Source organism: Paraherbaspirillum soli (assembly GCF_042654985.1).
In the GTDB taxonomy this organism is placed as follows: domain Bacteria; phylum Pseudomonadota; class Gammaproteobacteria; order Burkholderiales; family Burkholderiaceae_D; genus Paraherbaspirillum; species Paraherbaspirillum soli.
Genome location: NZ_JBHSMT010000008.1, coordinates 56,764 through 111,286, shown reverse-complemented (window position 1 = coordinate 111,286; position 54,523 = coordinate 56,764). Strand labels below are relative to the sequence as shown.

The 54,523-nt window shown below is 57.3% G+C and carries 61 protein-coding genes and 1 other RNA gene (2 of these 62 running past the window's edge); 41 read left to right on the top strand and 21 right to left on the bottom strand.

Annotated elements, in window-relative coordinates; translation table 11 throughout:
• The 17 genes from ACFPM8_RS03130 to tatC form a co-directional block, all read left to right on the top strand.
• Window positions 1-488, top strand: partial view of an ABC transporter ATP-binding protein gene (locus ACFPM8_RS03130; RefSeq protein ID WP_378994889.1) — the 3' portion only. Its footprint begins 454 nt before the window's first position; 488 of the gene's 942 nt are visible here — the last part of the coding sequence; the start codon falls outside the window, past its left edge; its stop codon occupies window positions 486-488.
• Window positions 485-1,240, top strand: coding sequence for an ABC transporter permease (locus ACFPM8_RS03125; protein ID WP_378994887.1), 756 nt, complete (start codon window positions 485-487; stop codon window positions 1,238-1,240). Before ACFPM8_RS03130 ends, ACFPM8_RS03125 begins: the two co-directional genes overlap by 4 nt.
• A gap of 13 nt (window positions 1,241-1,253) precedes the next feature.
• Entirely contained in the window at window positions 1,254-1,490 is a 237-nt protein-coding gene (locus ACFPM8_RS03120) for a BolA family protein (protein WP_378994885.1), read from the top strand.
• 38 nt (window positions 1,491-1,528) lie between these two features.
• The gene (gene murA / locus ACFPM8_RS03115; protein ID WP_378994883.1) at window positions 1,529-2,779 is read left to right on the top strand and encodes a UDP-N-acetylglucosamine 1-carboxyvinyltransferase; all 1,251 of its coding nucleotides are present in this window, start codon (window positions 1,529-1,531) and stop codon (window positions 2,777-2,779) included.
• Window positions 2,776-3,423, top strand: a complete 648-nt coding sequence (gene hisG, locus ACFPM8_RS03110) for an ATP phosphoribosyltransferase (protein WP_378994882.1) — start codon at window positions 2,776-2,778, stop codon at window positions 3,421-3,423. Before murA ends, hisG begins: the two co-directional genes overlap by 4 nt.
• Window positions 3,424-3,589: 166 nt before the next feature.
• Complete coding sequence (gene hisD / locus ACFPM8_RS03105; RefSeq protein ID WP_378994880.1) at window positions 3,590-4,915, top strand: histidinol dehydrogenase; 1,326 nt, start codon at window positions 3,590-3,592, stop codon at window positions 4,913-4,915.
• Between the two features lie 22 nt (window positions 4,916-4,937).
• Window positions 4,938-5,720, top strand: coding sequence for a DNA-methyltransferase (locus ACFPM8_RS03100; protein WP_378994878.1), 783 nt, complete (start codon window positions 4,938-4,940; stop codon window positions 5,718-5,720).
• A 274-nt stretch (window positions 5,721-5,994) separates the two neighbouring features.
• Entirely contained in the window at window positions 5,995-6,591 is a 597-nt protein-coding gene (gene hisB, locus ACFPM8_RS03095) for an imidazoleglycerol-phosphate dehydratase HisB (protein WP_378994876.1), read from the top strand.
• 73 nt (window positions 6,592-6,664) lie between these two features.
• Window positions 6,665-7,303: an imidazole glycerol phosphate synthase subunit HisH gene (gene hisH / locus ACFPM8_RS03090; RefSeq protein ID WP_378994874.1), complete on the top strand. Its 639-nt coding sequence runs from the start codon at window positions 6,665-6,667 to the stop codon at window positions 7,301-7,303.
• A 57-nt stretch (window positions 7,304-7,360) separates the two neighbouring features.
• Window positions 7,361-8,185 carry a 1-(5-phosphoribosyl)-5-[(5-phosphoribosylamino)methylideneamino]imidazole-4-carboxamide isomerase gene (gene hisA / locus ACFPM8_RS03085; protein ID WP_378994872.1) on the top strand — a complete coding sequence of 275 codons (825 nt, stop codon included), beginning with the start codon at window positions 7,361-7,363 and terminating at the stop codon, window positions 8,183-8,185.
• Window positions 8,182-8,946: an imidazole glycerol phosphate synthase subunit HisF gene (gene hisF / locus ACFPM8_RS03080; RefSeq protein ID WP_378994870.1), complete on the top strand. Its 765-nt coding sequence runs from the start codon at window positions 8,182-8,184 to the stop codon at window positions 8,944-8,946. The genes hisA and hisF overlap by 4 nt, the downstream gene beginning before the upstream one ends.
• The gene (gene hisI, locus ACFPM8_RS03075; RefSeq protein WP_378994868.1) at window positions 8,943-9,341 is read left to right on the top strand and encodes a phosphoribosyl-AMP cyclohydrolase; all 399 of its coding nucleotides are present in this window, start codon (window positions 8,943-8,945) and stop codon (window positions 9,339-9,341) included. The genes hisF and hisI overlap by 4 nt, the downstream gene beginning before the upstream one ends.
• Before the next feature lie 80 nt (window positions 9,342-9,421).
• Window positions 9,422-9,799, top strand: a complete 378-nt coding sequence (locus ACFPM8_RS03070) for a phosphoribosyl-ATP diphosphatase (RefSeq protein ID WP_378994866.1) — start codon at window positions 9,422-9,424, stop codon at window positions 9,797-9,799.
• 51 nt (window positions 9,800-9,850) lie between these two features.
• On the top strand, window positions 9,851-10,222 hold the full coding sequence (locus ACFPM8_RS03065) for a histidine triad nucleotide-binding protein (RefSeq protein ID WP_378994864.1): 372 nt from the start codon (window positions 9,851-9,853) through the stop codon (window positions 10,220-10,222).
• A 209-nt stretch (window positions 10,223-10,431) separates the two neighbouring features.
• Window positions 10,432-10,644 carry a Sec-independent protein translocase subunit TatA gene (gene tatA / locus ACFPM8_RS03060; protein WP_378994862.1) on the top strand — a complete coding sequence of 71 codons (213 nt, stop codon included), beginning with the start codon at window positions 10,432-10,434 and terminating at the stop codon, window positions 10,642-10,644.
• A gap of 64 nt (window positions 10,645-10,708) precedes the next feature.
• The gene (gene tatB, locus ACFPM8_RS03055) at window positions 10,709-11,212 is read left to right on the top strand and encodes a Sec-independent protein translocase protein TatB (protein ID WP_378995719.1); all 504 of its coding nucleotides are present in this window, start codon (window positions 10,709-10,711) and stop codon (window positions 11,210-11,212) included.
• Window positions 11,213-11,282: 70 nt separating this feature from the next.
• Window positions 11,283-12,050, top strand: a complete 768-nt coding sequence (gene tatC / locus ACFPM8_RS03050; protein ID WP_378994860.1) for a twin-arginine translocase subunit TatC — start codon at window positions 11,283-11,285, stop codon at window positions 12,048-12,050.
• Here the strand turns inward: tatC and ACFPM8_RS03045 are convergent, their stop codons facing one another.
• Together ACFPM8_RS03045 and ACFPM8_RS03040 are read right to left on the bottom strand one after the other, a co-directional pair.
• The gene (locus ACFPM8_RS03045) at window positions 12,051-12,731 is read right to left on the bottom strand and encodes a DUF2461 domain-containing protein (RefSeq protein WP_378994858.1); all 681 of its coding nucleotides are present in this window, start codon (window positions 12,729-12,731) and stop codon (window positions 12,051-12,053) included.
• 130 nt (window positions 12,732-12,861) lie between these two features.
• A complete protein-coding gene (locus ACFPM8_RS03040; protein ID WP_378994856.1) occupies window positions 12,862-14,031 on the bottom strand; it encodes a Do family serine endopeptidase in 1,170 nt (389 codons plus the stop codon).
• Window positions 14,032-14,045: 14 nt separating this feature from the next.
• On the opposite strand from ACFPM8_RS03040, the gene ACFPM8_RS03035 reads away from it, so the two are divergent.
• The 7 genes from ACFPM8_RS03035 to ACFPM8_RS03005 all read left to right on the top strand — a co-directional run bounded on the left by ACFPM8_RS03035 (window position 14,046) and on the right by ACFPM8_RS03005 (window position 22,707).
• Complete coding sequence (locus ACFPM8_RS03035) at window positions 14,046-14,813, top strand: Nif3-like dinuclear metal center hexameric protein (RefSeq protein ID WP_378994854.1); 768 nt, start codon at window positions 14,046-14,048, stop codon at window positions 14,811-14,813.
• Between the two features lie 17 nt (window positions 14,814-14,830).
• Window positions 14,831-15,217, top strand: a complete 387-nt coding sequence (locus ACFPM8_RS03030) for an RNA-binding S4 domain-containing protein (protein WP_378994853.1) — start codon at window positions 14,831-14,833, stop codon at window positions 15,215-15,217.
• 269 nt (window positions 15,218-15,486) lie between these two features.
• Window positions 15,487-16,131 carry a TetR/AcrR family transcriptional regulator gene (locus tag ACFPM8_RS03025; protein WP_378994851.1) on the top strand — a complete coding sequence of 215 codons (645 nt, stop codon included), beginning with the start codon at window positions 15,487-15,489 and terminating at the stop codon, window positions 16,129-16,131.
• Between the two features lie 46 nt (window positions 16,132-16,177).
• Window positions 16,178-17,968 carry an acyl-CoA dehydrogenase C-terminal domain-containing protein gene (locus ACFPM8_RS03020; protein WP_378994849.1) on the top strand — a complete coding sequence of 597 codons (1,791 nt, stop codon included), beginning with the start codon at window positions 16,178-16,180 and terminating at the stop codon, window positions 17,966-17,968.
• Window positions 17,969-18,013: 45 nt separating this feature from the next.
• Window positions 18,014-20,413 (top strand): 3-hydroxyacyl-CoA dehydrogenase/enoyl-CoA hydratase family protein, encoded by a 2,400-nt coding sequence (locus ACFPM8_RS03015; RefSeq protein WP_378994847.1) that lies wholly within the window; start codon window positions 18,014-18,016, stop codon window positions 20,411-20,413.
• Between the two features lie 102 nt (window positions 20,414-20,515).
• Complete coding sequence (locus ACFPM8_RS03010) at window positions 20,516-21,712, top strand: acetyl-CoA C-acyltransferase (protein WP_378994845.1); 1,197 nt, start codon at window positions 20,516-20,518, stop codon at window positions 21,710-21,712.
• Between the two features lie 230 nt (window positions 21,713-21,942).
• Window positions 21,943-22,707, top strand: coding sequence for an enoyl-CoA hydratase (locus tag ACFPM8_RS03005; protein WP_378994843.1), 765 nt, complete (start codon window positions 21,943-21,945; stop codon window positions 22,705-22,707).
• Window positions 22,708-22,771: 64 nt separating this feature from the next.
• On the opposite strand, the gene ACFPM8_RS03000 is transcribed toward ACFPM8_RS03005, so the two are convergent.
• The 3 genes from ACFPM8_RS03000 to ACFPM8_RS02990 all read right to left on the bottom strand — a co-directional run bounded on the left by ACFPM8_RS03000 (window position 22,772) and on the right by ACFPM8_RS02990 (window position 25,156).
• Entirely contained in the window at window positions 22,772-22,921 is a 150-nt protein-coding gene (locus ACFPM8_RS03000) for an entericidin A/B family lipoprotein (protein ID WP_378994841.1), read from the bottom strand.
• 148 nt (window positions 22,922-23,069) lie between these two features.
• Window positions 23,070-23,753, bottom strand: a complete 684-nt coding sequence (locus tag ACFPM8_RS02995) for a MarC family protein (RefSeq protein ID WP_378994839.1) — start codon at window positions 23,751-23,753, stop codon at window positions 23,070-23,072.
• A gap of 137 nt (window positions 23,754-23,890) precedes the next feature.
• Window positions 23,891-25,156 carry a D-amino acid dehydrogenase gene (locus ACFPM8_RS02990; RefSeq protein WP_378994837.1) on the bottom strand — a complete coding sequence of 422 codons (1,266 nt, stop codon included), beginning with the start codon at window positions 25,154-25,156 and terminating at the stop codon, window positions 23,891-23,893.
• A 137-nt stretch (window positions 25,157-25,293) separates the two neighbouring features.
• On the opposite strand from ACFPM8_RS02990, the gene rnpB reads away from it, so the two are divergent.
• From rnpB to ACFPM8_RS02945, 9 genes are all read left to right on the top strand, one after another.
• Window positions 25,294-25,619: RNase P RNA component class A (gene rnpB / locus ACFPM8_RS02985), an RNA gene on the top strand.
• Between the two features lie 335 nt (window positions 25,620-25,954).
• Window positions 25,955-27,115, top strand: coding sequence for an acyl-CoA dehydrogenase family protein (locus tag ACFPM8_RS02980; protein WP_378994834.1), 1,161 nt, complete (start codon window positions 25,955-25,957; stop codon window positions 27,113-27,115).
• Entirely contained in the window at window positions 27,112-27,912 is an 801-nt protein-coding gene (locus ACFPM8_RS02975) for an enoyl-CoA hydratase (RefSeq protein ID WP_378994832.1), read from the top strand. The genes ACFPM8_RS02980 and ACFPM8_RS02975 overlap by 4 nt, the downstream gene beginning before the upstream one ends.
• Before the next feature lie 35 nt (window positions 27,913-27,947).
• The gene (locus ACFPM8_RS02970) at window positions 27,948-29,090 is read left to right on the top strand and encodes an enoyl-CoA hydratase/isomerase family protein (protein ID WP_378995717.1); all 1,143 of its coding nucleotides are present in this window, start codon (window positions 27,948-27,950) and stop codon (window positions 29,088-29,090) included.
• Between the two features lie 552 nt (window positions 29,091-29,642).
• Window positions 29,643-30,815 (top strand): cytochrome c oxidase subunit II, encoded by a 1,173-nt coding sequence (coxB, locus tag ACFPM8_RS02965; protein ID WP_378994829.1) that lies wholly within the window; start codon window positions 29,643-29,645, stop codon window positions 30,813-30,815.
• 68 nt (window positions 30,816-30,883) lie between these two features.
• Entirely contained in the window at window positions 30,884-32,479 is a 1,596-nt protein-coding gene (ctaD, locus tag ACFPM8_RS02960; protein ID WP_378994827.1) for a cytochrome c oxidase subunit I, read from the top strand.
• A gap of 141 nt (window positions 32,480-32,620) precedes the next feature.
• Window positions 32,621-33,193 carry a cytochrome c oxidase assembly protein gene (locus ACFPM8_RS02955; protein ID WP_378994825.1) on the top strand — a complete coding sequence of 191 codons (573 nt, stop codon included), beginning with the start codon at window positions 32,621-32,623 and terminating at the stop codon, window positions 33,191-33,193.
• Window positions 33,194-33,234: 41 nt separating this feature from the next.
• Complete coding sequence (locus ACFPM8_RS02950; protein WP_378994823.1) at window positions 33,235-33,450, top strand: DUF2970 domain-containing protein; 216 nt, start codon at window positions 33,235-33,237, stop codon at window positions 33,448-33,450.
• A gap of 30 nt (window positions 33,451-33,480) precedes the next feature.
• The gene (locus tag ACFPM8_RS02945) at window positions 33,481-34,341 is read left to right on the top strand and encodes a cytochrome c oxidase subunit 3 (protein WP_378994822.1); all 861 of its coding nucleotides are present in this window, start codon (window positions 33,481-33,483) and stop codon (window positions 34,339-34,341) included.
• Between the two features lie 110 nt (window positions 34,342-34,451).
• Here ACFPM8_RS02945 and ACFPM8_RS02940 read toward each other — a convergent pair whose 3' ends face one another.
• Window positions 34,452-34,652 (bottom strand): twin transmembrane helix small protein, encoded by a 201-nt coding sequence (locus tag ACFPM8_RS02940; RefSeq protein WP_378995715.1) that lies wholly within the window; start codon window positions 34,650-34,652, stop codon window positions 34,452-34,454.
• 38 nt (window positions 34,653-34,690) lie between these two features.
• Between ACFPM8_RS02940 and ACFPM8_RS02935 the strand changes: the two genes are divergently transcribed.
• From ACFPM8_RS02935 to ACFPM8_RS02915, 5 genes are all read left to right on the top strand, one after another.
• Window positions 34,691-35,431: an SURF1 family protein gene (locus ACFPM8_RS02935; RefSeq protein WP_378994820.1), complete on the top strand. Its 741-nt coding sequence runs from the start codon at window positions 34,691-34,693 to the stop codon at window positions 35,429-35,431.
• A gap of 85 nt (window positions 35,432-35,516) precedes the next feature.
• Window positions 35,517-36,035 carry an SCO family protein gene (locus ACFPM8_RS02930; RefSeq protein WP_378995712.1) on the top strand — a complete coding sequence of 173 codons (519 nt, stop codon included), beginning with the start codon at window positions 35,517-35,519 and terminating at the stop codon, window positions 36,033-36,035.
• Window positions 36,032-37,180: a COX15/CtaA family protein gene (locus ACFPM8_RS02925; protein WP_378994818.1), complete on the top strand. Its 1,149-nt coding sequence runs from the start codon at window positions 36,032-36,034 to the stop codon at window positions 37,178-37,180. Before ACFPM8_RS02930 ends, ACFPM8_RS02925 begins: the two co-directional genes overlap by 4 nt.
• Window positions 37,177-38,061: a heme o synthase gene (cyoE, locus tag ACFPM8_RS02920; protein ID WP_378994816.1), complete on the top strand. Its 885-nt coding sequence runs from the start codon at window positions 37,177-37,179 to the stop codon at window positions 38,059-38,061. Before ACFPM8_RS02925 ends, cyoE begins: the two co-directional genes overlap by 4 nt.
• A gap of 8 nt (window positions 38,062-38,069) precedes the next feature.
• A complete protein-coding gene (locus ACFPM8_RS02915; protein ID WP_378994814.1) occupies window positions 38,070-38,702 on the top strand; it encodes an SCO family protein in 633 nt (210 codons plus the stop codon).
• An 81-nt stretch (window positions 38,703-38,783) separates the two neighbouring features.
• On the opposite strand, the gene rpoH is transcribed toward ACFPM8_RS02915, so the two are convergent.
• The 13 genes from rpoH to ftsY form a co-directional block, all read right to left on the bottom strand.
• Window positions 38,784-39,683, bottom strand: a complete 900-nt coding sequence (gene rpoH / locus ACFPM8_RS02910) for an RNA polymerase sigma factor RpoH (protein ID WP_378994812.1) — start codon at window positions 39,681-39,683, stop codon at window positions 38,784-38,786.
• A gap of 250 nt (window positions 39,684-39,933) precedes the next feature.
• Complete coding sequence (locus ACFPM8_RS02905) at window positions 39,934-40,311, bottom strand: GTPase (RefSeq protein WP_378994810.1); 378 nt, start codon at window positions 40,309-40,311, stop codon at window positions 39,934-39,936.
• Window positions 40,308-41,030 (bottom strand): response regulator, encoded by a 723-nt coding sequence (locus ACFPM8_RS02900; RefSeq protein ID WP_378994808.1) that lies wholly within the window; start codon window positions 41,028-41,030, stop codon window positions 40,308-40,310. Before ACFPM8_RS02900 ends, ACFPM8_RS02905 begins: the two co-directional genes overlap by 4 nt.
• A gap of 156 nt (window positions 41,031-41,186) precedes the next feature.
• Window positions 41,187-43,508: a sensor histidine kinase gene (locus tag ACFPM8_RS02895; protein WP_378994806.1), complete on the bottom strand. Its 2,322-nt coding sequence runs from the start codon at window positions 43,506-43,508 to the stop codon at window positions 41,187-41,189.
• 97 nt (window positions 43,509-43,605) lie between these two features.
• Window positions 43,606-44,136, bottom strand: coding sequence for a DUF4390 domain-containing protein (locus ACFPM8_RS02890; RefSeq protein ID WP_378994804.1), 531 nt, complete (start codon window positions 44,134-44,136; stop codon window positions 43,606-43,608).
• A gap of 109 nt (window positions 44,137-44,245) precedes the next feature.
• Entirely contained in the window at window positions 44,246-45,556 is a 1,311-nt protein-coding gene (gene rsmB, locus ACFPM8_RS02885; RefSeq protein WP_378994802.1) for a 16S rRNA (cytosine(967)-C(5))-methyltransferase RsmB, read from the bottom strand.
• 125 nt (window positions 45,557-45,681) lie between these two features.
• Window positions 45,682-46,572: an alpha/beta hydrolase gene (locus ACFPM8_RS02880; RefSeq protein WP_378994800.1), complete on the bottom strand. Its 891-nt coding sequence runs from the start codon at window positions 46,570-46,572 to the stop codon at window positions 45,682-45,684.
• Window positions 46,572-46,916: a DUF1840 domain-containing protein gene (locus tag ACFPM8_RS02875; protein ID WP_378994798.1), complete on the bottom strand. Its 345-nt coding sequence runs from the start codon at window positions 46,914-46,916 to the stop codon at window positions 46,572-46,574. The genes ACFPM8_RS02880 and ACFPM8_RS02875 overlap by 1 nt, the downstream gene beginning before the upstream one ends.
• A gap of 143 nt (window positions 46,917-47,059) precedes the next feature.
• Window positions 47,060-47,620, bottom strand: a complete 561-nt coding sequence (locus tag ACFPM8_RS02870) for a hypothetical protein (RefSeq protein ID WP_378994796.1) — start codon at window positions 47,618-47,620, stop codon at window positions 47,060-47,062.
• A 38-nt stretch (window positions 47,621-47,658) separates the two neighbouring features.
• Window positions 47,659-48,615, bottom strand: a complete 957-nt coding sequence (locus ACFPM8_RS02865) for a DMT family transporter (RefSeq protein ID WP_378994794.1) — start codon at window positions 48,613-48,615, stop codon at window positions 47,659-47,661.
• Window positions 48,616-48,626: 11 nt separating this feature from the next.
• Window positions 48,627-49,553: a permease-like cell division protein FtsX gene (gene ftsX, locus ACFPM8_RS02860; RefSeq protein ID WP_378994792.1), complete on the bottom strand. Its 927-nt coding sequence runs from the start codon at window positions 49,551-49,553 to the stop codon at window positions 48,627-48,629.
• Complete coding sequence (locus tag ACFPM8_RS02855; RefSeq protein WP_378994789.1) at window positions 49,550-50,242, bottom strand: cell division ATP-binding protein FtsE; 693 nt, start codon at window positions 50,240-50,242, stop codon at window positions 49,550-49,552. The genes ftsX and ACFPM8_RS02855 overlap by 4 nt, the downstream gene beginning before the upstream one ends.
• 24 nt (window positions 50,243-50,266) lie before the next feature.
• Entirely contained in the window at window positions 50,267-51,367 is a 1,101-nt protein-coding gene (gene ftsY, locus ACFPM8_RS02850) for a signal recognition particle-docking protein FtsY (RefSeq protein WP_378994787.1), read from the bottom strand.
• Window positions 51,368-51,551: 184 nt separating this feature from the next.
• Here ftsY and rsmD point away from each other — a divergent pair, with 184 nt between their 5' ends.
• The 3 genes from rsmD (at window position 51,552) to ACFPM8_RS02835 (ending at window position 53,101) form a co-directional block, all read left to right on the top strand.
• Window positions 51,552-52,199 (top strand): 16S rRNA (guanine(966)-N(2))-methyltransferase RsmD, encoded by a 648-nt coding sequence (gene rsmD / locus ACFPM8_RS02845; protein ID WP_378994785.1) that lies wholly within the window; start codon window positions 51,552-51,554, stop codon window positions 52,197-52,199.
• A gap of 62 nt (window positions 52,200-52,261) precedes the next feature.
• On the top strand, window positions 52,262-52,762 hold the full coding sequence (gene coaD, locus ACFPM8_RS02840; RefSeq protein WP_378994783.1) for a pantetheine-phosphate adenylyltransferase: 501 nt from the start codon (window positions 52,262-52,264) through the stop codon (window positions 52,760-52,762).
• Between the two features lie 78 nt (window positions 52,763-52,840).
• Window positions 52,841-53,101, top strand: coding sequence for a YfhL family 4Fe-4S dicluster ferredoxin (locus ACFPM8_RS02835; RefSeq protein WP_378994781.1), 261 nt, complete (start codon window positions 52,841-52,843; stop codon window positions 53,099-53,101).
• 22 nt (window positions 53,102-53,123) lie between these two features.
• On the opposite strand, the gene ACFPM8_RS02830 is transcribed toward ACFPM8_RS02835, so the two are convergent.
• Both ACFPM8_RS02830 and ACFPM8_RS02825 read right to left on the bottom strand, forming a co-directional pair.
• On the bottom strand, window positions 53,124-54,392 hold the full coding sequence (locus ACFPM8_RS02830) for a dicarboxylate/amino acid:cation symporter (RefSeq protein ID WP_378994780.1): 1,269 nt from the start codon (window positions 54,390-54,392) through the stop codon (window positions 53,124-53,126).
• A gap of 107 nt (window positions 54,393-54,499) precedes the next feature.
• Window positions 54,500-54,523, bottom strand: partial view of a helix-turn-helix domain-containing protein gene (locus tag ACFPM8_RS02825; RefSeq protein WP_378994779.1) — the final stretch only. The gene runs 255 nt beyond the window's last position; only the last 24 of its 279 coding nucleotides appear in the window; the start codon falls outside the window, past its right edge — the gene reads right to left on this strand; the stop codon is at window positions 54,500-54,502.

The window sequence follows — 54,523 nt, the reverse complement described above, 5'->3', positions numbered from 1 at the left end:
CGGTGATTGTGCTGGATGAGCCGACCGCCGGCGTCGATGTCGAGTTGCGCCAGACCTTGTGGCAATTCATTTCGCGCTTGAACCGCGAAGGCCACACCGTCGTGTTGACCACCCACTACCTGGAAGAAGCGCAGGAGCAATGCGATCGGATCGCGATGCTGAAGCTCGGCAAGGTGGTGGCGCTGGATTCGACCTCGGCGCTGATCAAGCAGATTTCCGGTTCGCAATTGCTGGTGCACCTGGCGAATGGCGGTTTGCCGGCGGCGCTGCAGCCATTGGTATTGCATGCCGACGGCAACAAGTTTGCGTTGCGCGTCAACGACTATCCCGATGTTGAACCTATCCTGGCCACCTTGCGCCAGGCCGGCGCGGTGATCGAGGACATGCAGTTGCAGCAGGCCGATCTGGAAGATGTGTTCCTGCAGATCATGGGCGGCGAGACGGCCCCCGCCAAGGTCGGCGAAGTCTGCGCGGAGGGTGTCAAATGATTGGCTTTCAAACCCTGTTTTACAAGGAAGTGCTGCGCTTCTGGAAAGTCGCGACGCAGACCATCGCGGCGCCGATCCTGACGGCGATGCTGTACTTGCTGGTGTTCGGGCATACCTTGAAAGATCACGTCGAAGTTTATCCGGGTGTGCAATACACGGCATTTCTGATTCCCGGCCTGGTGATGATGAGCGTGTTGCAAAACGCGTTTGCCAATACTTCGTCGTCGTTGACGCAGTCGAAAATGACCGGCAACCTGGTGTTCGTCCTGTTGCCGCCGCTATCGCATTGGGAGCTGTTCGGCGGCTACGTGCTGGCGTCGGTGGTGCGTGGCGTGGCGGTTGGTTCGGGGGTGTTCGTGATTACCGCCTGGTTCGCCAATCTGTCGTTCGTGGCGCCGTGGTGGATAGTCATCTTTGCAGTGCTGGGCGCGGCGCTGCTGGGGACCATGGGCTTGATCGCCGGTATCTGGGCCGACAAGTTCGACCAGTTGGCGGCGTTCCAGAATTTCCTGATCATGCCGGCGACGTTCCTGGCCGGCGTGTTCTATTCGATTCGTTCGCTGCCGCCGTTTTGGCAGGCGGTATCCCACTTGAATCCGTTCTTTTATATGATCGACGGCTTTCGTTATGGATTTTTCGGTCAGTCGGACATCAATCCGCTGATCAGTCTGGCCGTCATTTCCGTGTCTTTGGCATTGCTGGCGACGCTGGCGGTACAGATGTTGAAGCACGGTTATAAATTGCGGCACTAAAGAGAGAATTATTATGTTCCCGACCCCCGATCTGGTTAAAAGTTACATTGCTGCCGGCCTCGAATGCTCGCACCTGGAAGTCGAGGGCGATGGTCAGCATTTCAATGCGGTGATCGTCTCGGCTGCCTTTGACGGCAAGCGCCTGATACAGCGTCACCAACTGGTTTATGCAGCGTTGGGAGATCGCATGCGTGAAGAAATCCACGCGTTGTCGATGAAGACCCTGACTCCCGAGGAATTTCAGAAATAATGGATGCATGCTCAAGCTGCATCATCATGGATAAATAAATGGATAAATTATTGATACAGGGCGGTAACCGCCTGTCCGGTGAGATCACCATCTCCGGCGCCAAGAACGCGGCGCTGCCGATTTTGTGTGCAGGTCTGCTCACCGCGGATCAATTGCAATTGACCAACGTGCCCAATCTGCACGATGTGTCGACCATGTTGAAGCTATTGCGCCAGCTGGGATTGAAGGCGACGCAAGACGGCCACGCAGTGACATTGCAAGGCGACGCCATCGATAGCCTGGAAGCGCCGTATGAAATGGTGAAAACCATGCGCGCTTCGATTTTGGTGCTGGGACCGTTGTTGGCACGCTTTGGCGAAGCCAAGGTGTCGTTGCCGGGCGGTTGCGCGATCGGCTCGCGTCCGGTCGATCAGCACATCAAGGGCTTGCAGGCGATGGGCGCCGAGATCGCGATCGAGGCCGGCTACATCCATGCCAAAGCGAAGAAGCTGAAAGGCACCCGGATTGTCACTGACATGATTACCGTGACCGGTACCGAGAACCTGCTGATGGCGGCAACGCTGGCCGATGGCGAAACAGTACTGGAAAATGCCGCGCGCGAACCGGAAGTGAGCGATCTCGCCAACCTGCTGGTGGCGATGGGCGCCAGGATCGACGGCATCGGCACCGATCGCCTGGTGATTCAAGGCGTCGACAAATTGCACGGTGCGCAGCATGCCGTGATTGCCGACCGGATTGAAACCGGCACTTTCCTGTGCGCGGTAGCCGCCGCCGGTGGCGACGTGACCTTGAAAAACACCCGCAGCAATATCCTGGATGCCGCGCTCGACAAGTTGCGCGAAGCCGGCGTGATCCTGACTTCCGGCGACGACTGGATCCGGGTGCAGATGGCAGCGCGGCCGAAGGCGATCAGCTTCCGCACCACCGAATACCCGGGGTTCCCGACCGACATGCAGGCGCAGTTCATGGCCTTGAACAGCATTGCCGACGGCACCAGCCACGTCACCGAAACGATTTTCGAAAATCGCTTCATGCACGTTCAGGAAATGAACCGTCTCGGCGCCGCGATTGATGTCGAAGGCAATACCGCGATCATCAAGGGCGTCGACCATCTGGTTGGCGCGCCGGTGATGGCAACCGACTTGCGCGCTTCGGCTTCGCTGGTCATCGCCGGCCTGGTGGCGCAAGGCGAGACGCTGATCGAGCGCATTTATCACCTGGATCGCGGCTACGACCACATGGAGCGCAAGCTGTCCACGGTCGGCGCCAAAATCGAAAGAATCAAATGAGCCAGAAATTAACGCTGGCCTTGTCCAAAGGCCGCATTTTCGAAGAAACGCTGCCGTTGCTGAAGGCCGCGGGCATTGTCGTCACCGAAGATCCGGAGACCTCGCGCAAGTTGATCCTGGCGACCAACGATCCGCTGGTCAATGTGATCATCGTGCGCGCTTCCGATGTGCCGACTTATGTGCAATACGGCGCGGCTGATTTCGGCGTGGCCGGCAAGGATGTGCTGCTGGAACATGGCGGCGAAGGCCTGTATCAACCGATAGACCTGGATATCGCAAAGTGCCGGATGTCGGTGGCGGTGCAGGCCGGTTTCGATTACGCCAGCGCGATTCGGCAAGGCGCCAGATTGCGCGTTGCCACCAAATACCTGCTGACCGCGCGCGAGCATTTTGCCGCCAAGGGGATGCACGTAGACCTGATCAAGTTGTACGGCTCGATGGAACTGGCGCCGCTGGTCGGGCTGGCCGATGCCATCGTCGATCTGGTCAGCACCGGCGGCACCTTGCGCGCCAACAATCTGGTCGAAGTCGAACACATCATGGATATTTCATCGCGGCTGGTGGTCAATCAGGCTGCGCTGAAGCTGAAGCGCGAGCGGCTGCAACCGATTCTGGAAGCGTTCGAAAAAGCTGCGATTCAATAATTACGAAGATGTTATGGGCATTCTAAAAACCGTAGCGAGCGGCGCAAGGTCGGAGCGACGAAGTTGCAACTCCTGCAGCAGTACGGAGCGGGTGAGCATCGCAGGTCCGAGATTGCGCCGCGCAGTAGGTTTTTAGAGTGCCCTTATCGAAGCAACGCGGATCACTATGAGCATAACAATCAGGAAACTCGATTCGGCGATGCCGGATTTCAATGCGCAACTGAGGGCGGTGTTGGCATTTGAAGCGAGCGAAGACGATGCAATCGACCAGGCCGCGGCCCGGATTCTGGCCGACGTCAAAGCGCGCGGCGATGCCGCTGTGTTGGAGTACACCAATCGCTTCGATCGCCTCAATGCCGGCAGCGTTGCAACACTTGAAATCGGCCAGCAGGAATTGCAAGCGGCGCTGGCCGGCTTGTCGCCGACGCGCCGGGATGCTTTGCAAACCGCTGCCGACCGCGTGCGCGCTTACCATCAACGGCAAAAAGCGGAGTGCGGTTCGGATGGCTTCAGCTACACCGAAGCCGACGGCAATGTGCTGGGGCAAAAGGTCACGCCGCTGGACCGGGTCGGCATTTACGTCCCCGGCGGCAAGGCCGCCTATCCGTCCTCGGTGCTGATGAATGCGATCCCGGCCAAGGTCGCCGGGGTGCAGGAAGTCATCATGGTGGTGCCGACGCCGGATGGCGTCAAAAATGAACTGGTGCTGGCTGCTGCGGCTATCGCCGGAGTCGATCGGGTATTCACGATCGGCGGCGCGCAGGCGGTCGCTGCGCTGGCATATGGCACCGCAACGGTGCCGCAGGTCGACAAGATTGTCGGCCCCGGCAATGCCTATGTCGCAGCTGCCAAGCGTCGTGTGTTCGGTACGGTCGGCATTGACATGATCGCCGGCCCGTCGGAAATCCTGGTGCTGTGCGATGGCACCACCGACCCCGACTGGATCGCGATGGATTTGTTTTCGCAAGCCGAGCACGATGAGCTGGCGCAGTCGATCCTGGTCTGCCCGGATCCGGCCTACATCGCGCAAGTCGAAGCCAGCATCAACCGCCAACTGCCGCTGATGCCGCGACATGAAGTGATCCGTACTTCGTTGACCAACCGCGGCGCGCTGATCAGCGTGCGCGACATGGACCAAGCATGCGATATCGCCAATCTGATCGCGGCTGAACACCTGGAAATTTCAGCTGCCGATCCGCAGCGCTGGGCCGACCGGATTCGTCATGCCGGCGCCATGTTCCTCGGACGTTTTTCATCGGAATCGCTGGGCGATTATTGCGCCGGTCCGAATCACGTATTGCCGACCTCGCGCACCGCACGCTTTTCGTCGCCGCTCGGCGTATACGATTTCCAGAAGCGTTCCAGCATGATCCATATCAGCGAAGCCGGGGCCCAGACCTTGGGCAAGATTGCGGCCGAACTGGCTTACGGCGAGGGCTTGCAAGCACATGCCCGGTCAGCGGAATATCGCCTGAAAGAACCCGCCAAATGAGATCGCTGATGGCAGTGGCGGCATGAGCGATTGGCGCAACCGGATTTATGGCGAGGACGCGCTGCAAGGCTTGGCGCGCATCCCGGATGGATCGGTGGACTTGCTGCTGGCGGACCCGCCGTACGGCTTGGGCAAGGATTACGGCAACGACTCCGACAAGCTCGATACTGCGGCCTACCTGCGCTGGACCGAACAGTGGATCGATGCCGCATTGCCGAAGCTGAAGCCGAACGGCAGCCTGTATATTTTCCTGACCTGGCGCTATTCGCCGGAAATCTTCGTGCTGCTGAAACAGCGCATGACCATGCTCAACGAAATCATCTGGGATCGCCGGGTACCTTCGATGGGCGGCGGCACCAGGCGCTATTCGTCGGTGCATGACACGGTTGGTTTTTTTGCCCGCGCCAAGGATTATTACTTCGATCTCGACGCGATCCGGATTCCCTACGACGCCGAAACCAAGAAAGCTCGCTCGCGCTCGATTTTTGTCGGCGCCAAATGGCTGGAGCTGGGTTACAACCCGAAAGATATCTGGAGCGTTTCCCGGCTGCACCGCGAGCATCCCGAGCGGGCCGATCATCCGACCCAGAAACCGCTGGAAATCGTCGAGCGCATGATCAAGGCATCCTGCCCGCCCGGCGGCATCGTGCTGGACCCGTTCATGGGTAGCGGCACGACGGCGGTGGCGGCGCGACGTTGCGGGCGGAATTTCGTCGGTTTCGAATTGAATCCGGAGTATTGCGCGTTGATTGAGCAGCGACTGGCGCAACTGGACAAGCCGGATGCGCTCGAGCTGGTCGGGTGAACCGGTTGTGGAGCGTGTTTTTTCAAGCTCTACCACCGCATTTGAATGCCGTAAGACAAGTTAATTGCAGGGCGGAAAACCTGAATGCCAATTATCGTTAGCCATGCCGGTCGCGATGCCGGGTTTGCCAAAAAATATCGGTAAAATGGTGGCCTGACTGAACCGCTGCTTGGCAACTTACAGTAGTAAATCGAAGTGCCAAATAATTTAGTACACTAATTCCTCTACGCCTCAAACGCGTCATTCGCATCGTAACTTTGGCCTCAACCTGAACATGTCCACGCCCAGAACTGCAGAGATCACCCGCAACACCAATGAGACGCAAATCCGCGTCGCCATCAATCTGGATGGTACCGGCCAGCAAAAGCTGCGTACCGGCGTACCGTTTCTGGATCATATGCTGGATCAAATTGCGCGACACGGCCTGATCGATCTGGACATCGAGGCCAATGGCGACCTGCACATCGATGCCCATCACACAGTGGAAGACGTCGGCATTACTCTGGGCCAGGCTTTTGCCAAGGCAATCGGCGACAAGAAGGGCATCCGCCGCTACGGTCATTCCTATGTGCCGCTGGATGAAGCGTTGTCGCGCGTGGTGATTGATTGTTCCGGTCGTCCCGGGCTCGAATTCCACGTGCCGTTCAAGCGCGCCATGATAGGCGGCTTCGATGTCGATCTGACCCATGAATTTTTCCAGGGCTTTGTCAATCATGCGCTGGTGTCCTTGCACATCGACAATCTGCGCGGCGAAAATGCCCACCATCAATGCGAAACCGTATTCAAGGCCTTTGGGCGCGCGCTGCGGATGGCGATAGAACTGGACGCGCGAGCAGCCGGCACCATCCCTTCAACCAAGGGCAGCTTGTAGAACCCGGAATCGGCGCATGTTTTTATTCCGTTTCGCACCAAACGGCATTCTTTCCCGGACCTGAATTTTTATCATGAACAAAATTGTTGTGGTTGACTATGGCATGGGCAATTTGCGCTCGGTGGCGCAAGCCTTGCGCCAGGTAGCGCCAGAAGCCGATGTGCGTATTTCCGGCGAGGTGGCCGACATCAAGGCCGCTGATCGCGTGGTATTGCCGGGCCAGGGCGCGATGCCGGATTGCATGCGCTGTCTGCGCGAGTCCGGATTGCAGGAGGCGCTGCTTGAGGCTGCGCGCAGCAAGCCGTTGTTTGGCGTGTGCGTCGGCGAGCAGATGCTGTTCGACTGGAGCGAAGAGGGCGATACTGCTGGTCTGGGATTGCTCCCCGGTAAAGTCGTGCGCTTCCGCCTGGATGGTCAGTTGCAGGAAGACGGCTCGCGTTTCAAAGTGCCTCAAATGGGCTGGAACCGGGTTCGCCAGTCGGTGCCGCATCCGCTTTGGAGTGGGATTGCCGATGATGCATATTTCTATTTCGTCCATAGTTATTACGCGGCGCCCGCAGAGCCGGCACATACCGTGGGTCAGACCACTTACGGCGCGGCGTTTAGCTGTGCCGTCGCACGTGATAATATTTTCGCGACGCAGTTCCATCCGGAAAAGAGCGCAAGCGCCGGTTTGCAGCTGTACAAGAACTTTGTTCATTGGAATCCGTAAAGTCTGCAATTCATCGCATATCCATTTTTCTAACCTTTCTGCTCACATACTGTAGCCATGCTGCTGATACCTGCCATCGACCTCAAAGACGGTCACTGCGTACGCCTGAAACAAGGTGATATGGACCAAGCCACTGTGTTTTCCGACGATCCGGGTGAAATGGCCTTGCATTGGCTGAAACAAGGCGCGCGCCGCCTGCATCTGGTCGACCTGAATGGCGCCTTTGCCGGCAAGCCGAAGAATGAACCGGCGGTCAAGGCTATCATCAAGGCGGTGCGTCAATTTGCGCTGGACAATGAAGTCGATGAAATCCCGGTGCAACTGGGCGGCGGCATCCGCGACCTCGACACCATCGAGCGTTATCTGGATGGCGGCCTCAGCTACATCATCATCGGCACCGCCGCGGTCAAGAACCCTGGTTTTTTACATGACGCCTGCAGCGCCTTCCCCGGCCAGATCATCGTCGGCCTGGATGCCCGTGATGGCAAAGTCGCAACTGACGGCTGGAGCAAGTTGTCCGGTCACGAAGTGATCGACCTGGCCAAGAAATTCGAAGATTACGGCTGCGCTTCCATCGTCTACACCGACATCGGCCGCGACGGCATGATGGGCGGCGTCAATCTCGAAGCCACCGTCAAGCTGGCGCAAAGCATGACGATCCCGGTGATCGCCTCCGGCGGCGTGCATAACGTCAAGGATGTCGAGGCGCTGTGCGCGGTGCAGGACGAAGGCATCGAGGCCGTGATTTGCGGTCGTTCGATTTATGAAGGCACGCTCGATCTGCGCTCAGCGCAGGAACGTGCAGATGAGTTGACCGAGGAGTTGACGGACTACATCGATGCCACAGAATTGACGGAGCAGCCTGACGCTGAGCAACCATGACGCTCGCCAAACGTATCATCCCCTGTCTTGACGTGACCAATGGTCGGGTCGTCAAAGGGGTTAATTTTGTCGAATTGCGCGACGCCGGCGACCCGGTTGAAATTGCGCGCCGTTACGATGAGCAGGGGGCCGACGAGCTGACCTTTCTTGATATCACCGCCTCATCCGACGGCCGCGATTTGATTTTGCACATTATCGAAGCCGTGGCGTCGCAAGTCTTCATTCCGCTGACGGTAGGCGGGGGCGTGCGCGTGGTTGACGATGTGCGTCGCCTGTTGAATGCCGGCGCCGACAAAGTCAGCATCAATACTTCGGCAGTGACCAATCCGCAATTGGTGGCCGATGCCGCCAGTAAATACGGCTCGCAATGCATCGTGGTGGCGATCGACGCCAAACAGACAGCGCCCGGCAAATGGGAGGTTTTCACCCACGGCGGCCGCAAGGCGACCGGGCTGGATGCGATCGAATGGGCGCAAAAAATGGAGCAGTTGGGCGCCGGCGAAATCCTGCTGACCAGCATGGATCGCGATGGCACCAAAATCGGCTTCGACCTGGCATTGACCAGCAGCGTATCGAATGCGGTGAGCATACCGGTGATTGCATCCGGCGGCGTCGGCGGCTTGCAGGACCTGGCTGACGGCATCAAGATCGGTCGCGCCGATGCGGTACTGGCGGCCAGTATTTTCCATTACGGACAACATACGGTACAGGAGGCCAAGCAATTCATGGCCGCACAACAGATTCCGATGAGGCTGGCATGAGTTCGACCTGGTTAAATAAAGTGAAGTGGGATGAGCACGGGCTGGTGCCGGTCATCGCGCAGGAAGCCGGTTCCAATGACGTGTTGATGTTCGCCTGGATGAACCGCGATGCGCTGGCAAAAACCGTGGCGCTGGGCGAGGCCGTGTACTGGAGCCGCTCGCGCAAGAAGCTGTGGCATAAGGGCGAAGAATCCGGCCACGTGCAGAAGGTGCTTGAAATCCGTCTCGATTGCGATGAGGACGTGGTGCTGCTGAAGGTCGCGCAAGCCGGCGATATCGCCTGCCATACCGGGCGCCACTCCTGCTTCTTCCAGAAATTCGAGGGCAGCGAGAAGGACGGCGCCTGGGAAACAGTCGAGCCGGTACTGAAAGAGCCGGACGCAATTTATAAATAACATTTATCACCGAGCGGCCGCTAGCGAAGCTGCAAAAATAACAAATACGCAACCATGAACATTTATCAAAAGTTGGCATCATGAGTGAAACCTTGCAGCGCCTGGCCGAGATCATAGAATCGCGCAAGCTTGCCAACGGCGGCGACCCTGAAAAGTCGTATGTGGCGCGTTTGTTCGCCAAGGGCGACGATGCGATTTTGAAAAAGATCGGCGAGGAAGCCACCGAAACCGTGATGGCTGCCAAGGATGCGCGGGTCGATGGCGATGTCTCACATGTGTTGTACGAGTGTGCCGATCTGTGGTTCCATTCGATGATCATGCTGGCGCAATTCGATCTGACGCCGCAAGACGTGCTGGATGAGTTGGCGCGGCGCGAAGGACTGTCCGGTATCGAGGAAAAAGCCAACCGCAAATTGCTAGCACGTGAACAGCATGAGGCCGATCAGGACAAGATCTAACAAGTTGGACTTGCCGCACTATTTCAGACTAATTTGACACCTGGGGATAATTTGGATAACTGTATTTTTTGCAAGATTGCTGCCAAACAGATTCCATCGAAGCTGATCTATGAAGATGACGACCTGATGGCGTTTCATGACATCCGTCCCGCTGCGCCAGTCCATTTTCTGATCGTCCCGAAACAGCATATTCCGACCCTCGCTGATTGTGATGAGCGACATGCGGTATTGCTGGGTAAAATGGCGCTCCTGGCGCCGCGGCTGGCGCAAGAGCAGGGCTGCGGCTACCAGGTTGATGGCGACGGCGTTAGCAGCGGCGGCTACAAGACGCTATTCAACGTCGGGCCGGATGGCGGTCAAGAGGTGTACCATTTGCATATGCATGTAATTGGCGGGCCTCGGCCGTGGCGGGGAATGCACTGATTTGACGGTGGGGCATCTTGAAAAACCGTAGCGAGCGGCTCAAGGTCGGGTCGAGAAGCGGAGCCGTACGGAGGTACGGTGAGCATCACAGGCCCGAGATTGGGTCGCATAGTAGGTTTTTCGGGGTGACCGGTGGTTTTGTAAGGTTTCAAGGCCTAAGCTGACTTAATGAAAGAAGTTCGGGCATTTGCGTCCGGCAAGGAGAAAAAATGGGTTCGTTCAGTATTTGGCACTGGCTGATTGTGCTGGTCATTGTGATGCTGGTATTTGGCACCAAGAAAATCGGCAATATAGGCTCCGATCTGGGCAAGGCTGTCAAAGGCTTCAAGGATGGCGTCAAAGGCGAAGAAGAAAAAGCTGCGCAATCCGACAAGACGACGATTGACGTGGCTGCCAAAGAAAAGGATAAGTCCGGCAACTGAGCCATCGGTGCCGCTTGAGTTTCTGTCGTACCGGCACCTGGCTTGATGTTTGTCGCTCCTTCCCATGATCGATATCGGACTCACAAAACTAGCGGTGATTGGCGCCGTTGCACTGGTTGTTATCGGACCGGAAAAGCTGCCGACCGTGGCTCGCATGGCCGGGTCGCTGTTCGGCCGCGCGCAGCGCTACATCAACGAAGTCAAGTCGGAAGTCAGTCGCGAGATGGAGCTGGACGAGTTGCGCAAGATGCAACAGGACGTGGAGGAAGCCGCCAGCGATATCGAGCAGAGCATTGCGCGCAGCGTATCCGATACCAAGCGCTCTCTGCATGCGGCCTGGGACGATGGCGTCGACGGCATTAGCAATCACGTCGACACCTATAATGTTGAACAGTTGGCGCGTAAGGCCAAGAATTTCCGCAAGAAGAAGCTGGCGCGTACCAGCGCCATTCCAGCGTGGTACAAACAACAAAGCGGCCGCAAGGTGCGCGTGATATCCGGCGCCGCACGGGTGGCCAGATACCGACCCGCCGGCAGCACCAAAACTTCCGGCTCTTTTTATTCATGAACTCGGCCCGAGTCGAGTTTGTCGAGTTCCGCAAGCGCGCTTGCCGGCATAAAACTTTTGTAGTGACACAATGACTGAAGAACAGAAAACCGGCGGCGTCGAGGAAACCTTCATCTCGCATCTGGTGGAGTTGCGCAATCGCCTGATGAAGGCGTCGATCGCGATCATTGTGATCTTTTTGTGCCTGATGCCCTGGGCCGCGCATATCTATGACTTGCTGGCGGAGCCGATGATGGTGGCTTTGCCGGCCGGCAGCAAGATGATTGCTATCGGGGTTATTACGCCATTTCTGATCCCAGTCAAGGTGACGCTGCTGCTCGCCTTCGTCATCGCGTTGCCATGGGTGCTGTACCAATTGTGGGCATTCATTGCACCCGGCTTGTACGCGCATGAAAAGAAGCTGATTGCACCGCTGGTGATCTCATCGTCGATCTTGTTTGTCACCGGCATCGCCTTTTGCTATTTCCTGGTATTCAGGGTGATCTTCCGGTTTATCAATAATTTCGCCCCGAAGTCGATTTCGGTCGCGCCGGACATCGACAGTTATTTCGATTTTGTGATGACCATGTTTATTGCCTTCGGCATGACGTTTGAAGTGCCGATCGTGGTGATCGTGCTGGTGCGTATGGGCTTGGTGCCGCTGGAAAAACTGAAAGCGATTCGCCCCTACGTGGTGGTGGGCGCATTCGTTATAGCGGCCATAGTCACGCCGCCGGATATCATGAGCCAGTTGTTGCTGGCGGTACCGCTATGCCTGTTGTATGAGATCGGCCTGTTCGTCGCGCCGCTATTCGTCAAGGCGACCCAGGCACCTGCAGAGTCGGAAGAAACGATCTGATCAATATTCCGTTTTTACTTGCCGTAGCCAGCTCACCAGCGGATAAGCATCGTTAAAGCCGGTAAGCACCTCGGTTTCCAGGGCGTCGGACAGCATCTTCTTCAGCGGCTGTTCCTTCCAGACGATAAAGTTCTTCAGCTTGATGTATTCAATGTGCGGGGCGTCCGCATCAAAGCCTTTGGGCGGCCGCGTCAATTGGCCTTCGGTTTGCAAACCGCCGTAAGCCGCCATCAATTTCTTGTTCTTCAGCAGTTTGCCGAAGCCGCTGGCATCGGCAATCACATGCTGGCGTATCGCCCGCAGGCGGTCTGCCGGCGGCATGTATTCGCCGCCAGCGATCAACAGCGTGCCGCCGGCGTCGATATGAAAATAATATGCAGGCCCGCCGCCTTGGCTTGGCTTCTTCAGGCCGCTGGCGGTGATCGCCGCCGAGAAGGTAGTTTTGTACGGGCTCTTGTCATGCGAGAAGCGCATGTCGCGATTGATTCTGAACAGCGCTTTTTTCGGATTGCAACCAGCGATGGCCGGATCAAATTTGCTGATGTCGGCGATCAATCGGATCACCAGTTCCAGAAACTCCGCCCGCAAAATATCGTAACGCGGCTTGTTCATCACGAACCAGGCACGGTTATTGTTTTCGGATAATTCGGCCAGGTACTGGGTCAGGTCACGCACGTGCATTGCAGCTTTTCCTTTTGCCTGCGGTATGGGGAGGGGGGGCTGATTAGTTGGGGACAGAGTAATTCGGCACGCTGCGGTGCCTCTTAAACTCTGCCCCGCAATTGTTGTGGCTTCTCTGTCCCGCAATGATTTACTCTTGCGCTTCGCGTTTCATCGGCGGACGCTTGCCAATGACCGCCTCAAGCGTGGTCTCGCGCGTCTTGCGCAATACCGTCAGTTTGGCTTTGCTGCCGGGTTGCAATTGCGCGATCTGATTCATCATGTCGGTAATATCCGCGACCGATTTTCCTTCAACCGCTACCAGGATGTCGCCGGGTTTTAGCCCAGCCTTGTCTGCCGGACCGTTTTTCAGGACACCGGCGATAATCGCGCCGGTTTTCTTGGTCAGGCCGAAGCTTTCCGCCAGTTCGGGGGTAATGTCCTGCGGTTCTACGCCAAGGTAGCCGCGTACCACATGGCCGGTATTGATGATGGATTCCATCACATTTTTTACGGTGGTCACGGGGATCGCAAAACCGATCCCGAGCGAGCCGCCGGTACGTGAGTAGATCGCGGTATTGATGCCCAGCAGGTTACCGTTGGTATCGACCAGCGCACCGCCTGAATTGCCGGGATTGATGGCGGCATCGGTCTGAATGAAGTTCTCGAAAGTGTTGATGCCGAGATGGTTACGGCCGAGTGCGGAAATGATGCCCATCGTTACAGTCTGGCCGACCCCAAATGGGTTGCCGATTGCCAGCACGACGTCGCCGACGCTGGATTGCTCGACATGGCCGAGCGTGATCGCCGGCAAATTCGGCAAATCAATCTTGATCACCGCCAGATCGGTTTCCGGATCGGTGCCGACCACTTTGGCCGATGCATTACGGCCGTCTGCCAGCGCTACTTCGATCTCGTCGGCTGCTTCGACCACGTGATTATTGGTCAAAATATAACCCTGCGAACTGACCACCACGCCTGAGCCAAGACTTGCCTGCTTTTCGTCCGGATCGTCGCCGCGATCGCCGAAGAATTTCCTGAGCAAAGGATCTTCCAGGAATGGGGAGCTACGCTGTTTTGCCTCTTTGCTGGTGAATATGTTCACGACAGAGGGCATGGCCCGACGCGATGCTTCGCGATATGAACCCGGCGTCGGCGTTCCAGGCGCAACCTCATGTAGCGTTACATGAGACGACGCGATATGCAGCGGGAAACTGGCTAGCGAGCCGCTTGCCCAGTCAGGCTTCAAGGTCGTTACAATGAACCAAATCGCCAAACCGATGGTTACGGTTTGCGCAAACAACAGCCAGAAACGTCGCATAGTGAGGTCGTAAATTGAGTCAAAAATTGGTAAGTCGCGTTGAACTTACAAAATATCTAGCCGAAACGTTAAATATTACACAGTTCCGAGATTATTGCCCAAATGGGCTACAGGTGGAAGGATGCGCCGAAATTAGTAAATTGGTCAGCGGCGTCACGGCCAGCCAGGCTTTGCTGGAAGCGGCATTGGAATATGGCGCCGACGCGATCCTGGTGCACCACGGCTACTTTTGGCGAGGCGAGGATGCGCGGGTTGTCGGCCCAAAACACAAGCGTCTGAAATTGCTGCTTGCGCATGACATCAACTTGTTTGCTTATCACTTGCCGCTCGATTCCCACCCAACTTTCGGCAACAACGTGCAACTGGCTCAACAACTTGGCTTGGCGGCCAGCGGCCGCTTTGGGGACGACAATCTGGGCTGGCTGGGCAGTGCCGTTGATCCGTCGGTCAACACAGTCGGCGACCTGGCGCGCGTGATCGAACGCCAATTGGGCCGCACGCCAGTGTTGATCGGCGATCCTGGGCAAGCGCTGGGGCAAGTCGCCTGGTGTACCGGCGCCGCCCAGAGCATGCTGGGGGATGCGATCGAAGCTGGCGCCAATGTCTATATCAGCGGCGAAATTTCCGAGCCGACAGTGCATCTTGCGCGTGAAACCGGGGTTGCTTATCTGGCAGCCGGTCACCATGCCACCGAGCGTTACGGGGTGCAGGCGCTGGGCCAGCATCTGGCTGAACGCTTTGGATTGCAGCATCGCTTCATCGATATCGACAATCCGGTGTAATGGAGCGGCAGAAAATCATGAGTAATGCCAACGACAGCGTGCGTATCGACAAATGGTTATGGGCGGCACGGTTTTTCAAGACGCGCACCCTGGCCACCGATGCGGTTGATAGCGGCAAGGTGAGGTTGAATGAAGAACGCATCAAGCCCGCGCACGGCCTCAAAATCGGCGCCACCCTGGCGATCGACAATGGCGCCAACGCCTGGGAGGTGGTGGTGCTGCAGTTGGCCGACAGCCGCGGCTCGGCAGCGATTGCGCGGACCCTTTATCGGGAAACCGAGCAAAGTATAAATAAGCGCGCCGCGGTGGCCGAGGACAGGAAGTTCTTTCGCGAGCCAACCTTCGCCATCAAAGGCCGGCCGACCAAGCGCGATCGTCGCTTGCTCGACAAAAGTCAATCCTAAGCAGGTACGGCGCGCGATATTCGCCGCCGATGTGTGGTTTCCAGCAGCAAAGACAGGCTGCGCCGCGAACCGGCCGGCGCCGGATTGCGAATCGGTTTTCAGTAGAATTCGCCCTCTAAGCCGCCGTTTGACATTTCAGGTCCGATGGATAATAGTACGAGCGTTCGTATTGTTGTCGAAGCGGCTGAAGTTACCGCGCTGTAAGGACCTTATACCAACCAGACAGGATTATTGTGGCTCATTCGAACACTGACACACCGCCAAGGTTTATGCGTAAAGGCGAATTGACGCGCGCGGCGATTCTTGACGTCGCCATCGAACTGGCTAGCCGCGATGGACTGGAAGGCTTGACGATTGGTTTGCTGGCCGAAAAGATGAACATGAGCAAATCCGGCGTGTTCGCCCATTTCGGCTCGCGCGAAGATTTGCAGATCGAAGTGGTGAAGCTTTATCACCGCCAATTCGAGCAAGAAGTGTTCTATCCCAGTGTTAAAGAAGCGCGCGGTTTGCCCCGTCTGGAAGGCATGTTTGCGCGCTGGATCAAGCAGGTGACGATCGAAATCGCGTCCGGCTGCATTTATATCAGCGGTGCGGTGGAGTATGACGATAGGCCCGGCGAAATCCGCGATCAGTTGGTGACGATGGTCCGCACCTGGCAACAGGCATTGCACCGCTGCGCGCTGCAGGCGATCGAAACGGGTCACTTGCGCGCCGATACCGATGCCGATCAACTGGTGTACGAGATGTACGGCTTGATTTTGGGGCTGCATCACGATGCGCGTTTTCTGAAGAAGGCTGGCAGCGTGGAGCGTGCGCAAAAAGGGTTTGAGCGCCTGATCGACAGCTACCGCAATACGAAGCCGCTACCGGCGACTAAGAAATCCTCAGCAACGAATCACAAATCCGCTGCCTAGAAGGCAGCCTGACAAAACCAATACACTCAATTTTCAGGAGAACACCATGGGTCAATACGTCGCGCCGCTGCGAGATATGCAATTCGTCATGCACGAGCTGCTGCATGTCGAAGACGAGCTGAAGCAATTGCCGAAGCATGCAGAGATTGATGCGGACATCATCAACCAAGTGCTGGAAGAAGGCGGCAAGTTCACCTCCGAAGTGCTGTTCCCATTGAACCATTCCGGCGATCGCGAAGGCTGCCATCACGACAAGGCCACGCAGACCGTGACCACGCCGAAGGGCTACAAGGAAGCCTACAAGCAATACGTGGAAGCCGGCTGGCCTGCATTGTCATGTGATCCGGAATTCGGCGGCCAAGGCTTGCCGCTGGTGATCAACAACTCGTTCTACGAGATGATGAATTCGTCCAACCAGGCCTGGACCATGTACCCGGGCTTGTCTCACGGCGCCTACGAATGCCTGCACGCGCACGGCACGCCAGAACAGCAAGCGCTGTATTTGCCCAAGCTGGTTTCCGGCGAATGGACTGGCACCATGTGCCTGACCGAATCGCATTGCGGCACCGATCTGGGCTTGCTGCGCTCGAAGGCAGTGCCGCAGGAAGATGGTTCCTACAAGATCACCGGCAGCAAAATTTTCATTTCGGCCGGCGAGCACGATATGTCGGCCAACATCCTGCATCTGGTGCTGGCACGTTTGCCGGACGCACCGGAAGGCTCGAAAGGGATTTCGCTGTTCCTGGTGCCGAAGTTCCTGCCGAATGCCGACGGTTCGCTCGGTGCGCGCAACCCGATCACTTGCGGTGCGATCGAAGAGAAGATGGGCATCCACGGCAATTCGACTTGCCAGATGAACCTGGACGGCGCGACCGGCTGGATCATCGGCGGCCCGCACAAGGGTTTGAATGCGATGTTCGTGTTCATGAATGCAGCACGGCTCGGCGTCGGCATGCAAGGCCTGGGACTGACCGAAGTGGCGTATCAAAATGCGCTGGTGTACGCCAAGGATCGTATCCAGATGCGCAGCCTGTCGGGCATCAAGGCCGCAGACAAGCCAGCCGACCCGATCATCGTGCATCCGGACGTGCGCCGCATGCTGCTGACCGCCAAAGCCTATGCCGAAGGCGCGCGCGCTTTCTGTTCCTACGTCGCATTGCAACTCGACAAAGAGCTGAACCATCCGGACGAAGCGGTGCGTAAAGACGCGGCCGATGAAGTCGCGTTGCTGACCCCGGTGGTCAAAGCCTTCATCACCGACAATGCCTGGACTGCCACCTCGGAGTGCATGCAGGTATACGGCGGCCACGGTTTCATCGCTGAATGGGGCATGGAGCAATACGTGCGCGACGCCCGCATCAACATGATTTACGAAGGCACCAACACGATCCAGTCGCTGGATCTGCTGGGCCGCAAGGTGTTGATGGACGGCGGCGCCAAGCTGAAGAAATTCGGCGCCAAGGTGCAGGCATTCATCGAAGAAAACGGCACCGACGATGCGTTGTCCGAGTTCATCACGCCACTCGCCGATCTGGGCGACAAAGTCACCAAGTTGACCATGGAAATCGGCATGAAGTCGTTCCAGAATCAAGACGAAGCAGGCGCCGCAGCAGTGCCATACCTGCGCGTGGTCGGTCATCTGGTGTACGCCTACTTCTTCGCGCAAATGGCGAAGATCGCGTTGGCCAAGCAAGATTCCGGCGACAAGTTCTACGTTTCGAAACTGGCCACCGCACGTTTCTATTTCGCTCGTTTGCTGCCGGAAACAGCGATGCTGATCCGTCAGGCGCGTTCCGGCTCTGCCACGTTGATGGCACTTGACGCGGATTTGTTCTAATTAATCGCTCCGTATCCAACTGATTAAACCAACCAGGAGTTACAAGTGTCCAATTTCATCGTAAAGAAAGTCGCCGTTCTGGGCGCCGGCGTGATGGGTGCCCAAATCGCCGCACATTGCCTCAACGCCAAAGTGCCGGTCGTGCTGTTCGACCTGCCTGCCAAAGAAGGTCCGAAGAACGGCATCGTTCTGCGCGCTATCGACAACCTGAAAAAACTCAGCCCGGCGCCGCTCGGCAACAAGGAAGACGCTGCGCTGATCGAAGTCGCCAACTACGAAGACAATCTCGATCTGCTGGCAGGTTGCGACCTGATCATCGAAGCGATTGCCGAGCGCATGGACTGGAAGCACGACCTGTACAAGAAAGTGGCTCCGCACATCGCGCCAAACGCGATCTTCGCATCCAACACGTCGGGCCTGTCGATCACCGCACTGTCGGAAGGTTTCGATGCTGAACTGAAGGCACGTTTCTGCGGCGTCCACTTCTTCAACCCGCCGCGCTACATGCATTTGGTCGAGTTGATCCCGACCGCGACCACCAAGCCGGAAATCCTCGATCAGCTGGAAGGCTTCCTGGCCACCACGCTCGGCAAGGGCGTGGTACGCGCTAAAGACACCCCGAATTTCATCGCCAACCGGGTTGGCGTGTTCGGTATCCTGTCGACCGCGCATCAAGCTGAAAAATTCGGTCTGTCGGTCGATGTGGTCGATGATTTGACCGGCTCCAAACTGGGTCGCGCCAAGTCGGGCACCTTCCGCACCGCCGACGTGGTTGGTCTGGATACCATGGGTCACGTGATCAAGACCATGCAGGACAACCTGAAGGACGATCCTTTCTACGGCGTGTACGCAACGCCGCCGCTGCTGGCCAAACTGGTCGAGCAAGGCGCGCTGGGTCAAAAATCCGGCGCCGGGTTTTACAAGAAGGTCGGCAAGGACATCCTGCGGATTGATGCCGCCAAGGGCGAATACGTAGCAGGCGGCGGCAAGGCCGACGACCTGGTGGTGCGCATCCTGAAAGACAAGGATCCGGTCAAGCGCATGAAAGCCTTGCGCGAGTCGACCAATCCACAAGCGCAATTCCTGTGGTCGATTTTCCGCGACGGCTTCCATTACATCGCCGTGCATCTGGAATCGATCGCCGACAATGCGCGCGATATCGACTTCGCGATGCGCTGGGGCTTCGGCTGGAGCGTCGGCCCATTCGAGATCTGGCAAGCCGCGGGCTGGCAGCAAATCGCTACCTGGGTCAAGGAAGATATCGACGCCGGCAAGGCACTGTGCAATGCACCGTTGCCAGCCTGGGTATTCGAAGGCCAGGTTAACGACAATGCCGGCGTGCACACTGCACAAGGCTCTTACTCGCCGGCCAAGAAAGCCAGTGTTGCCCGTTCCGATCTGCCGGTTTATCAGCGTCAGGTGTTCCGCGCACCGCTGCTGGGTGAAGGCGTGGCCGACGGCAAGACCGCCGGCACCACCTTCTTCGAAGATGACTCGGTACGCATTTGGCATCAGAACGACGATGTCTTGATCCTGTCGTTCAAGACCAAGATGCACGTGATCGGACCAGGCGTGATCGCCGGTTTGAACAAGGCGCTGGCCGAAGCCGAAAAGAACTTCAAGGGCCTGGTGTTGTGGCAATCGGATTCGGCCGAAGGCGGCGCCTTCTCGGCCGGCGCCGACTTGCAGTCGATGCTGCCGTTGTTCATGTCGGGCGGCGCCAAGGCGATCGAGCCGATGGTGGCTGAATTGCAGCAATCCTTCATGGCGCTCAAATACGCCAACGTGCCAGTGGTTGCCGCGATTGCCGGCCTGGCGCTGGGCGGCGGCTGCGAGTTGGCCTTGCACACCGCCAAGCGCGTGGCTTCGATCGAGTCCTACATCGGTCTGGTCGAAGTCGGCGTCGGCTTGATTCCGGCCGGCGGCGGTTTGAAGGAAGCGGCAGTACGCGCCGCCAACGATGCCAAGGGCAACGACATCCTGCAATTCCTGAAGACATCGTTCATGAATGCGGCGACTGCCAATGTCTCGAAATCGGCATTGCAAGCGAAGAGCATGGGCTATTTGAAAGCCGACGACGTGATCGTCTTCAACGCCTATGAATTGCTGCACGTGGCGAAGGTCGAAGCGCGCGCCATGTTCGACGCCGGCTATCGTCCGCCGCTGAAGGCGCAGATTCCGGTGGTCGGCGCTTACGGCGTCGCCACCATCATGGCGCAGCTGGTCAACATGCGCGACGGCGGTTTCATTTCCGCTCACGACTACAAACTGGGCAGCATGATCGCCAACATCGTTTGCGGTGGTGAGGTTGTAGAAGGCAGTGTGGTAAACGAACAATGGTTGCTCGATCTGGAGCGCAAGGCCTTTGTAGAGTTGCTGAATAACCCGAAAACGCAAGAGCGCATTATGGGCATGATGCAAACTGGTAAACCCGTGCGCAACTAATACAACTAAGCCAAAACAATTGCGGGACAGGGTTTAAAAGTCGCCAAGGCTAACCTTGCGACGAATTACTCTGTCCCCAACTGACTAAAACAGGAGCTGGAAATGACTAAACAACTTCAAGACGCATACATCGTTGCCGCGACCCGCACGCCTATCGGCAAAGCTCCACGCGGCATGTTCAAAAACATCCGCCCGGACGATCTGCTGGTGCGCGTATTGCAATCGGCGCTGGCCCAGGTGCCTAACCTGGATCCGCAACTGATCGAAGATGCGATCATCGGCTGCTCGTTCCCGGAAGGCGCGCAAGGCTTGAACATGGCGCGTAACGCCGTGTTGCTGGCAGGTTTGCCGAACCGCATCGGCGGTGTCACCGTGAATCGTTATTGCGCATCCGGCATCACTGCAATCGCGATGGCGGCCGACCGTATTCGCGTCGGCGAAGCCGATGTGATGATCGCCGGCGGCGCCGAGTCGATGTCGATGGTGCCGATGATGGGCTTCCACCCGTCGGTCAACATGAATGTGTTCAAGGACGAAAACGTCGGCATGGCCTATGGCATGGGCCTGACCGGCGAAAGAGTGGCCGATCAATGGAAAATCTCGCGTGAAGCGCAGGATGCGTTCTCACTGGAATCGCATCGGCGCGCGATTGCCGGCCAACAGGCTGGCGAGTTCGATGCCGAAATGACTTCGGTCGACATCATCGAGCGCTTTCCGAACTTGGCCACCGGCCAGATCGATATCAAGACCCGCACCGTGAATCGCGACGAAGGCGCGCGTGCCGACTCGTCGATGGCGGCATTGGCCAAGCTGAAGCCGGTATTCGCAGCGAAAGGCAGCGTCACTGCCGGTAACAGCTCGCAAACTTCCGATGGCGCGGGTGCTTTGATCCTGGTCAGCGAAAAGATCCTGAAGCAATTCAACCTGACCCCGCTGGCGCGCTTTGCGTCGTTTGCGGTGCGTGGTGTGCCGCCTGAAATCATGGGTATCGGCCCGAAAGAAGCCATCCCTGCCGCGCTGCGCGCAGCCGGCATCACCCAGGATCAGCTGGATTGGATCGAATTGAATGAAGCATTCGCCGCACAATCGCTGGCAGTGATTCAAGACCTTGGACTGGATCCAGCCAAGGTCAACCCGCTCGGCGGCGCGATTGCATTGGGCCATCCGCTCGGCGCCACCGGTGCGATTCGTGCTGCAACCACAATCCACGCGCTGCGCCGTCGCAACCTGAAGTACGGCATGGTTACGATGTGCGTTGGCACCGGTATGGGAGCCGCAGGTATTTTCGAGCGCATGTAATTAGGTTGCCACAAGCAATCGCCAAAACAGGAAAGCCGTACAGCCACCGCCGTACGGCTTTCTTGCCTTCCAAGGCGTATGGAAAACGATAACTGCGTTGCATGGCCTTGCCGTACTTGCGTACTGTCTGCGGCTCATGCGCCTTGTTCTCCTTTCCCATACGCCTTGGAAGGTCTAGGTCTTGGTGAATGGGTTATGAAAATTAATAAGCATTATTGATGGAGACACAGATGGATATTTTGACCAGCAAGGAAAACGGGATTCTGACGATTGCATTCAATCGTCTCGACAAGAAGAATGCGATCACCAGCGAGATGTACCAGATCATGGCCGATGCATTGAAGGATGCGGACTCGGACAACGCGGTGCGGGCGATTCTGTTTGTCGGCAAGCCGCAGGTATTTACTGCCGGTAACGACCTAGCGGATTTTGCCAAAAATCCGCCGAGCAGCGAGGCCAGCCCGGTGTCCCAATTCCTGTGGCAGATCAGTCATGCCAACAAGCCCTTGGTGGCGGCGGTGGCGGGCGCTGCGGTCGGCGTCGGTACCACCATGCTGATGCATTGCGATTTGGTCTACGCGGCTGAAGACGCCCGTTTTTCGATGCCGTTCACCCAGCTTGGTTTGTGCCCGGAAGCGGCTTCCAGTTTGCTGCTGCCGCAAATCGCAGGCTATCAGCGCGCGGCGGAAAAGCTGCTGCTGGGCGAACCGTTTTCGGCGGAAGAAGCGCACGCGATGGGGCTGGTGAACAAGGTCTTGCCCGCGGATCAGTTGTTGGCGTTTGCGCAAGCGCAGGCAGCTAAATTGGTGGCATTGCCGGCGGCGTCGATCCGTACCACCAAGCGCCTGATGAAAGGCGGGCAAACCGCCGCGATTGAAGCACAGATGAAGCAGGAAATCGGGCATTTCGGCGCGATGCTGAAGGCGCCGGAAGCGCAGGAGGCATTTATGGCCTTCTTTGAAAAACGCCAACCGGATTTCAGCCGCTTTGCTTGATTGTTTGACCCATTAAAAAACCCGACCTGGAGTCGGGTTTTTTGTTGGTGCCAGCTGCCGGGAATTACATCTTCTTTTGGACATCCTCAGCAGCGTCCTTCACTTTTTCGCCGCCGGTTTGTACATCTTTGCCGACTCCTGCCACGGTGTTGCAGGCGGTCAGTGTCCCGAACATTCCCAGCATGATTGCGACTGCAAGAACTCTCTTCAACATAGTGCTCTCCTGTGACGGTTGGTAAGGTGGTAATGCTAAAACTAGCTTCCGACTTATTCGCGTCCCCAAAGATTATTGGGAGCAATGAGCATGCTACTACGTATCCGATGGGAACTGTGGCCGCAGTTTCCTTTTTTATAATTTCTGCTTAGTGGGCCTGTGCTTGCGACAGCAGCAGCAAGCCGCTGACGCCGTCCCACAGAATCTGCACACCGATACACAGCAAGATAAAAGAAGTCATGCGCAACATGACGGTGGTGCCGGTGTCGCCCAGCAGGCGTATCAGCAGACCGGCAAAACGGTTGCTGAGATATACCGCAAACGCCGCCAGCGCCAGGCCGACAATGGCCGCAATCATTGTCAGCGGCAGCGGCACATTCGTATTGGGGGCATGCACGCCGGCGCCGAGGGTGATCGCAATCGAGATCGAACCCGGACCCACGGTCAGCGGGAAGGCGAGCGGATAAAACGCTTTTTTGGATGCCAACTCATGGGTCCAGAGCGAGTCCGGCACCGCTTCCATCTTGGGCATTTCATCGGTGTTGAGCATTTTCCAGGCGGTGGCAACCACCAGCAAACCGCCGGCAACTTTGACTACTGGCAGCGACAGTCCGAAAAAGGCCAATACATGGGTACCGATAAACATGCCCGCCATCAGCAGGATGAAGGCATTGATCGCCACCCGTCTAGCCAAGGAGTTGCGGGTGGCGTCGGAGGCGCTGATCGTCAGCGAGTGAAAAATCGGCGCAATGCCGGGCGGGTTCATGATGGGCAGTAATGCCGCCAACACAAAGAGAACCGTCTTCATGAAGCTGAGTAGGTGGAATTCCATTTGTGCTTATCGTCCAACATCAAAAAAACAACTCGCCGCAACGAATCCAGGAGCGGATTCAAGAACTTGGTGCGAGGCCCGATTGTAGACGGACAATAATGGCGGCGGCAAGCGGCCCGGTGTTGCGTTTTGCGCGCCTACGCACCGAAAACAAACGGGCCGGCGTCGATGGACGTGGATTCGCCGGCTATCAGTTGCGCCAGCAGGGTCGCACTGCCGTGGGCCAAGGTCCAGCCCAGACTGCCGTGGCCGACATTCAAATAGAGATTGGTGACCGGACTGGCGCCGATGATGGGGACGCCGCTTGGTGTCGCCGGCCGGAAGCCGGTCCACGGCGACAATGTCTCGCTGTCGGACAGACAGTCGCAGTCTGGAAACAGTGCGTCGACCCCGCGCTTGAGCTCATCGATGGCGCGCTCGGGGATGCTGCGATCCATGCCGACCAGCTCCACTCGCCCTGCCACACGCAGGCGGTCGCCCAGACGGGCGTAGACGATTTTCCTGGCGAGGTCGGTGATGGACACCGTGGGTGCGGCTTGGCCGGCACTGCCTGACAGCGGCAACGTGATGCTGTAGCCCTTGAGCGGGTAGAGCGGCAACCGGAATCCGGCTTGACGCGCGAAGCCGGCACTGTCGGCGCCCAATGCCAGTACGAAGGCATCGGCATCGATTTGTTCGCTGCCGGCATGCACCGCGACCAGTGCGCCGCCGCGCATTTCCAGTTTGCCGATGCGATGCGAATGGGCAAAGCGGAAACCGCTTTGGCGCGCCATCGCATCGACCAGCTGCTGACAAAACAACGCGCAATCGCCGACTTCTTCGTCCGGCGTATAAACGCCGCCGGCCCAGTGAGGTCGAGCCGCTGCCAGCGCCGGCTCGATTTCCAGACAGCGGGCGGTGTCGACGACTTCTTGCCGACAGCCGTATTGGGCTTGAAACGCAATCTGCGCGCGTGCTGCATGCAAGCTGTTCGGTTCGCTATACAGCACCAGTTTGCCGGCGGTTCTGTGCTGGAAGGCTAGCGGCATGGTATGCATCAGCTGGTGCAATTGGGCGCGGCCGAAAAAGGCCAGTTGCAATAGATCGACGGTGGTTTTCCTGACCCGTTTGGCGTTGCAGGCAGCTAAAAACTTGATCAGCCAGTGCCATTGGGCGGAGTCCATTTTTGGCCGCAGTGTCAGCGGCGATGCGGCGCCGAATAAATATTCCGGCCAATGGCGCCAGACCGACGGATCGGCCAACGGGGCGACGTAGGAGTAACTTAATTGCGCGCCATTGCCGTAGCTGGCCTGGCTGCCCGGCTGTGCTGCGGCATCGATCAAGGTGACCTGGTGGCCGGCTTCCAGCAGGCGATAGGCGGAGGTCACGCCGATGATGCCGGCGCCTAGTACGCAAATATGCATTGATGCGATCCCATTGCAGAAGTGATTGAATGTTGTCCTTAGTCAGTTGCTGCGTAAATACTATATGCATCCGCTTTCTCGGGCATCGTTTGAAATAGCAGTGGGGGATCTGCAGGTGCTGAGGTAGAATGCCGCCTGAAGTAAGCCAGACAGCCGCTGGCCGGCGTTGCAAAACGTTGGCGGGAGGAAGGTCCGGACTCCATAGAGCAGGGTGACGGTTAACGGCCGTCCGCCGCGAGGCGAGGAATAGGGCCACAGAGACGAGCGTATTTAGTTACGGTGAAACGCGGTAACCTCCACTCGGAGCAACCCCAAATAAGCACGCATTGATGCTGCTCGCGGAGCGTGCGGGTAGGGGGCTTGAGCACTGGAGCAATCCAGCGCCTAGAGGAATGGCTGTCATAACGGGCGGGCGCAAGCTCAACCGTCGTAACAGAATCCGGCCTATCGGCTTACTTCATTTTCTTTCGGCTTTTGCATATTGCCGTCGCTGGGCGCATTCGCCGCCGCAGCATTTTCCACATGCTTTCCAAATCAATAATCTTCGCACTACTTTTTTCCTCAATGCGTTTTGAGTGACGTTTACGTTAACGTCAATTATTGTTATTCTGCTGAAGCTCATCGCTGGCAGCATTCAATGGGCACCTCGAAAACCTACTGCGCGTCCCAACCTCAGGGCTGCGATGCTCACCGTACCTCCGTACGGCTGCGCTTCTCTCCCCTGACCTTGGGCCGCTCGCTACGGTTTTCGATGTGCCCAAATGACAAAATTATCATCCGCTCAGGAGACAAACCACCATGGATTTCGAATTATCAGAGGAGCAGCGCGCGTTCCAACAAACGGCGCGTGATTTCGCGGCAGGCGAACTGGCGCCGCATGCGGCCAAATGGGATGCCGAGGGAATTTTCCCGCTCGACGTGATTGCCAAGGCCGGCGAACTCGGCTTTTGCGGCTTGTACACGCCGGAAGACGTCGGCGGTCTCGGCCTGTCGCGACTGGATGCGACGATTGTTTTCGAAGAGTTGGCGCACGCTTGCACCTCCACCACGGCTTACTTGACGATCCACAACATGGTGAGCTGGATGATCGCCAACTGGGCGACGCCGGCGGTACGTGAGCAATGGTGCGCGCAACTGGCAAGCGGCCAAAAACTGGGCTCGTATTGCCTGACCGAGCCTGGCTCCGGTTCGGATGCGGCATCGCTGAAGACCAGTGCGGTACTGGAGGATGGCCATTACGTCATCAATGGCTCCAAGGCGTTTATCTCCGGTGCCGGCGCCACCGATATCCTGGTGTTGATGGCGCGTACCGGCGGCGCCGGTTCGCACGGCGTCTCGGCGTTTGCGGTGCCGGCCGATGCGCCCGGCATCAGCTATGGCCGCAAGGAAGAAAAGATGGGCTGGAACAGCCAGCCCACGCGCACCATCAGCTTCGACGATGTGCGGATTCCGGCCGATCATTTGCTGGGCCAGGAAGGCGAGGGCTTCCGCCTGGCGATGCGCGGCCTGGATGGCGGCCGGATCAACATCGCAACTTGTTCGGTCGGTACCGCGCAGGCGGCATTGGATGCGGCCCACGCGTATATGAGCGAGCGCCGCCAGTTCAACCGGCCGCTGGCCGATTTCCAGGCGCTGCAATTCAAGCTGGCCGACATGCAGACGGAGCTGGTGGCAGCACGCCAGATGGTGCGTCTGGCGGCCAGCAAGCTGGACGCCAAAGATCCGAGCGCAACCACTTACTGCGCAATGGCGAAACGCTTCGCGACCGACATCGGCTTCCAGATCTGCAACGAGGCGCTGCAAATCCACGGCGGTTACGGTTACATCCGCGAATACCCGCTGGAGCGCTATTTCCGCGACGTGCGCGTGCATCAAATCCTGGAAGGCACCAACGAAATCATGCGCGTGATTATTGCCCGCCAATTGCTGAGCAACGCATCCAATGAGGCGATTCGATGAGCGCCGCGGCTACCGATATCAGCTACACCAATCTGCGGCTGGAGACAGTCGGCCACACCGCCATCGTCACCATCGCCAATCCGCCGGCAAATACCTGGACTGCCGAAGGCTTGCGCGATCTCAAGCGTCTGGTTGAGGCGCTCAACGCCGACAAAAATATCTACAGCCTGGTGATTGCCGGCGAGGGTGAGAAATTCTTTTCGGCCGGCGCCGATCTCAAGCTATTCGCTGACGGCGACAAGGTCGTGGCGCGGGAAATGGCGCGCTGCTTTGGCCAGGCGTTCGAAACCTTGTCGAACTTTCGCGGCGTGTCGATCGCTGCGATCAACGGCTATGCAATGGGCGGCGGTCTGGAGTGCGCGCTGGCTTGCGATCTGCGCATTGCGGAAGAACAGGCCCAGTTGGCGCTGCCGGAAGCTGCTGTCGGTTTGCTGCCATGCTCCGGCGGCACGCAGAATCTGCCGTGGTTGGTTGGCGAAGGCTGGGCCAAGCGCATGATCCTGTGCGGTGAGCGGGTTGACGCCGAGACCGCGTTGCGGATCGGGCTGGTGGAAGAGGTGGTGAAGCGGGGCGATGCCAAACAACGCGCATTGGCATTGGCACAGCAAGTCGACAAGCAAAGCCCGTCCAGCGTCACCGCATGCAAGCGGCTGATCCAGGGCGCGCGCGCCAATCCGCTGGCGACTTTGCTGCCGGTCGAGCGCGAATTATTCATCGATTTATTTAATACCAAGGATCAGCAAGAGGGCGTCAACGCTTTCTTGCAAAAGCGTCCGGCTAAATGGAGTAACGAGTAATGGCAGAAGCAGTGAATCAGCAAGCGCAACCGGCAATCGCAGCACCGGTTTTGTTTGAGGAATTGAAGACCAATAACGGCAAGCGGATAGCCGTAGCGACGCTGAATGTCGAAAAAACGCTGAACTCCTTATCGCTGGAAATGGTCGATTTGCTGGACCCGCAATTAAGGTTGTGGGCGGCCGATCCGCAGATCGCCATCGTGGTATTGCAAGCGGCCGGCGACAAGTCGTTTTGCGCGGGCGGCGATTTGCAGCATTTGTATCGCACCATGCTGGACCAGCATGCTTCCGATCAGCGCGAGGATATCCGCAGCAACGTCTACGCCTGCGATTTTTTCGAGCGCGAATATCGGCTCGATTACCTGATCCATACCTACCCCAAGCCGATCCTGGCATGGGCGCACGGCATCGTGATGGGGGGCGGCATCGGCTTGATGGCCGGCGCAAGTCATCGCGTGGTGACCGAGAAGTCGCGCCTGGCCATGCCGGAAATCAACATTGGCTTGTACCCCGATGTTGGCGGCACCTGGCTATTGGGCCGGATGCCGGGCCAGATCGGCTTGTTCCTGGCCTTGACCGGAGCCTCGATCGGCGCTGCCGACAGCATTTTTACCAAATTGGCCGATTACCAGCTGGCACAAGCCGATAAGCAGTCGGTGTTTGACGCGCTATTAAACCAGCCGTGGGACGGCAAGCAGGATGGTGTCTTGTTGACGCGCCTGCTGCAAAGCGCGGAACAGCACCGTGCCGCAACGGCGGATGCGCCGCTGACGCCGTTGCGCCAGCACTTCGAGTTGATCAACCAGCTGTGCAGCGCGCCGACATTGTCTGAAATCGTCGACAACATTGTCGCGCTGGAAACGGACGATCCCTGGTTGCAGAAAGGCATTGCAACTTTGGTGGCCGGCAGTCCTGCTTCGGCATGGCTGTCGTATACCTTGCTGCAGCGAGCGCGGCATATGTCGCTGGCTGAAATTTTCCGGCTGGAATACGTGGTGTCGCTGCATTGCGCTGCCCGGGCAGATTTTGCCGAAGGAATCCGGGCCTTGATCATCGACAAGGATCGCAAGCCAAAATGGCAACCAGCCACGCTGGGCGGCGTCGCCAGCGACTGGGGCGATGGATTTTTTGCCGATCCGTGGCAGCCGGAAAATCACCCGTTGGCAGATTTACAGTAGGGCGGGCAGCTTTGCTTTCTGATATCGCAGCTGGATACGGAAAGCAAAGCGATTGCCTGACGATATTGTCAGTTGGTCTCCAAGGTGCCGATTCGGCATTCTGAAATATATCCACCCGCGGATATCAGGCATGTAAAATTAATCACAAATTTATTGCCTGCGGGAATTTTAATCCATGTCGGAAAAGCACAAAAAACATGGTTCAAAATGAAAGCATTTAGTTAATTTCCGGCACGTGATTCTCCTTGATAACATATCCTGTTACCACTTATACTCTGAGGGTTTTAGCTTGTGCGGACGGGCCAGTCGCCCCGATCGGACGGGTCAATGATTAAGTGCGGTTAGTAGGGCTGGGGCGTGATTGATCTGCACCTGGCCATGAACGCATTGCAGTGCAGGACGTATATATCTGTTGCTTGAACTTGGTGCAGGCACAAGAAATCCGATAATTCAAACTGGGTTTTCGATTAATTCGAACTACAGTTCAGGAAGCGTGCTCGGATTAGTGTCTGGTAATTGACATAATTATAATTTTGGGCTTTTGAGGAAATCATGAAATATGCGAAGCGCCTTATATCGTTGATGGTCGGTGCGTCGCTCTTGTCGGCAGCTATGCCGTCATGGGCGGTGGTCGATAGCCCGGGCGGGCCGGCGGTACTGCAGATGAATTTTCAACCGCCAGTGACCCAGATCGCGCAACAGATTTACGACCTGCACAATCTGATGCTGATCATCTGCCTGGTGATCTTCCTTGCCGTGTTCGGCGTGATGTTTTATTCGATCCTCAAACATCGCAAATCTCTTGGGGCCAAATCGGCCAGCTTCCACGAAAGTACCTCGGTTGAAATTGCCTGGACCGTGATTCCATTCCTGATCGTGATCGGGATGGCATTGCCGGCGACCAAGACCGTGGTGGCGATGAAGGATACTTCGAACGCCGACATCACGATCAAAGTCACCGGCATGCAATGGAAGTGGGGCTACGACTACCTGAATGGCGAAGGCGCCGGCATTTCCTTCCTGTCCAACCTGGCGACGCCGCATGAACAAGTGGTCGATGCGACCAAGGTCAAGAACGACAACTACCTGATCGAAGTCGACAATCCTGTCGTGGTTCCGGTCAATAAGAAGGTACGTATCATCACCACCGCCAACGACGTGATCCACTCATGGACCATCCCGGCGTTCGGCGTCAAGCAAGATGCAATCCCCGGCTTCGTGCGCGACACCTGGTTCAAGGCTGAAAAAGTCGGCACTTACCGCGGTCAGTGCGTCGAGCTGTGCGGCAAGGATCACGCCTTCATGCCGATCGTCGTGAACGTTGTCAGCGAAGCCGACTATAAGGCATGGGTCGAAGGCAAGAAGAAGGAAATGGCCGCCCAAGCTGACGATCCCAACAAGACCTGGACTATCGACGAGCTGAAACAGCGCGGCGAAAAAGTGTATACCGCAAATTGCGCCGTTTGCCATCAAGCCAGCGGCAAGGGCGTGCCGGGCGCGTTTCCTGCACTCGATGGAAGCGCGGTCGTGAACGGTCCGCGCGGCGAGCAGATTCATATTGTGCTGGAAGGCAAAATCGACGGCAGCATGCAGATGCCGGCCTGGAAAGGCGTACTGTCGGATACCGACATTGCTGCGGCGATTACCTTCACCCGCAACAACTGGTCCAACAAGGCACAGGAAAATATTGTTCAACCGGCTGAAGTGCTGGCTGCGCGTAAGTAATCAAGAATATTGCGGGGCAGAGTCAAGCCAAGCGGTAGCCTGTCCCCCAACAAAACTAGGAGTTTGAGATGAGCACTACCGTAGTAGATCACGCACACGATCATTCTCATGACCACGCACACGATCACCCGCATGGCTGGCGCCGCTGGTTGTTCGCAACCAACCACAAAGACATCGGTACTTTATATCTGTGGTTCTCGTTCACCATGCTGTTGTCTGGCGGCGTGCTGGCACTGTTGATCCGCGCCGAACTGTTTCAGCCGGGCCTGCAATTTTTCAAACCGGAGTTCTTTAACCAGTTGACCACCATGCACGGCCTGGTGATGGTGTTCGGCGCGATCATGCCGGCCTTCGTCGGCTTCGCCAACTGGATGATTCCGCTGCAAATCGGCGCGTCCGACATGGCCTTTGCGCGGATGAACAACTTCTCGTTCTGGTTGATGCCGCCTGCGGCCTTGTTGCTGGCGACATCGTTCCTGGTGCCCGGCGGCGCGACTGCTGCCGGCTGGACCCTGTACGCACCGCTGTCGACGCAAATGGGGCCTGGCATGGATATGGCGATTTTCGCTATCCACATCATGGGCGCATCGTCGATCATGGGCTCGATCAACATCATCACTACCATCCTCAACATGCGTGCTCCTGGCATGTCATTGATGAAGATGCCGATGTTCTGCTGGACCTGGTTGATTACCGCCTACCTGCTGATCGCCGTGATGCCGGTACTGGCCGGCGCGATCACGATGACACTGACCGATCGTCATTTCGGCACTTCGTTCTTTAACGCCGCCGGCGGCGGCGACCCGGTGATGTATCAACACATCTTCTGGTTCTTCGGTCACCCGGAGGTGTACATCATGATCCTGCCGGCGTTCGGCATCGTTTCGCAGATCATTCCGGCATTCGCCCGCAAGCAATTGTTCGGCTATGCATCCATGGTGTATGCGACCGCTTCGATCGCGATCCTGTCGTTCATCGTTTGGGCGCACCACATGTTCACCACCGGCATGCCGGTGACTGCGCAGCTGTTCTTCATGTACGCAACGATGCTGATTGCAGTGCCGACCGGGGTCAAGATTTTCAACTGGATCGCTACCATGTGGCGCGGTTCGATGACTTTCGAAACGCCGATGCTGTTCGCGATCGGCTTCATTTTCGTGTTCACGATGGGCGGCTTCACCGGCCTGATCCTGGCCGTGACGCCGATTGACATCCAGATGCAGGATACCTACTACGTTGTGGCTCACTTCCACTACGTGCTGGTAGCCGGTTCGCTGTTTGCGTTGTTCGCCGGATACTATTACTGGGGGCCGAAGTGGACCGGTTTCATGTACAACGAAACACGCGGCAAGATCCACTTCTGGAATTCGCTGATCTGGTTCAACGTGACTTTCTTCCCGATGCACTTCCTGGGACTGGCCGGCATGCCGCGCCGTTACGCCGACTATCCGGCGCAATTCACCGACTTCAATATGCTGGCTTCGATCGGCGCCTTGGGTTTCGGTCTGAGCCAGGTGTACTTCCTGTTCGCCGTGATCATTCCATCCATCAAGGGTGGCAAGAAAGCTGCCGACAAGCCATGGGATGGCGCTGAAGGTCTGGAGTGGACCGTGCCGAGCCCGGCTCCGTTCCACACGTTCGAAACGCCACCGACCGTTAAATAATGGGAGCGGCAGGTGCAAGCCTGCCAACTCTGTATGCCAACTCAAAAAAAGCCTAATAACGTACGCACCGGACTGCTGGTCGGATTGCTTGCCCTGAGCTTCTTCGTTGCGATCTTTATCAAGATGCTGTGGTTTAAGTAAATGGACGATCCGGCAGACAGCGCAAAAAAGACCCTGTTGCGCAAGCTGAATGGACAAATGCTCGGCAAGTTGCTGGTCATCGCCGTTCTGATGCTCGGCTTCGGTTACGGCCTGGTACCCGTCTATAAGCAGATTTGTGAAATTACCGGGGTCAACTTTCTGACGCCGAAGGATTCCACGGTAGAAGCGCCGACCAATAGCCAGGTGGACAAAACCAGAACCATCACGGTTGAGTTCGACGGCAATGCGCACGGTCCCTGGCGTTTCCGGCCCATGGTCAGCAGCATGCAGGTGCACCCGGGTGAGATGGCCCAGGTGACTTATGAAGTGGTGAATACGCAGTCGCGCAAGATGGATGCACAGGCAATTCCAAGCTATGCACCACAGCAGGCGGCGGCATTTTTCAAAAAAGTAGAGTGTTTTTGTTTCGCCCAGCAAACCTTGGGACCGAATGAGGCAAAGCAAATGCCGGTGGTGTTCTACATCGATCCTGCACTGCCCAAGGATGTGAAGCTGATTACACTGTCGTATACATTTTTTGAAATTGCAGGGCAAGCGGACAAGCCCGTCTGAACCAGGCGGCAAGCTGGAGTGACCGCAACAAGAGGTGCAAAATGTCGGATCTGAGGGATGCAAGTCGTCGTAAGGCTTCGTTTGGCGCCACCATGAAGGCCGTATTCTGGTCGTTCTTCGGTGTCCGCAAAAGGAAGGATTACGAAAGCGATGCAGCCGGGTTGAATCCGGTGCATGTTGTGATTGCCGGGATTCTCGGCGCGTTGATTTTTATTGCGATATTGATCACGATTGTGAAGCTGGTCGTCGCCAAGTGATTATTTAAAAAATTGTATCGGGAGATGGAAATGAGTGCTCAACAAGGTAATGCACCCTATTATTTCGTGCCTGGCCCATCCAAATGGCCGGTGCTGGCCGGTGCATCGCTGCTGGTGACGATGGCCGGTGCGGCAGCATGGGTCAACGCTGTAGCCTGGGGCTCGGCGGTCTGCGCGGTCGGTCTGTTGGCGGTGCTGACAGTGCTCTACAAATGGTTCAGCGATGCCATTAGCGAATCCGAAGGCGGCATGTACAGTGAGCGCATCGATACCTCGTATCGGTGGAGCATGAGCTGGTTCATCTTCTCCGAAGTGATGTTCTTTGCTGCATTTTTCGGCGCGCTGTTCTATGCACGCAGCATCACAATGCCGTGGCTGGGCGATCTCGATCACAAAATCCTGTGGCCTGATTTTGCCGCTCACTGGGGCAATGTCGGTCCGGCCGGAACGGTTGAGCCATTCCGCACCATGGGCCCGTTCCCGATCCCGACTATCAACACTGCATTGCTGCTGAGTTCCGGCGTCACGCTGACCATTTCTCACCATGCCTTGCGCGCCGGCCATCGCGCCAAGACCGCGTTCTGGCTGTTTGCAACCATTCTGCTGGGCGCAACCTTCATGGGCTTCCAAGCCATGGAATATATGGAAGCGTATCAAGATTACAATCTGCGGCTGACATCCGGCGTATATGGTTCGACCTTCTTCTTGTTGACCGGCTTTCACGGGTTCCACGTCACGATCGGTGCAATCATGCTGTCGGTGGTGTTGTACCGCGTACTGAAGGGGCACTTCACGCCCGAACATCATTTCGCGTTTGAAGGCGCGGCCTGGTATTGGCACTTTGTCGACGTGGTCTGGCTCGGTTTGTACGTTGTGGTCTATTGGCTGTAAGACGTTGCATGCATAAAGAAAGGCCGCACTTCGGTGCGGCCTTTTTTACTGATGGGCTTTGAAATGATCCGGGTTCAAATTGTCCGGATTCAGGCAGCGATCGTAGCGTTTTAGCGAATGCCGGTCGGCTGGATATAGCCAAGCTTGTATGCGACCAGCAACAAAATGAACAAGGTGACCGAGAAGCCGACGCGCAATGCCAAAGCTTGCACTGTCCGGTTGCTTTTACCCTTGTCGCGCATCAGAAAAATCAAGGCCGAAGCCAGGCTGCCAATGATCAGGATGAAGGCGACGGCGACGATGATTTTCATTTGCGGATGGGGAATACGTTGAGTAAGGCGACATTGTAATGCCAATCAGATTTCGTTTTCGCTTGATCCCTTTCGTGGTCACGGTGTTGCTGATTGCGCTCGGCATCACGCTGGCGCAGTGGCAGACCCGGCGCGGCGATCAGAAGCAGGCGATAGAAACCAAATTATTGCAACGCGAAGCGGCGCCGATGGTGCAACTCGGGGCGGCGTTACAGGGAGCCGCCGAAACCGAATATCGACGGCTATCGGTGCGTGGAGAATTTATATCGGGCTGGGCAGTCTATCTCGACAATCGCCCGTCCAACGGTGTTGCCGGGTTCTATCTGCTGATGCCGTTTAAAATAGCGGATTCGGATACCTATGTGCTGGTGATGCGCGGCTGGCTGCCCCGCGATCCGTTGGATCGAAGCAAGCTGCGGTCGACGCCGACGCCAACCGGCGTGGTTGAGATAGAGGGCGTTGCGCGGCGCGATGTCGGCCATGTCATGCAATTGGGGGATGCCGGAGCGCTTCATCCGAACGCCATCGTGCAAAATCTCGGGATAGCCGAATTTGCTGCGGCCAGCCATTTCAAGCTACAGCCGTTCGTGATTGAGCAAACCGGCAACACGCAAGATGGCCTGGTGCGCGACTGGCCAAAACCATCGCTGGGCATCGAGAAACACCGCGGATATGCGTTCCAATGGTATGCGCTGGCCGTGATGGCTCTACTTTTTTTTGTGGCGACAGGATTCAAACGTGGAACAACAAGCAAACCAAACGACAGCCAATCAATTTGATAGGCGGACCGAGCAACTGGCCAGCAAACAGCGCCAAAGCGGCCGCTGGAAACTGTTCGCGGTGATTGCCGTGTGTGCAGCGCCGATGATCGCCTCGTATTTCACGTATTACGTGCTGAAGCCGCAAAGTCGCAATAACTACGGCACCTTGCTCGACCCACGCCAATATCCGATCCCGGCGCTGGGCAGCACCGCGCTGGATGGGCAACCGGCTGACCTTGATGGGCTCAAGGGTAAATGGTTGATGGTGCAGGTCAATGGCAGCGACTGCCAAAAAGCTTGTCAGGACAAATTGTTCGAGATGCGTCAGTTGCGCTTGATGCAAGGCAAGGAAATGGACCGCATCGAGCGCGTCTGGCTGATTACCGACCAGCAACCGCTGGAAACGCTGGTGATGCGCGAATATGACGGTACCAAGTTGTTGCGCGTAAAGCCGGAATTGCTGAAGGCCTGGTTGCCGACCGAGGCCGATACCACCGCCGCCGATCATCTCTATCTGATCGATCCGCTGGGCAACCTGATGATGCGCTTCCCAAAAGACGCCGATCCTAACAAGGTGAAAAAGGATCTTTCCAAACTGCTTCGCGCATCGGCCATAGGATGAGTGCCGTCTCGTTGACCCAACTCGCCGGCATGGGATTGCTGGTTGCAGTGCTGGCCCTGTGCGTGGTCTGGGCGTCCGGCGATTCCAATAAATACCGCAAGCTTGTGTGGATGACGCTGTTCCTGACCTTCGACCTGATCATGTTCGGGGCATTCACGCGGCTGACCGATTCCGGTCTCGGCTGTCCTGACTGGCCGGGTTGTTATGGACATTCCAACCCGCTGCTGGCGCATGCGCATATCAGCGCTGCGCAAGACGCGATGCCGACCGGGCCGGTCACAGTGATAAAAGCCTGGATCGAAATGACCCATCGTTATTTTGCGATGGGTGTTGGGGCACTGATCATTGCCTTGATGGCGATTGCCTGGATACGCAGATTTAAATCGACGCAACGCGAAGCGAAGCTGTCGCCGTGGTATCCGACTATGCTGTTGGCGCTGGTCTGCCTGCAAGGCGCGTTCGGCGCCTGGACCGTGACCCAGAAATTGCAGCCGATTATCGTCACTACACACTTGTTGCTGGGGCTGACCTTGTTAGCCATGCTGGCCTGGCTTGGCGCTCGTCAAAACGATCATCTGCCGGTGGCGGCAACCGCGGCCAGACTGGCATCGCCGGCGCTGATCGCAGTGATACTTTTAGTCATCCAGATTGCTTTGGGCGGTTGGGTCAGCACCAACTATGCGGCGCTGGCGTGCAATGATTTCCCGCTATGTCATGGCAGGCTGGTGCCGGAGATGGATTTTGCCAACGGGTTCACCTTGTGGCGTCATCTCGGCATGACCGCTGACGGCGAGTATTTGCCGTTTCAGGCATTGACGGCGATTCACTGGACCCATCGGAGCTTCGCCTTTGTCGTCATCGCTTACGTTGGCTGGCTGGCGCATAAGGCGCTGCGCATTCATGGCTTGCGCGCGACCGGCCGCTGGCTGTTGATCGCGATCGGATTGCAGTTACTCACCGGCTTGTCGACTATCTTCCTGGACTGGCCGCTGGCGATTGCCGTGGCGCACAATGGCGGTGCGGCGCTGCTGCTGGTGCTGCTGGTCATGTTAAACTTCAAAACTCGACATGCTCCCGGGTTTCAGGCCGTTCCGGCAGTGCCAAACAAACCACTCATTGTTGACCATCTCCATCCGCATTCATGACCGCTTTGACCGCACCACCTAATCGAATTGCCCAGTACTGGGCACTGACCAAGCCGCGCGTAACGCAGCTGGCGGTGTTTTGCGCAGTCATCGGCATGTTCCTGGCAACTCCGGAACTGCCCGATTGGCAACGCCTGATTGCCGCAACCATCGGCATCTGGTTATTGGCCGGCGCCGCCTTCGCGGTGAATTGCCTGGTTGAGCGCGAGATCGACTCACGCATGGCGCGTACCGCACGCCGGCCGATGGCAAGGGGCGAACTTACTGTAAGCCAGACCCTGGTGTTCTCTGGCGTAATCGGCGGCTGCGGCATGTGGGTGCTATATAACTTTGTCAATCCGCTGACGATGTGGCTGACATTTGCCACCTTCGTCGGATATGCGGTGATTTACACGATGATCCTGAAGCCGGCGACGCCGCAGAATATTGTCATCGGCGGCCTGTCGGGCGCGATGCCACCCGCTTTAGGCTGGGCGGCAATTGCCAACGACGTGCCGATGCAGGCCTGGATCCTGGTATTGATTATCTTTATCTGGACCCCGCCGCATTTCTGGGCGCTGGCGATGTATCGCCGCGATGATTACGCCAAGTCCGGCTTGCCAATGCTGCCGATCACACACGGCCTCAAATTCACTCAATTCCATATCTGGCTATACACCATCGCGCTGGTGGCGACCACCATGCTGCCATTCGCGGTCGGCATGAGCGGCTTGATCTATCTGGCCAGCGCTGCCGTTCTCGGCGTGATTTTCCTTTGGTATGCCTGGCAGATATATCAGCACTACACTGACTTGATTGCGCGCAAGACTTTTGCGTATTCGATCATTTATCTGTCTTTGTTATTCGCGGCGTTGCTGGTCGATCACTATTTCAAATTCTGAAGGCTGACATGAAACGTGCCAATTCTGCGATCTCCATTTGCGCCGGTTTGCTGCTGGCGGTCTCATTGACCGCCTGCGGCGACAAGCAGGTCGTCGGTAGCCAGGAAATGACGCTGTCGCCGGCCAAAAGTGCGTTCATCAATACCGACGTTACCGGTCTCGGCTATGCCCGTGATTTCGCACTGACAGACCATAATGGCAAGCCGCGTACGCTGGCCGACTTCAAGGGCAAAGCGGTGGTCGTGTTTTTCGGCTTTACCCAATGTCCGGATGTCTGTCCGACCACGATGGTCGAGATGGCAAACGTGATGAAAGAATTGGGACCGTTGGCGAGCAAGGTGCAGATGCTGTTCATCACGGTTGATCCAGAGCGCGATACCCCGGAATTGCTGGCGAAGTATGTGCCGGCTTTCAATCCCAGCTTTGTGGGTTTATACGGCGACCAGGCCGCGACCGCCAAGGTCGCCAAGGAATTCCGCGTGTTCTATCAAAAAGTGCCGGGCAAAACACCAGGCAGTTATACGATGGACCATACCGCGGGTAGCTATGTGTTCGACCCGCAAGGCCATATCCGCCTGTTTATCCGGCACGGCCAGGGGCCCGACCCGATAGCACATGATCTGAAGTTGCTGTTGTCGTGATGGATCGCAGTGGCAGCGCATTGTTGCCGATGCTGGAATAAAAAAAGCGCCAATCAGGCGCTTTTTTTATTGTCGATGGACTCAGGAATAAGCCGCCAGAGAGCCCTTCATTTTCTTCAAGGCTACGGCTTCAATCTGCCGGATCCGTTCTGCGGAAACACCGAATTCGTCAGCCAACTCATGCAAGGTGGCGCCTGAGCCGTCATCGTTGGCGAGCCAACGTGCTTCAACAATCCGGCGTGAGCGATCGTCCAGTTTGCTGAGCGCAGACTCCAATCCTTCGGACTGCAAGCGATCGTATTGCTGCGATTCCAACACCTTGGTCGGTTCTTGCAATTCCGACGATAGATAGGCGATCGGAGCGAATTTATCATCGTCATCGTCGCTCGGCGCATCCAGTGCAATATCGCGACCAGTCAGGCGGGTTTCCATCTCGATGACTTCCTCGCGCTTGACGCTAAGCGTTTTTGCCAGCGCATCAACTTGTGAAGGCGTCATGGCATCCAGGCCTTCCTTGTGGCTGCGCAGGTTGAAGAACAACTTACGCTGGGCTTTGGTGGTTGCTACCTTAACCAGGCGCCAGTTCTTCAGGATGTACTCATGCATCTCAGCCTTGATCCAGTGCATCGCATACGAGACCAGGCGTACCCCTTGATCCGGATCGAAGCGCTTGACCGCCTTCATTAGACCGATGTTGCCTTCTTGAATCAGATCGGCGTGCGGCAGGCCGTAACCGAGATAGCCGCGGGCAATCGACACCACCAGGCGCAAATGCGACAGCACCAGCTTTTGGGCCGCAGCCAAGTCATTTTTGCTGCGCAGTTGTTGGGCGAGGGAAATTTCTTCGTCGTGTGTCAGCATCGGCAGCCGGTTGACGGCCGAGATATAGGCGTCAATATTCCCTAGCGTACCGGAAAAACCGAGCGCCAATGCATTGGCCTCGGCTGGGATTAGCGCAGTGTTGGATGACCGATTTTTCATTTTTCCTCCATGCTGTCCAGTCCAAAGTTACGGCTGGTAGATCTGCAATCAGATCCTTTGGGTCAGGTATATTAGCACTCCCTATCATGGAGTGCTAATTGGATTTGTTAGAGAGTGTAAATAGAACTTAGCTATTTATATTGCATATGTGATTGCTGTTAATTCGGATGTTAGAGGCAAGACCACCATGAAAGTTCGGAACCAATTGATCCGATATTTAAGCGCTGGAGCATCTTCTTTTGATCTAATTTCAAACAGCAATGTCGGCCGTCATCGCGAGGAAGTCGTCGTACGGCGGCTGGGATAGAAACTGGCGTATTTGCTGTCGGTGAGTGTCGTCAGCGATGCTGATGTAAAGCCGGGCGGGGGAGTTGCGCAGCAGGCGATTCAGCGTTACGCGCAGGGTCAGGTTGCCAATGCAGCAAAAACAACCAGGAGCAATGCGCTTTATTTCCAGGTTTGGATAGGCTTGGTCGGCGCCCAGCTTGCCATCAGCCAAGCCTTCCAGGATCAGTGCGGTGCTTGAATGACGTCCGCTGTCGTTGCCGGAGTCGCTTTCAATAGCGGACCATATCGCTGCTTCGCGGGCGCTGGCGGATGCGCCGAATACCAGGGTAGTGAGGGTCATCCGCCTTTTTTTGATAGCTTCCCAGGGTCGACCCCTAGTTGCTTCAGTTTTCGATACAAATGGGTACGTTCCAATCCCGTCTTTTCCGCCACCCGCGTCATGCTGCCATTTTCACGAATCAGGTGATACTCAAAATAGGAGCGCTCGAATGCATCGCGGGCTTCGCGCAATGGCAGGCCGAATGATGAGGAGAAAACATTCTCTGATGAGCTTGCCGCCGACGGTTGCACTGCAATATGGGCGGGTTCGGATTGTATTGAATTGCTAAAAGCAGCGGCATTGATGACAGTGTCGACCAGTTCATTCGCTGCGGCTGCCGGTTGTGTGTAAAGCGTCGGCGCCCTGGCGGTTTTTGATGCTTGTGACAAACCTTGTTGGACCGCTTTCAACAATTTTTGTAATGCAATTGGCTTTTCGAGGAAATTGAGGGCGCCGATGCGAGTTGCTTCCACCGCCGTGTCGATGGTCGCATGACCGGACATCATGATCACCGGCATGGTGAGCAAGCCATCGCGCTGCCATTCCTTCAGCAGTGTGACGCCATCGGTGTCAGGCATCCAGATGTCCAGCAATACCAGATCGGGTACGCCACTCTGACGAAATTCCCGCGCCTGTTGTGCATTTTCCGCGGCCGTTACTACATGCCCTTCGTCACCTAAAATTTCCGAGAGCAATTCCCGAATTCCCATTTCGTCGTCAACGACTAGGATGTTAGCCATGCGGTAGCCTTCCCATTTCCTGTTGCATCAAATCCCACTGTTTGGACCGCTCAGATAGTCCAGATTATTTATCAATGTCGCCCGTCGTATTGCCTCAATTTGAGTCCGAATATTATGCTATATCAACGCTATGCGAGTTTGCATTCGTTCGCGGCATTAAATTATCGTCGACTCATGAAGTGAGGCTAACTTTAACAGCAAAATTAGGATCTTTGCGCCCTTTGTATCGCTTCGATTCTGCAGATCTATACGGCCGCCATGTTCGTCGATGATTTTTTTTACCATCGGCAATCCCAGGCCGGTTCCACGAGGTTTCGATGTGACATAGGGCTCGAATGCCCTGGCCAGGATCTTCGGCGAAAAGCCCGCTCCATTATCCGTAATCGACAATCGCACGGCAGTGCGCGTGAGGCCATCGGAACCCTGGTAGCTCACGCGCTCCGTCACCAAGTCGATACGCGGGTTGGTGGTGTCGGTGCTGCGATCCATGACCGCATCCTGTGCGTTTTGCAGAAGATTGTGAATGACCTGGCGCAGTTGCGTGGCATCGCCCATGATTTTAGGCAGATCTGGCGCCAGCGATGCATGGATCATATCGCGTTCGTCGCCAGCCAGATAAAGATGCAAGATTTCCGCAACCAGAACATTCAAATCCAGCTCGGCCAATACCGCCGGAGGCGTTTTTGCGTAATCGCGGAAGTCATCCACCATGCGTTTCATGGCCGCTACCTGATTGACGATGGTGTCGGTGCTTTTCTTCAAGATGGCGGCATCTTGCGTCATCAGCTTGTCTTCCAGCTTCATTTGCAGGCGTTCTGCCGACAGCTGGATCGGGGTCAGCGGATTCTTGATTTCGTGCGCCAGCCGGCGTGCCACTTCGCCCCACGCAATCGATCGCTGTCCTGAGATGACGTCTGAAATATCGTCGAATACCACGACGTAACCGGTACGGTTTTCAACCGGCAGCCGCGAGCCGCGCGCCAGCAAAGTAATGTCGTCGCTGTCCTTGTCGCCGATGTCGATGCGGCGCGGGATTTCGATCTGTTGCTGCCAGTGCAGCCCGCCGGGGTCAATTTTTCCGGCGGTAAATTGCGCACTTTGTTCCGAGAATGCGTTGGTAACAACTTCCGCGAAGTGGGCCAGGCCGTCGATGATACTCAGCGGCTGCCCTATATGCGGCGCAAAGTCATATTGCAGGATCCGTTGCACCGAATGATTGCTGGTGACCAGCCGGAAGTCGTCATCCAGCACCATGACGCCGGCCGACATGTTGGCCAGTACCGATTCCAGGTAAGCCTTGGCGTTCTCCAGTTCGGTGCGGTTTTTTTCAACCGAGGCACGCGCATCGTACAACTGCCGCGTCATCATGTTGAACGATTGCGTCAAGGTGCCCAGTTCATCCGAGGTGGCGACAATCGGGCGCGGCGATAGATTGCCTTCGGCCACCGCCTTGGTGCCTTCCGCCAATAGCAATAGCGGCTTGGCCAGATCGCTTGCGATCAGGAAGGCACTGGCGATAGCGCCGAAAATCGCCAATAGCAAGGTCAGGGTCAGTGTGACCAGATAAATTTTGCGCAGCCCGGAGCGGCCGATCGAACGCTCCTGATATTCGCTGTAGGCCGAACGCAGCGCCTCGGCGTTGGTGGCCAGATTGGCCGAGACCGGTTGGATCAGTTGCAGGAAGTGTGTTTCGTTTTGCAGTGAAAGCGCCTTCAGCGGCGGCGGTATTTCCACTACGACATGCAGCCGAAGATTGTTGGCAGTTTCGGTTTCGCTGGCTTTGACGGCACGGCCGGGAGCGATTTCTGGCTGCGTGTCTTCGAGCGTATCCAGTTCACTTTCCATCACCGCAAAGCCGCGCGGCCGACGTGCCTGCTGCAACATTTTTGGCGTCGGCAATTTGGGCATCAGCGCCCCCAGCGGTTCGCCTATCGACGCAATCACCTGGCCGTTGGCACTGACGATCGAGGCCTCCAGATTTTGATCGCGCAATCGACCTAGTTGCGTCGCTTGCGCCGAGTTCGACAGCTCGGATAATTCCTGCGCCATGGTGAGCGCTCTGGTGGTCAGCTCGTTCAGCGAGGTCTCGAGCGCGGAGCGACTCAGATTCAGGCCGGACTCAAGTGCCGATTCGACTCGCACGTCGAACCAGGATTCGATCGAGCGCGATACGAATTGCACCGACACCAGGTAAATCACGACCCCAGGCAAAATCCCGATCAGCGCAAACATCATCACTAGCTTGGCCATCAGCCGGGAGCCGAATTGGCCACGTCGGTATCGCCGATAAAGCCGCCCGAGCAGCAGGCAAACCAGTCCCAATAGCGCGATCGCCACCAGCGCATTCAAGCCCAATAGCCATGAATAATGCTGATCGAAGAAAGCCGATTTGTCGGAGGCCGAGGCCAGCAGGAATAACAGGATGCTGACAATGGCGCCGCCGACCACCAATACGTACCGCAGTGTGCGTGATTCCATCGTTAAATCAAGCTGGCGCTTGCTCGGCCTGGCTTGCCGTATGCGGGGACGGTCGGCAGCCAGGTTTCAAAGTCGATGTGAAAAAGGAATGGCACTGTCACTCTGCCTTGTAGTTGAAATTCTTCCAGTCGGAAGAAAGGCGCCAGTCGCTGTTGTTCAAGGCATTGATCTGGAATGGTTTCGGCGATTGCGCCAGATCCAGTCCCATGCGCACCGCCACCTTGTAGATTTCGCCGTTCTTTAGCGCGCCTTTGTCGGCGATGACCCAGCGATTGGGGCGGCGTATCAGCGACAACGCATCATCCAGTGTGCTGAAGCTCTGTTGCAGGCTGCCGGAAATGGCGGCATGGTAGCGCCGGGTCAGCACGTTGTACGACAGGCGGATGGTTTGTGATGCCTGGATCGCCTTTTCGTCGAACCAATACCAGCGCGGGCGAGTCAGTTCGACGTCAGTCGTGAAATACAGCGGGACACCGCGATTGACGGCGTCTTCCAGGCCGCGATTGAGGTCGAATGAAAATGCCGACGACAATTTGTAGCCCTCGTCGCTGGCTTCGATGTGCGCCTGAACCATCTCGACGCCATCGGCTGCATAGCTCGACGCATGACCAAAGGACATTGCCAGCATAAAAGCTAGCAGCCAGTATTTTATGAAATGAGGCAATGGTCGCGTCACTGGTCTTGGGGGCGGATCGGGGTCCGGTCAAAAAGATTGAATAAAAGTTATGTCGATAACATCAAGGCTTCTGAAACAATGCATAAAACAGGCCGTCATGATCTTGTTCGGTGCTTACCGTCGGCAATAATTGCCCCGGAGCCGGTAAGCGAATGGCATGATTGCGAGCCGCAAAAGCAATTGCCTGTGCTTCCGATTCTTCCGGCCATAGGGAGCACGTTACCAATAGCAATTTACCATCCGGGCGCAGCATCTGCCAAAGGTTGTCCAGAATCTGCGCCGAAAGTGTTGCAAGTTGTGCAGTATCGGTCTTGCGGCGCAACCAGCGGATATCGGGGTGGCGCCGCAGAATGCCGGACGCGGTGCAAGGGACATCGGCCAGAATCCGGTCGAATGGCACGCCATCCCACCAGCCGCCGCCTTTGGCACCCTCGCAAGCATCACCGACCTGCAATGTTGCCTGTAGCTGCAAGCGCTGCAAATTCTGGGTGATCCGCTGCAAGCGTTTGGCATTGTTGTCCAGTGCGGTCAGTTCTACCTCAGCCGTTTCCAGGATATGGCCGGTCTTGCCGCCGGGGGCCGCGCAGGCGTCCAGTACCCGCATGCCGTCATGCAAATCCAGCAGCGGCGCCGCCAGTTGAGCCGCCGCGTCCTGCACCGAAACCAGGCCGTCGTCAAAGCCGGGAATCTGGGCCACCGGCAGCGGGCTATCCAGGCGTACCGCGTCAGCGCCGATCTGGCGGGCGCCGAGGCCATGCGTCGACAAGGTCTGCAAATAGGCGGCTACCGTGGTTTTGCGGCGATTTACGCGCAAGGTGAGCGGCGGCGGCAAATTGCCGTTGGTTAAGATGGCTTGCCAGTCTTGCGGGTACGCGGCCTTCATCCGATCGATCCACCAGACCGGGTAATTCCACAAGCCGAGCGGCGTTTTGATCGCGCTGGCGATCAGCGCTGCGCGCTCGCGCAAGAAGCGGCGCAGCACCGCATTGACCATTCCCTTTGCATGCGCCATTTGCGGGTCGGAGGCGGTAGCGGTGACGGCCTGATCGACTACGGTAAATGTTTCGTAGGCGGCATCGTCGGCGTCAGCCAGCAGGCACAGCGCGCAGCACAGCAGGCAGTGCAGCAGCGTCGGCTCGGGCGGCCTGCTGGCCAGGCTGTTCAATAAAGTTTCGGCGCGACCCACTCCGCGCATGGTCCGGTAAGCGATGTCCTGGATGGCGCCGCGGGTTGGCGCCGGCGCAGCGGATTGGGCAAATACTTGCGCCAGCGCTTGCGGCAGCGCGGCACCGTCGCGCACCAGGGCTACAGCCTGGGCTGCACCCAGCAGGCTGAAGGCGAGTGAATCTTTTTTGAGAGTGGAATAAGTCAATTTGCGGTCAAGTCAGTTCTGCGTGGCTCGATGGGAAAGGCGAACATGCGATTGTAGCGGGGATGGTGTCTTTAGCGTGCGCTCCGATGGCAAATCATGCAATAAAGCGGCAAAATCCCCAGTTTTCATGTCATCGGGAGCGGATTCAGCGGTCGCAGCATCTGCTGCGCATCAAGCCAGCGGCGCAGATCGGCAAATACGCGTTCGGCGCCGATTTCATTCAAAAGCTCGTGGTACATGCCGTCGTAATCGTGCAGCGTGCCGATAGCGGGCCGCAAGGCATCGAAGAAACGGCGGCTGCCATCGGGATTCACCAGGTGGTCGTCAGCCGCAACCAGCAGCAGCGTCGGGATCGCCAGCGCCTGGGCATGGCCGAGCGCGAATTCACCGGCATGCAGCATGCTGTTCAACAAGCGTGCGCTGATCTTGCCATGTACCAGCGGATCGGCGCGGTAAGCCTTGGCGACCGCCGGATCATGCGACAGCTGGTCAGCAGACAGGCCGCTCGGCAGCGCCAGGCCGGGAGCTATCGCGGTCATCAGCTTAAGCAGGCGCAATTGCATGCCGGACAAGGGCAAAGCCAATCCCGGCGACGACAAAATCAATCCACGCAGCGGCGACAGGCAAGCCGTGGCGAAACGCGCGGCAAACAAGCCGCCCATGCTGTGGCCGAACAATAACGGGGCTAATGGAGGCAGGTCGGGATAAGAAGCGGTTTGCTGGCGGCTGAAGTCATCCAGCACCATTTTTGCATCGCGCAATAGCGCCGTGTCGTCGGGGACATCGCCGCGTCGGCCGCCGGAGCGACCGTGACCGCGCTGGTCATAGCTGCGCACCACCAGGCCGCAGCGATTGAAAAAACGCACGACATGGGCATAACGTCCAGCATGTTCGCCCAGGCCGTGCATCAGCAGGATACTGCCGGCGACTGGCGCGCCGGGGGGAAGCGGCCAGTCGGTAACGAATAAAGAAATGCCATCGTCAGTCGCAAGTTGATGCTCGCGAGCTGCGCTCATTAGACACCCCAGAGCACGTTGTCCTGGTGTTTTTGCGCTTCGCGCAGCATTTCCAGCAGTGGGTGGATGCGGTGGCCGAAGGCGATCGCTTGCACTGGCTCATGACCGGAGTCGTCGCCGGCTTCGCCGTGATGTACTGCGATATCGTGTTGCACGACGTCGGACATCGGGTGGGCACGGCTTTCCAAGGCTTCCGCTTCCAGTTTTGCAATCGCTGCTGCGCCTTCTTGCGGAGTGATAACGCCCATCTTCACCTCTTTGTGCAGCAGGTCAAGGATGCGCTTGGCGTCCGGTTCGAACATGATGACGTCGGCGGATTCTTTGGATTTGAAAGTGACTAACATAAAGCCTCAAGATATTGTTGTGGATAAAATTACGCACCGCATAGAATACCTCTTTGCGGTAGTGCTCGCTAGCGCTGTCACCGTCGGCAACAGCGGGTGTGCCTGGAGTTTTATTGACGGTGAGTCAAGTAATGATCACATTGTCAATGGGGTTTGAAGGATGCGATGAAAGTGTCCGCGTTCTCGCGCGATACGTCCTTCTCCGGCCCGATCACGATGACCTGATAGACCTCTTTTCCTTTGCTGACAAAGTGCCCGAACAGGATTTGCGGCTTGCCGCCTGTCGGGGTGCCGACCGCTTCCATATCGATGCTGGCCGACCAACCTGGCGTGTTGCCGGCAGCGGCGGTGGTTTTCTCGGATTTAAGCGTGCCGTTGATATTTTTCACCAATGCGGTTTGCATCGCAACCAGCGCCGCCTGCGCCTGAGCGCTCTCCGGCAGCGTCGCGCTGCCGACCGCAAATACCGTGTCGTCCACCTTGGCCGCCGTCATTGTCATCGTCACCGGCAAGCCGCCCAGATCGATCGGACGCGAAAAAGTTGACGGCTTGGCAGGCAGCAGCACGCTGTACGAGGCGTCGCTGGCGCGTACTTCGCGCCAATTGAACTTGGGCGAACAAGCGCCAAGCATCAGCACGGCGCAAGCGGCGAGCAAGGCGCAGCGGCCGGAAAACTTCAGGGCATTTGGAAGGGCAGGTTTCACGGAAGGGTGCAGACGGCTGCAAAAAATGAATCCAGCCGCTATGGTATCTGATGCTGGAAGGTACGCACACCAAAAACCACGCCGAGGCACAACAACACAATCCCCGCCAGCACCTGCATGCCGGGCAGCGTGCCCCTGAAAATAAACGCGTACAACAACGCCGACAAGGTTTCGAAGACGATCAATTGCGCCAGCAGCGCGGTCGGCAAATGCTGGCTGGCCTTGTTCCACAGCAGCGTCCCGAGCCACGAAGCGCTAAGGCCGATCAACAGCATCAGGCCGATAAACTGGAGCGGACGCGGGCCGAACGGAAAGGCATAGGCGCCGCCGGATAATTTTAAATAAATGCCATAACCGAGCAAACCGGTCAGCGCCAATGGCAAGGTCGCCAATCCTTGTGCTGTGGCCCAGGTCGACGGGCTGATATGCGGATTGGCTTTCAGGTAACGGGCATTGACGATCGGATACCAGGTCCAGGCGGCGACCCCGCCCAATGCAATGACGCAGCCCAAAGCATAGTCGGACAGCGAGCGGGTATGGCCGGCCGCCAGTTTCAACTGCGCCAACTCGGCGCCATTCACGCACAGAATGCCAACCAGAATAATCAGCAGCGAGGGCGCCAGCAGTCGCCAGGCGACGCTCTCGGCCCCATGCCCGGCGGACCAGTTGGAGCAAACCGAAATCACCACCGGCAAGGTGCCGATCAGCATCGTCGGTAGCGGCGCATCAGCCAATTGAATGGCGGTCGCCAAAGCGGCGTAATACAACAGATTGCCGACCAGCGACAACTTCAGCGCCGCTCTCCAGTCGGCTTTGCTCAGCGTCGCGATGCGCTGGCGGTCGAGCAGCGCCGGCACCAGCGCGATCAGGCCGAACGCGGCATAGCGGCCGAACGACAGCATGATGCCCGGGTAGTCGGCCAGCATCAGCGGCGCAATGAACACCAGTCCCCACATCAGGCCGGCGCCCAGCGCGCATAACAGACCGGTCAGCATGACGGCTTGGCCTACGCCAGGCGCGCCAGATGCCGGCGCACGGACAGCACCGCGCCGATCAGGCCCAAGCCGGCGCTGATCGCCAACAGCGCCAGCATCGCCGCCGAACTCAGCGGCAGCAGCCGGAATTCCGATGCGTACAGACGGGCAAATTCGGCAATCGCCTGATTCAAGGGCTGCAAGCCGAGCGCGATCGCAGCCAGCGCCAGGCCGCCGGCGCACAAGCCGAGCAGCGCGCCGCTGTAATAAAACGGCCGATGGATAAACGTGTCGGTGGCGCCGACCAATTTGGCGATCGCAATTTCTTCGCGCTGGGTCAGTACTTGCAGGCGCACTGTATTGAAGACGACTGCGACCACCACCACGCCGAGCGTGATCGCCAGAAACAGCAACACCAGCCGCAGGATGGCCAGCAGCGCTGCCAGTCGTTTCACCCATTCCGAGTCGACCTGGACGCTATCGATTCCCGGCAATGCTTTCAATTCCGCGGCGATCGTATCGACCCGGGCCGCGTCCGGCGCATCGTGGAAGCCGGACAGCTTGAGCACGTAGGCATCCGGCAGCGGATTCTGGCCCAGCGTGCTCAGGGCGTCGGCCAAGCCGGTTTTATTTTTGAGACTGAGCAAGGCGTCTTCGCGCGGCATGAACAGCACCTTGGCGCTGCTGCGATGCTTTTGCAAGACGGCGCCAATCGGCTCCGCCAGGGCGACCGCCTTGTCGCGCGGCGCGTCGACCGCCATGAACAGGCTGATTTCCGGCTCCACCGCCAGCTGTTCCGATACCGGACGGACGTTTTCGAGCAAGGTCAAGCCGGCAAACGGCAAGGCCAGGGCGATGCCGACCACCAGCACGTTCAACGCAAAACTGCCGGGCGCTTTGCACAGATGGGTGAGTGCATCGCCGATTGCAAACAGATGCTGCCGCAGCCAGATCTTCATGCGCCGCCTCCCGTGGCACGCATCGCAGAGTTCTGCCAGTGGTCGACAATCCGGCCCTGGTCCAGGAACACCACGCGATTGGCGCTGCCGAGGAATTGCTCGTCATGGGTTGAAATCAGGCAGGTCACGCCGACCGCATGGAATGACTTCAGCGCATCCAGCACCTTGTCGGCATTGTCGCGATCCAGGTTGGCGGTCGGCTCGTCGGCCAGAATGATTTGCGGGCGATTGACGATGGCGCGCGCGATCGACACCCGTTGTTGTTCGCCGCCTGACAAGGCTTGAGGGTCGGTGCCGGCTTTGTCCAGCAGGCCGACTTTGTCGAGCGCCGCATGGGAGCGCTTTTCAGCCTCGGAACGGCTGGCGCCGGTGACCAGCAGTGGCAACATGACGTTGGCCAGCACGGTCCGGTCCAACAGCAGTTTTTGCTGTTGCAGGATCAGGCCGAGATTGCGCCGCAGATAGGGCAGGCCGGAAGATTTCAATTTGCCGATATTGGCGCCGCTGACGGTCAGCGTACCGCCGCTAGGGCGTTCTATCGCCGCAATCATGTTGAGCAAGGTCGATTTGCCGGCGCCGGACGGGCCGGCCAGGAAAATCAGATCGCCTTTGTTCACCGATAGCGTGATATCGCGCAGCGCATAGACGTCGCGCGCATATTTCTTGGACACCTGCTTGAATTCGATCATGGCTTTAATCAACCGGATATGCGATTAACCAAGCAGCGCATCGACAAACTCGACCGCGTTAAACGGTTGCAAATCGTCGATCTGCTCGCCGACGCCGATGAAATAGACCGGGATCGCGCGCGTGGTGGCGATGGCTGCCAGCACGCCGCCCTTGGCGGTGCCGTCGAGCTTGGTGATGACCAGTCCCGTCAATCCGAGCGCATCGTCGAAAGCCTTCACTTGCGCCAGTGCGTTCTGGCCGGTGTTGCCGTCGATGATCAGCAATACTTCATGCGGCGCCGAGGCCATGCCTTTGCCTATCACGCGCTTGATTTTTTTCAGCTCGTCCATCAGGTGCAATTGCGTCGGCAGGCGGCCGGCGGTATCGACCATGACCACATTGGTGCCGCGCGCCTGCGCCGAATGCACGGCGTCGAATGCGACCGCGGCCGGATCGCCGGATTCCTGTGCAATCACGGTGACGTTGTTGCGTTCGCCCCAGATCGTCAATTGTTCGCGAGCGGCAGCGCGGAAGGTGTCACCGGCGGCCAGCAAAACCGATTGCTGATGCGCTTGCAGATGCTTGGCAAGTTTGCCGATAGTGGTGGTTTTGCCGGCGCCGTTGACGCCGGCGATCATCATCACCAAAGGTTGATGCCGGCCCAGCACCAGCGGTTTTTGCAGCGGCGTCAACAAGTCGATCAACAGCATGCGCAAAGCCGCCTTGACCTGGGCGGCCTCGGTCAGCTTGTCTTCCTTGACCTTCTTTTTCAACGCGTTCAGCAAGAACTGGGTGGCCTCGACCCCGGCGTCGGACAGCAGCAGCGCCGATTCCAATTCTTCATATAGGTCGTCGTCGATCTTGGCGCCGACGAACAGCATGGTCAGGCTGGAAGAGGTTTTCGACAAGCCGGTTTTCAGGCGCGATAACCATGAGCGCTTTTGCTCTGCCGCTACTGGCGCGGCAACGATGATTGTTTCTTCTTCAATTGCTGCCTGAGCCGGCGCAACTGGGGGGATGTGGGCCGTGACAACGGGAGCCGCTTCGGGCTCAGTCTGCTGTGGCAAGTCTGTCAATGCTTCCGGTGGCGATTCTGGCAATGCTGCGGGTTCGACTTTTGGTTTTTTCTTGAAGAAGCTAAACATCTGGGATCTGGCCTGGAAAGCAGTGAAATAGGGTGATACGGCGCTCTTTGGCGCACCGTACAAGAGGTACAATCCTCCGCATTCTATCAGAGCGACGGCAATGAAATTAAAGATGGGGTCAGCTCTTCAGCCGGTTTGAAGGTGTTTCAGGCAAGAAAAATTCCTGCATATTTATTGATTATTAATGAAAAAACAAAGCATTAAGAAAACGCCCGCAAAAACGCCGGTACATGGCAGCAAGCCTGCTTTGGCGCGGCAAGTCAGGATTATCGGCGGCGAGTGGAAGCGCACGCCGCTGGCGGTGCTGGACAGCGAAGGTTTGCGGCCGACACCGGACCGGGTGCGCGAGACGGTATTTAACTGGCTGGGCCATTTGTTGGATGGCAATTGGCACGGAGTGCATTGCCTAGATTTGTTTGCCGGCACCGGCGCGCTGGGTTTTGAGGCGGCCAGCCGCGGCGCCGCGCAGGTCACGATGATCGAACACAATACCCCGGCCGTACGGCAGCTGGAGGCCACGAAAACCAAACTGAACGCGGACCAGGTCCAGATCCAGCGTAGCGATGCGTCGACCTGGCTGGCCAAGACCGGCGCCGGTACGGCGCGCTTCAACCTGATTTTTCTCGATCCGCCGTATCACCAGAACTGGCTGGGTAAAGTCGTGCCCTTGTGCCAAGGTTTGCTGGCCGACGGCGGCTTGCTGTATGTCGAATCCGAATTTGCACTGACTGACAGTGCCGATAGCGTTTTGCCCGAATGGATGACCGGCTGGCAAGTTTTACGGGCTGACAAGGCCGGCATGGTTTTTTATCATTTACTAAAGCGACAATAGAAATCTGCCAATGCAATTTCAGGCATAATGCGCGTCTGATTGGGGAACCCTAGGGGAACAAGATGGTTACTGCCGTTTATCCAGGAACGTTTGATCCGCTGACGCGCGGTCATGAAGATTTGGTGCGTCGCGCATCCGGACTATTTGACAAGCTGGTGGTCGGCGTTGCCGACAGCAAAAACAAAAAACCGTTTTTCTCGCTTGAAGAACGCTTGTCGATTGCCAATGAAGTGTTGGGGCATTATCCCAACGTGCAGGTGGAGAGCTTCTCCGGCTTGCTCAAGGATTTTGTGCGCCAGCACGATGCCAACGTCATCGTGCGCGGCTTGCGTGCGGTATCCGACTTTGAATTCGAATTCCAGATGGCGGGTATGAATCGCTACCTGCTGCCGGATGTCGAAACGCTGTTCCTGACGCCGTCGGATCAATACCAGTTTATCTCCGGCACCATCGTGCGCGAGATCGCGACGCTGGGCGGCGATGTCTCCAAGTTCGTTTTTCCATCCGTGGAAAAATGGCTGAAGGCCAAGCTGGACGCGCAACTGGATGCCAAAGCGCCGTAAGCGATATCGGCGTATAAATACCGGTTGTAATGCGGGATTCTCAGATCCTGCAGAAATTCGATTTAAAAGAGTAGTGCCATGGCTTTATTGATTACTGATGACTGCATCAATTGCGACGTATGCGAGCCCGAGTGCCCGAACGGTGCGATTTATATGGGGCCGGAGATTTACGAAATCGACCCGCATAAATGTACCGAATGCGTCGGTCATTTCAACGAGCCGCAATGCCAGCAAGTGTGCCCGGTCAGCTGTATCCCGCTCGACCCGGCATGGCACGAAACCAAAGAGCAGCTGCAAGCCAAGTACGAGCGCTTGCAGGCTGCGGAGAAGGCGCAATAAGCCGTCTTCTCTTCCCGGAGCTTCAATCCGCAGCGGCCCCTGCAGCCAGCCCGACGTCGCTATTGGCGGCGTTGTAAATCTTCAAATCCAGCAAGCCTTCTTCTTTCGCGACCAATACCGGCACCAGCATTTGGCCGGTGACATTGGTCATGGTGCGCATCATGTCCAGGATGCGGTCGATCGCCACCAAATAGCCTATCCCTTCCAGCGGCAGACCGGCTGAACTGAGCACCAGCGTCACCATCACGATGGCGGTGCCGGGTACGCCGGCAGTGCCGAACGAGCCGAGTACCGAAGCCAGCATGATCACAAAATACTGCGACAGGTCGAGCTGCAGACCGAAATATTGGGCCACGAAAATCGACGCAATCGCCGGATAGATGGCGCCGCAGCCGTCCATCTTGATGCTGGCGCCGAGCGGCACCGCGAACGCTGCGTATTCCTGTTTCACGCCGAGGTTTTGCACCACGCTGCGCAAAGCGATCGGCATCGAGGCAAAGCTCGACGAGCTGGTGAATGCCACCTGCATGGCGGGAAACACGCCGCGGAAAAAACGGATCGGATTCAAGCGATGTGCCATCAGCAGGCCGCCGTACACCACGACGATATGCAGCGCGCAGGCCAGATACAGCGTGAATACGAAATTACCGAGCGGCAGTAACCGCTCAAAACCGTACGAGCCGACCAGCGCCGCAATCAGGCCAAAGGTGCCGAGCGGGGTCATCTCCAGCACGAAGCGCGTGATCTGGATCATGGCGCTGCTGGCTTCGCCGACCAGCGTGCGCACCTGGCTGACTTTGTCGCCAAGTTTGACCAGCGCCATGCCGAGCAGGGCGGCGAAGAAAATCACCTGAAGGATTTTGCCTTCGCTCAATGCCTTGAACGGATTGGACGGCACCACATCCAGCAAGACCTGCACCGGGGTCGGCACTTCACGCACGCTGTAATCGGCGGCCATGCTGAGCTTGCCGATGTCCTGTCCTGGGTTGGTGAAATTCGCGACCAGCAACCCAACTCCCACTGCCAGTACCGCCGTGACGGCAAACCATAAAAAAGTTTTACCGCCCAGCGCGGCCACGCTTTTCATGCCATGCAGGCTTGCGATGCTATTGGTGACGGCAAAAAAGACCAGCGGCACGGCGATCATCTTGATCAGCGTGACGTACAGCTTGCCGAGCGGGCCAAACCAGGTCTCGGCCGGCTCGCCCACCAGCCACCCAGCCAGTGCGCCAAGCACGAAGCCGCCCAGCACGCGTTGCCAAAAAGGGATGCGGAACCAGAAATTTGTCATAGTCAGCCCACGGAAAATAAATCGAATAACCGGCAAGTATCACGGCATAGTCAGAAGGGCGTCCAATATCTTTTGACTCTATCGATATGACTAAATTAACTTTGAGGTCATTGACTCTTGTGCTGAACCTC

What these genes read in the sequence shown, in the direction of transcription:
- ACFPM8_RS02905 (WP_378994810.1), bottom strand. Translation starts at nt 40,311, where the DNA reads ATGACCCTCACTACCCTGGTATTCGGCGCATCCGCCAGCGCCCGCGAA.
- rpoH (WP_378994812.1), bottom strand. Translation starts at nt 39,683, where the DNA reads ATGAAAAATCGGTCATCCAACACTGCGCTAATCCCAGCCGAGGCCAAT.
- ctaD (WP_378994827.1), top strand. Translation starts at nt 30,884, where the DNA reads ATGAGCACTACCGTAGTAGATCACGCACACGATCATTCTCATGACCAC.
- ACFPM8_RS02935 (WP_378994820.1), top strand. Translation starts at nt 34,691, where the DNA reads ATGCCAATCAGATTTCGTTTTCGCTTGATCCCTTTCGTGGTCACGGTG.
- ACFPM8_RS02995 (WP_378994839.1), bottom strand. Translation starts at nt 23,753, where the DNA reads ATGGAATTCCACCTACTCAGCTTCATGAAGACGGTTCTCTTTGTGTTG.
- ACFPM8_RS02830 (WP_378994780.1), bottom strand. Translation starts at nt 54,392, where the DNA reads ATGACAAATTTCTGGTTCCGCATCCCTTTTTGGCAACGCGTGCTGGGC.
- ftsX (WP_378994792.1), bottom strand. Translation starts at nt 49,553, where the DNA reads ATGAAGATCTGGCTGCGGCAGCATCTGTTTGCAATCGGCGATGCACTC.
- ACFPM8_RS02990 (WP_378994837.1), bottom strand. Translation starts at nt 25,156, where the DNA reads ATGCATATTTGCGTACTAGGCGCCGGCATCATCGGCGTGACCTCCGCC.
- hisI (WP_378994868.1), top strand. Translation starts at nt 8,943, where the DNA reads ATGAGTTCGACCTGGTTAAATAAAGTGAAGTGGGATGAGCACGGGCTG.
- ACFPM8_RS03030 (WP_378994853.1), top strand. Translation starts at nt 14,831, where the DNA reads ATGAGTAATGCCAACGACAGCGTGCGTATCGACAAATGGTTATGGGCG.
- hisA (WP_378994872.1), top strand. Translation starts at nt 7,361, where the DNA reads ATGCTGCTGATACCTGCCATCGACCTCAAAGACGGTCACTGCGTACGC.
- rsmD (WP_378994785.1), top strand. Translation starts at nt 51,552, where the DNA reads ATGAAAAAACAAAGCATTAAGAAAACGCCCGCAAAAACGCCGGTACAT.
- ACFPM8_RS03100 (WP_378994878.1), top strand. Translation starts at nt 4,938, where the DNA reads ATGAGCGATTGGCGCAACCGGATTTATGGCGAGGACGCGCTGCAAGGC.
- ACFPM8_RS02930 (WP_378995712.1), top strand. Translation starts at nt 35,517, where the DNA reads ATGATCGCCTCGTATTTCACGTATTACGTGCTGAAGCCGCAAAGTCGC.
- ACFPM8_RS03120 (WP_378994885.1), top strand. Translation starts at nt 1,254, where the DNA reads ATGTTCCCGACCCCCGATCTGGTTAAAAGTTACATTGCTGCCGGCCTC.
- tatA (WP_378994862.1), top strand. Translation starts at nt 10,432, where the DNA reads ATGGGTTCGTTCAGTATTTGGCACTGGCTGATTGTGCTGGTCATTGTG.
- hisD (WP_378994880.1), top strand. Translation starts at nt 3,590, where the DNA reads ATGAGCATAACAATCAGGAAACTCGATTCGGCGATGCCGGATTTCAAT.
- ACFPM8_RS03045 (WP_378994858.1), bottom strand. Translation starts at nt 12,731, where the DNA reads ATGCACGTGCGTGACCTGACCCAGTACCTGGCCGAATTATCCGAAAAC.
- ACFPM8_RS03025 (WP_378994851.1), top strand. Translation starts at nt 15,487, where the DNA reads ATGCGTAAAGGCGAATTGACGCGCGCGGCGATTCTTGACGTCGCCATC.
- ACFPM8_RS02895 (WP_378994806.1), bottom strand. Translation starts at nt 43,508, where the DNA reads ATGGAATCACGCACACTGCGGTACGTATTGGTGGTCGGCGGCGCCATT.
- ACFPM8_RS02880 (WP_378994800.1), bottom strand. Translation starts at nt 46,572, where the DNA reads ATGAGCGCAGCTCGCGAGCATCAACTTGCGACTGACGATGGCATTTCT.
- hisH (WP_378994874.1), top strand. Translation starts at nt 6,665, where the DNA reads ATGAACAAAATTGTTGTGGTTGACTATGGCATGGGCAATTTGCGCTCG.
- ACFPM8_RS02955 (WP_378994825.1), top strand. Translation starts at nt 32,621, where the DNA reads ATGGACGATCCGGCAGACAGCGCAAAAAAGACCCTGTTGCGCAAGCTG.
- ACFPM8_RS02945 (WP_378994822.1), top strand. Translation starts at nt 33,481, where the DNA reads ATGAGTGCTCAACAAGGTAATGCACCCTATTATTTCGTGCCTGGCCCA.
- ACFPM8_RS03125 (WP_378994887.1), top strand. Translation starts at nt 485, where the DNA reads ATGATTGGCTTTCAAACCCTGTTTTACAAGGAAGTGCTGCGCTTCTGG.
- ACFPM8_RS02980 (WP_378994834.1), top strand. Translation starts at nt 25,955, where the DNA reads ATGGATTTCGAATTATCAGAGGAGCAGCGCGCGTTCCAACAAACGGCG.
- coaD (WP_378994783.1), top strand. Translation starts at nt 52,262, where the DNA reads ATGGTTACTGCCGTTTATCCAGGAACGTTTGATCCGCTGACGCGCGGT.
- ACFPM8_RS03010 (WP_378994845.1), top strand. Translation starts at nt 20,516, where the DNA reads ATGACTAAACAACTTCAAGACGCATACATCGTTGCCGCGACCCGCACG.
- ACFPM8_RS02975 (WP_378994832.1), top strand. Translation starts at nt 27,112, where the DNA reads ATGAGCGCCGCGGCTACCGATATCAGCTACACCAATCTGCGGCTGGAG.
- hisG (WP_378994882.1), top strand. Translation starts at nt 2,776, where the DNA reads ATGAGCCAGAAATTAACGCTGGCCTTGTCCAAAGGCCGCATTTTCGAA.
- murA (WP_378994883.1), top strand. Translation starts at nt 1,529, where the DNA reads ATGGATAAATTATTGATACAGGGCGGTAACCGCCTGTCCGGTGAGATC.
- ACFPM8_RS02950 (WP_378994823.1), top strand. Translation starts at nt 33,235, where the DNA reads ATGTCGGATCTGAGGGATGCAAGTCGTCGTAAGGCTTCGTTTGGCGCC.
- ACFPM8_RS03020 (WP_378994849.1), top strand. Translation starts at nt 16,178, where the DNA reads ATGGGTCAATACGTCGCGCCGCTGCGAGATATGCAATTCGTCATGCAC.
- ftsY (WP_378994787.1), bottom strand. Translation starts at nt 51,367, where the DNA reads ATGTTTAGCTTCTTCAAGAAAAAACCAAAAGTCGAACCCGCAGCATTG.
- ACFPM8_RS02875 (WP_378994798.1), bottom strand. Translation starts at nt 46,916, where the DNA reads ATGTTAGTCACTTTCAAATCCAAAGAATCCGCCGACGTCATCATGTTC.
- hisB (WP_378994876.1), top strand. Translation starts at nt 5,995, where the DNA reads ATGTCCACGCCCAGAACTGCAGAGATCACCCGCAACACCAATGAGACG.
- ACFPM8_RS02900 (WP_378994808.1), bottom strand. Translation starts at nt 41,030, where the DNA reads ATGGCTAACATCCTAGTCGTTGACGACGAAATGGGAATTCGGGAATTG.
- ACFPM8_RS02835 (WP_378994781.1), top strand. Translation starts at nt 52,841, where the DNA reads ATGGCTTTATTGATTACTGATGACTGCATCAATTGCGACGTATGCGAG.
- ACFPM8_RS03000 (WP_378994841.1), bottom strand. Translation starts at nt 22,921, where the DNA reads ATGTTGAAGAGAGTTCTTGCAGTCGCAATCATGCTGGGAATGTTCGGG.
- ACFPM8_RS02925 (WP_378994818.1), top strand. Translation starts at nt 36,032, where the DNA reads ATGAGTGCCGTCTCGTTGACCCAACTCGCCGGCATGGGATTGCTGGTT.
- tatB (WP_378995719.1), top strand. Translation starts at nt 10,709, where the DNA reads ATGATCGATATCGGACTCACAAAACTAGCGGTGATTGGCGCCGTTGCA.
- hisF (WP_378994870.1), top strand. Translation starts at nt 8,182, where the DNA reads ATGACGCTCGCCAAACGTATCATCCCCTGTCTTGACGTGACCAATGGT.
- ACFPM8_RS03070 (WP_378994866.1), top strand. Translation starts at nt 9,422, where the DNA reads ATGAGTGAAACCTTGCAGCGCCTGGCCGAGATCATAGAATCGCGCAAG.
- ACFPM8_RS03040 (WP_378994856.1), bottom strand. Translation starts at nt 14,031, where the DNA reads ATGCGACGTTTCTGGCTGTTGTTTGCGCAAACCGTAACCATCGGTTTG.
- ACFPM8_RS02890 (WP_378994804.1), bottom strand. Translation starts at nt 44,136, where the DNA reads ATGCTGGCAATGTCCTTTGGTCATGCGTCGAGCTATGCAGCCGATGGC.
- ACFPM8_RS02855 (WP_378994789.1), bottom strand. Translation starts at nt 50,242, where the DNA reads ATGATCGAATTCAAGCAGGTGTCCAAGAAATATGCGCGCGACGTCTAT.
- tatC (WP_378994860.1), top strand. Translation starts at nt 11,283, where the DNA reads ATGACTGAAGAACAGAAAACCGGCGGCGTCGAGGAAACCTTCATCTCG.
- cyoE (WP_378994816.1), top strand. Translation starts at nt 37,177, where the DNA reads ATGACCGCTTTGACCGCACCACCTAATCGAATTGCCCAGTACTGGGCA.
- ACFPM8_RS02940 (WP_378995715.1), bottom strand. Translation starts at nt 34,652, where the DNA reads ATGAAAATCATCGTCGCCGTCGCCTTCATCCTGATCATTGGCAGCCTG.
- coxB (WP_378994829.1), top strand. Translation starts at nt 29,643, where the DNA reads ATGAAATATGCGAAGCGCCTTATATCGTTGATGGTCGGTGCGTCGCTC.
- ACFPM8_RS02915 (WP_378994814.1), top strand. Translation starts at nt 38,070, where the DNA reads ATGAAACGTGCCAATTCTGCGATCTCCATTTGCGCCGGTTTGCTGCTG.
- ACFPM8_RS03005 (WP_378994843.1), top strand. Translation starts at nt 21,943, where the DNA reads ATGGATATTTTGACCAGCAAGGAAAACGGGATTCTGACGATTGCATTC.
- ACFPM8_RS02865 (WP_378994794.1), bottom strand. Translation starts at nt 48,615, where the DNA reads ATGCTGACCGGTCTGTTATGCGCGCTGGGCGCCGGCCTGATGTGGGGA.